This is a genomic window from Brucella sp. NBRC 12950 (assembly GCF_030268145.1).
Lineage (GTDB): Bacteria > Pseudomonadota > Alphaproteobacteria > Rhizobiales > Rhizobiaceae > Brucella.
Genome location: NZ_BSQC01000010.1, coordinates 1 through 57,671, shown reverse-complemented (window position 1 = coordinate 57,671; position 57,671 = coordinate 1). Strand labels below are relative to the sequence as shown.

Here is a 57,671-nt window from a genome sequence, read left to right as displayed (position 1 = left end):
TTCGTTAAACCATGGGCCAGACATTCGCGATCCAACGCCCGGTTGTCAATTATGACGAGTAACGGCAATAATTTGTCGTTAGCTTCCTCTTGCCTAAGGGTGCCCTCACTAGCACTAATACGAGCATTGTTCGCCAATTCACTGCTCTTTACGCTAAATTGCGGAGAAACGTTCATTTTCATGCCCTCATAATTTGCCCAAAGCGCCTTATTTCATTGCAGTTTGACTGCAATGATTATTTAGCGACGGCTGTCATAGTTGTGATTGTTTATTTTATACTTTAACCCCGTACCAAGTATTTTGTTTTTGTTTATTGATTTCAAGATTGCCTGAATTTCGACACAGTGTCATTAACTTAGATTAAGGCCTGATAGGAAATATGGTTTAGGAAATGCTCACGTATATACGCAATTAGTGGTAGAGATTACTACCTTGCCAAAATATATGACCTCGCTGACACTAATTGCAGGGCCAAAACCCTGAAGCAATGACACGAGATGTGGGCACAAGAATCAGACGAATCACGGTTCTTCAGTGGAGTTTGAAGTGGATGCGCATGGCGGTGAATACGGATGACGCGAAAACACTTCGTGAGTTTCTTGAGAGACCTCCAATTAGCGCGGTCTTCGAAGACAGCGACTTGGACATCCTTGAATCACTACCCGTATCCGTCAGATCATTCCCGCCGCACACAATCGTTAGCAGCCAGGGCGACTGGGCTAACTCACTGCATATTATTAAAAGTGGTTGGGGATGCACTTATCGAGATCTCGCGGACGGAGATCGACAAATCCTCGACTTCCCCATGAAAGGGGACTTTCTGGGATTTCGCACAGGTATCGGTTTTAATTATTATACATTGCTCTCAGTTACCGAGCTTTCCGTCTTTGAACTCTCACTTGACCATCTCACTGAACGCCTCACGAAATCGCCACGTCTGGCCATGACTTTCATCGAACTGATGGCGAGGCAGCGCGCAATCCTAGTTGAACATGTGATTAGCATCGGACGACGCAGCGCTATAGTACGTGTGGCGCACTTATTACTTGAACTCGGCCATCGCGCGCGGATGAATGGAACAGGAGACGAACTACGTTTCTTCTGTCCGCTAACCCAATCCGAATTGGGAGACGCTCTAGGCTTGACACCAATCCACATCAACCGAATGTTACGCGATTTGCGGAGTGACGACCTTCTCACCTTCCGCAACAATGTCGTTGAGTTTAGAAATCGTCCTGCTTTGGTTCACATCGCGAGTTTTGATGAAGATTACTTAGCGATGAAGATTTTCCATCGCTTAAGTCTCTGACCAAAATGCACCAGCCTGTAGGGCAAGTGTTGCGTTTGAATTATAACCCTCTGTTATGAAAGGGCTATATGCGGGATGTTTTTCCTCGCGATCTCATCAAACGATTCCTCATATCCTGCATCCGCATATCGCATCACACCAAGGGCCGTATCATTTGTAAGAGCGTGGTCTAAGCGCTCGGATGCCTCAGTCGTTCCATCAGCAATCACGGTTACGCCGGCGCTTGTCATGTAACCCGCATAGCCTCCACCGCCTGAATGCACAACCACAAGGTCGGCCATCGACGCACTCAACATCATCGCGTCAATCAAAGGCCAATCAGCGATTGCATCAGAGCCGTCTTTCATACCTTCAGTCATGATGTTTGGATGTGCCATACTACCTGCGTCAAGATGATCCCGTGAGAATGCTATCGGCCCCTTCAATCCGCCAGTTGCGACCATTTGATTGACGCGCAATGCAAGTGCGGTTCTTTCGCCGTGTCCGAGCCAAGCAATCCGTGCAGGAAGGCCTTCAAAAGGCACGTATTGGCGTGCAAGCGAAATCCAGTTGGTAACAATATGATTGTCAGGAAACATCTCTAAAACCACATCGTCGATTTTTGCTATGTCACTTTCTTCACCCGACGTTGCCATCCAACGAAAGGGTCCAATGGCTCGGGCAAAAAGCGGGCGCAGATAAGCTTCCGTGAAGATCGGAATATCAAATGCGTTTTCGACACCGCCCTCCCTCGCTTGCGTCCGGATCAAGTTGCCGTTGTCGAACACTTCTGATCCTTTTTTCTGAAAGCTCAGCATCGCGCTGACATGCTCCACGATCGATGCCCTGCTCGCCGCCATCAACTGCCCTTGCCCGTGGACGCGCAATTGCTTTACTTCGGTAAGGCTCATACCTTTTGGAACATACCCATAGACCAAATCATGCGCCGATGTTTGATCCGTAACGATATCTGGCACAATCCCTCGACGAGCGATTTCGGGATAGATTTCGGCTGCATTACCGACCAACCCAACCGAAAGCGGACGTCTTGCTTTGACGGCCTCACCGATCAATGTGAGTGCTGAATCCAGATTAGGAGCTATCTCCTGCAAATAACCGATTTCTTTACGCATCTTTGCACGCACAGGGTCGATGTCGACGCAAAGGATTGCTGCGCCGGCCATGCGTCCAGCAAGCGGCTGGGCGCCGCCCATGCCTCCAAGGCCCGCAGTCAGAATAAAACGGCCAGCGAGGTCACCATTAAAGCGCTTTTGCGCGATCCGCATGAATATTTCATAAGTGCCCTGGATGACGCCTTGGCTGCCTATATATTGCCAGGCGCCAGCCGTAAGCCCTCCCCAGCAAATCAAGCCCTTTCGCTGCAACTCATAAAAATACTCAGCTTTGGCCCACTGTCCGACGATGTTGCAATTCGCCATGATGACGAGTGGCGCTTTGGCATGGGTTTTAACGATGCCAATTGGCTTGCCTGATTGAATGAGCAAGGTTTGGTTTTCATCCATTTCCAACAAGGTTTTTACAATAGCGCGATGCGCGGGCCAGCTCCGTGCAGCCTTCCCAAGCGCTGCGTAAACAATCAAATTTTCTGGGTCTTCGCCGACAGCGAGCACATTCTCAAGCAGACGTAACAACGCTTCTTGTCGCCATCCCTTGGCCCGGAGCTCTTGACCGCCTGGAATAGGGAAGTTTGGATGACGCGCGTTTTCTGTGGGCATGATCACTTTACTCCCTGAATATACTTGGATATCTCGATCCCCATTGCCTTTTCAACGGGTGGATAGACAGTTCTGTCTAGAACACTGGCGGACAGTGGTATTGTATTCATAGGGACGTGAAGGATGAAAATCTTCATTCCTTCATGCAATTCGCCCACACTTAATGGATGGCCCTCCGGCGAAAGAGTAGTGATCACCGAAGGAAAGGTTGCCAGGCGATGCCCCTGGTTATCGTCTACCGCCATGTATTCGTTCATGACGTGCAATACAACTGCATCGCTCCCTGCACCAACGGTCACGGTACCAATATCAAAGGCTTCCTTGGTGTAGACCACCTTTTTTTGCTTGATTACACCCTCCGACAAAATGTGTCCTCCGGTGTTCTTGCAAATAGCATCGATAACCGCATGTCCACCCGCAGCTTCAGCTGCGATGATAGCTTCTCCCAGACTGAGAGCCATCGAAATGCCGCCCAAGGCTGCGTGGTCGCGCACGTATGAAGCCCGCAGAGGGTTTCTGCAGGATGCAATGAACCCGCCAGATTGGTCTGCCGCGGCGCGCAAGATCGGAGAGACCTTCGCTGTAGCACCTGTCACCGTTAATTCAATATAACGATTTTCTGAGCGATTTCCGCCGACTGCAGTCTGGATCATTGGTTCGGGTGAAGCCGCCATCCCGATAGAACCCATGTCGCCAGTCGGATGCGCGCGAAGATCGCCGACCGCATCGACGACCTTTGTACCGAGTATTGCAGATGGCAGCCAGCCGTTTAGGGTTGATGATTTTCCATTCTGGCCAATGATCAGGCCTTTCAACGGCGATCCAAGGGCCTTTTGCAACAGATCTACCGCTTTGACGTAATCTACTCCCTGCATTTCCCATGGTGTTGTCGAGGCTGGAGCCCCAATGGCTGCTGCGGTAGCCACCCAGTCTTCCGGGGCAAGTTCATCGATAGCAACGAGTTCAGGCTTACCAATATTCACTGCGGCATAACCTAACATCCGTCCGTGGTCAGCCCAGCCTCCGCCCCCAGCTGCATAAACGGAGCCGCCCTTGACTGCGGCCTCAACGTCTTTCTCAACGAGAATGCGTCCCATTTAACACTCCTATTGCTTGTTTGACAGTGTTTCATCCAACGAGAGTACTGCTTCGTAAAGCACGGCCGCACCCAACGTAATCTCACCAATTGAAGTCCACTCATCGGGCGTGTGACTTCGCCCATCTTTACTCGGTACGAAGATCATGGCGGTTGGTGTTACCTTGGAAAGCCATGCCGCGTCGTGACCCGCACCCGATGCGATGCGGCGATGGGTAGCGCCAACCGTTCCACACGCTCGCTCAAGGTGCTCGAGGACCATCAAGTCGCTCGGTGCTGGGTCATTGTCCGATACACGGTTAACTGCCGGAATAGATACGGCATAATCCCGGGAGAGTTGTGCACATAGGAGGTCCAGCCAAGCTGTGAATCTGTCCATATCCGCGCGCAATTCAGCCCGAGCATCAATTAACAGTCGCGCTGAGGACGGCACTACATTGGCGGCGTTTGGTTCAATACTGAATTCGCCAACGGTTGCAGTAAAATGACCGCCCTCTGTCGAAATTTCCGTAGCCCTTTGTCTTATTTCAAGCGTCAATTTTGCGGCTGCAACAAGAGCATCCGCGCGCTTTGTCATTGGCGTAGTTCCTGCGTGATCTGCACGCCCCTCAATGATGATTTCAAATCGGCTAATACCAACGATTGTTGTAACCAGACCGATATCCTTACGCTCATCCTCAAGCACCGGGCCCTGCTCGATATGAAGTTCCAAGAAAGCCTTTATGTCGGCGCGTCTTTGACCCAGAACGATATCTCCATTGCCTCCCACCCCACCTAATTCCTCGTGAAGTGTTCGACCAGCATTCACCCGGTCCAGCCATGATTTCGGCAATTGTCCCGTCATGCCACGGCTTCCGATGCAGGAAACCCCGAACGGGCTGACTTCTTCCGCCAAGAAGTCGACAATTTCCAAGTCATGTTGCAGCTCAATATTATTGTCGTGAAGGGAACGAGCAACTTCGAGCGCGGCCACAACGCCTGCCACACCATCAAACCGACCGCCATTTGGAACGGTGTCGGTGTGAGAGCCCAACATGATAACGCCTTTCTTTGCTAAACCTTTTCGAAAACCAATCAAATTTCCAGCCGCATCGATCCTCGTCTCAAGTCCAGCGGCCAGCATACGTTTTTCAACGTAGGATCGACCTTCGAGATAGAGCGGCGTGAATACGCGCCGCGTCCAAGGTCTATCCGTTTCAGTAATCGCGGCGAGATCATTGATATCACAGGCGACACGATCGGCCTGAACCGGGAGATTACTCACCATTTCGAGCACCCGAAATGATGTGGCGTTGCGGTGGGCGCACAAACTGTCCCGTTCCCGCAGGTACGATCACATTCTTTCCATCATAGACCTTGGTACCTCGCACATAGGTCGCCGCAACTTTGTAAGGAAGTCTCATCCCATCAAAAGGTGACCACCCCGCGACATTGTTGCCCGAAGAGGCCGCGTCATAGGTATAAGGCTCCGGCACCAGGACCGAAATGTCCGCATCTCGCCCCGGAGAAAGCGCCCCCTTTATATGATCAATCCGAAAGTGCTTTGCTGGGTTCAAAGCCATCAGCCTTGCTCCCCATGACAGCGGTACGCCGCGTTCGATAGCACCTTTCACAAATAACGGAATTAGCGTCTCTAAACCGGGCAAGCCCGATGCATTTGCGAGCATATCGGGGTTGGTCTTGCGGTCGAGTGACCAGCTCACATGATCAGTGGACAGTAACCAAATATTTCCGTTAGTCAGTTCGCGCCAAAGCTTTTCGACTTCTGCCCGGGGGCGCAATGGCGGGTTGCATTTTGAGCGACCGCCAAGCCGCCTCGCGTCACTCTCTTCATCCAGCATCAGATAGTGAATAAGACATTCAGCCGTTGCACGGTAACCTTGTAAGCGGTACGACGCAGCAATCTCGTATCCGCGAGCAAGCGAGCAATGAACGACGTGAGCCGGACAGTGGGTAGCAGCACCAATCTCGTAAATTTCGGTCATTGCAAGTAATTCAGTTAAAGGCGGACGCGACATGCCATGCGCGCGGTAGTCGGTAATGCCTGAAGCCTTTACCGCTGCCATGGCGTGCTGCACATACTCCTCATTCTCATTGTGCACGCCAGCAGCCAGACCAGTCTTCGCAACCTCCCGAAAGCAATCGGTCAAAAGCGGCGGATTAATGCGCGGAAAACGTTTTGGGTCGGTTCCAAACGTTGAGAATTTAAACGAACAAACTCCCGCTTCCGCTTGTTCAGAAATGCGTTTTGAGCCTTCGATTGGGTCAATAGTGCCATAAAGCGCGAAGTCGACAAAGGCCTGCTCTTTTGCACGAGCAGCTTTGCGTTTGACTGCTTCTGCAGAGCAAATCAGATCACCTTCATCATATGGCATATCGACGATGGTCGTGACCCCACCAGCCGCTGCAGTGCGGGTTGACCAAATGAAATCCTCTTGATTTTTTTGAGACAGCGAATGGACTTGGGCATCAATTGCCCCCGGCATGATAAGTGCATCGCCCAAAAGATGCCGCTCCCTGGCTTGAGGCGGTTCGCCGGATCCTATCTGGATGATTTTACCATCTCGCGCCGCCACGTATGCGCGCTCCACTGTGCGATCGGAGAGAACGACGGTTCCCTGTAGGACCAGATCGAAATCGGACATTACAATCCTCCTCAATCACCTCCGCAGAGGTTCATGCGTGTTTCAGTTCTCTTTGAAAGCCGGTGTCGCAACAACGACCTTTGCCCGTATCGCCTCGGGACTGCCTTCTGGTGCAGTCCCTAATGCAAAGAAGTCATCGATGCTGTTAATGGGCGCAATCTCGATGATTTGCGCTACGACTGCGTCTGAACAAATCAGTTCCTCAATACATTCCACTTCGGCAGAAAGCGGTCTGTCCTTGTCGTAGAATGAAGAACATTTGCGCACCTGTTCGTAAATGAGACGTGCAATACCTTGAGGTTTGTCATTAAGGATATCTATGGCCTGTGATGACAAAAGTGCTTCTAGTGCTGCCAACCGCTTGATGGCTTCAACCTGTCTCTCAAACCGCTCAATTACCAATGGCAAAAATGCTGCTTCGTCTTCCATGCCGCCAGCGACGACAAGTGACTGAGCTGAAACTGGATTGCTAAGGGATAGGACGCGTGAAAATATTTCCCCTGCGAGCTTGATAATGGGGCCAAACCCAGTTGCAATCTTACCCTCTGGAACGAGGTTAAGCGGTAGACCGCGGCGGTGACCGTTCCCCAGGAGAACACATCGATTGAATGCATTGCGTGCTGCGTGAGCAAGGCAGAGCGAAGCAGACTGCAACAGTATGGTCACGTCGAGCGGCAGCGACCCCCCGGAAGTGATAATTCTTCCCTCAACAACGACAGGATTATCGTCTGAACGGCCTGTTGATTGCAGAATCTTGTAGCCAGCACCCAGTAGACTTTCAATAATTGCGCCAAAGACTTGCGCCACCATTCGCAAACTTAGTGGGTCTTGCACCTGCGTGGATACAGGCCACCGCCAAGTCGCCGCTGCGTCATAAAACCATTTACCAACAAGGGCCTCCCGTGGCGTACCGACGTGGCAAGCGGCAAGCCACGGGTCCGTAGAGGCCCCAAGTGCACCCGAGGCTGTAAAACTGGTTGCAAGCATCACCCGAATAACTGACGCGGCATCTCGAAGTGCGCGGGCCGCCGCGGCAAAGCTTACCGCATTGGCTGAAAGCGACGCCAACGCATCACGGGGCGCCATTCGATGCGGTCGCATCCCAGCCCGCGCCAAAGCGTCAGCCGCGGGCATTCGCTCACCGCGGTAGGTAGCCTCACCTACACCGGTTAATACAGCACCAATTTGCCCCATTAGACCAATATCGGCACAGCCGATGGAACCTGTACGCCTGACAACAGGAATAACGTCCTCGCGCAACAGCTCCAGATATGCATCGACAAGCTCAGCTGTGCAGCCAACTTGGCCCGTCAAAATCGTATTTATCCGAATTGCGATCGCTTTTCGTACGGTGGAAGGTGGAAAAGCAGCGCCGGTACCGAAGTGATGCGCCCGAACAAGACCCATATTGAATTCATCAAGCTCATCGCTCGACCAATTGACGTCTTTCATTGCCCCTACGCCAGTCGTGCTGCCATAGACCGGAACGCCGTTATAAATAGCCTCCTCGAGGATAGCACGTGATGATCGAACACGCTCCATCCCTTCTGGCGATGCAACAACCAGGGCATCTCCGTTTCCGATTTTCATCATTTCGGCGAAGCCGAGAGGCTGCCCATTCAACACAATCTGCACTATCTCGATACCTTTAAATTAGGCCTTTGAAGCAAGTCTATCTGACTAAACCCGCTTAAGGCATATCCCATCTTGCGAACGCGTGATGTTCGAATATAGTTTATCGGTCAGGGCGAACCTTTGGGCTGACGCAAGCTGTTGAACCCCATGATCGGATTTAACCGGCAGTTTCCAACACGCATGTCATACGAAACCGCGGGTCCGATATGACAGTCAGCTGGAGGGTTTTCTTGTCGTGGAATTGGGGGAATTATGGATCTCGGCACTATACTCACGATAAACTCATTGCTGGCGACATGCTCTATTCGTGAAACAGGCCGTCTGGAAGGACGAGCACCATCGACGGTGAGTGCCTCTTTAGAGCGTATGGAAAGCGCGCTTGCATTTCCGCTGTTACGACGGGAGGGTAGCGTACTGACCTTGACATTGGAGGCAGAAAACCGTTTGCGGCTGTTTGAAGAAGCAAGCGCGCTCATTCGTAAATTGTTTTCGATCGGCAGCACAGGTGATCATCGACCAACAATCACCATCACTGCACTCGTGCGCTTTGTGACCGCAGCCAAAGCCGGCAGCATTCGGGCCGCCGCAAAAAATCTGAACATGGGTCAACCTCAACTAACGCGACAGCTTTCCGACCTCGAACGTAATCTTAATTGCAAACTCTTTGATCGGATGCGAACTGGTGTTAATTGTACAGTAGAAGGTGCGATGGCACTGGAAATAGTTGAAAGCCTCACAGCGAAATGGGAAGAGCTCTCACACGCATCCGCAGATCGTTTTCGCCACAATCTCGCAACCTGCAGGATCGGCTCTGTTATGCCACTTGGGCATGAGAGCAACATTGCTCAGATACTTGCAAACCTGACTGCGGGTTGGGAACGCCTATATCCTCGGCAACCACTCTCGATTTCGGCGAATACCGCAGACGAATTGACGTCAGGATTAAAAAGCCGACGATATGACGCCGTACTTATTGATCACGGAAACTTTTCAAAGGACTTTGACGGGCGAATTGTTTCAAATATCCCGTTGGCATTGATCGGCGATCAGCGTGTCATGGCCGGACTTTCTGACAATATCGTTTCATTTCTGCAAAGCCACCCAATAGCGCTGCCGAGTTTGAAAAGTGGAATTAGACAAAGTGCTGTGCGCTATCTCGAAAGCGTCTTGGGACCCGTGCGCCCATCAAAACTGCGCTTGATCGAAATGGATTCCATTCCGGTGATCATTAATTTGGTTACGCGACATGGCTATCTCTCGATCTTGCCAGAGCCAGTTGTCGCGCGGCTGCCGTTCCCAATTACTCAAATTCCGCTGGGGCCCGAGTACCGTCAGATACTTTCATTTGTATGGCGCCGGAACACTTTCACTTCAGCAATGTTAAATGAAGTCATTGGACTTCTTAAAGAGGATATCGAGTAGAATTTAATTTCTCGGAAGGGGTGTTTACGGAGCTTATAAATCATACACATAGCGCCGAAAACTCGTTGAGGCATCCGGTGTTCGCAATCTGGGATATATCCCTATTCTGTGTTTTTAAATAGCGTGCAATTCAAACAGCGTCTGACTGTGAGGGAGAACGAATGATGAAAGCGATGCTCATTTTGGCTGGTTTCGTAGCCGGCACTGTATATGGCGGCAGTTTTGCACTCGCGGCCGACGTGGTTGTCGGTTCAAAAATTGACACCGAAGGCGGCGTTTTGGGCAATATAATCTCCCAGGTGCTGAAGGCCAACGATATCGGCGTTGTCGATAAGATCCAGCTCGGCGCAACACCCATCGTTCGTGAAGCGATAATTCAGGGGCAGATTGACATCTATCCGGAATATACCGGTAATGCTGCATTCTTTTTCAATAAAGGCGATTTGCCAGTCTGGAACAAGGCAGACGCTGGCTATGAAGAAGCCAAAAAGCTCGACTTCGAGGCCAATAAGATTGTCTGGCTAACCCCTGCAAATGCCAATAATACCTGGGCAATAGCGGTAAGACGTGACCTTGCGGAAAAGGACAGCCTGAAGACACTTACGGATTTCGGTAAATTCGTGGCATCGGGCGGTGGCGTAAAGCTGGCGGCATCATCAGAATTTGTAAGCTCGGCGACAGCCCTGCCCGCGTTTCAAACTGCCTATGGTTTCGTTCTTAAGCCGGATCAACTTATCACGCTTTCAGGTGGAGATACTGCAGCAACTATTGCCGCTGCGGCGCAGCAGACTTCAGGTGCCAATGCGGCGATGGTGTATGGTACCGATGGCGGTATCGCTCCTGCGGACCTCGTCGTGCTGCAGGATGACAAAGGCGTTCAGCCAGTTTACCTGCCCACGCCAATTATTCGCGAAGCTACCTTGAAGGAATATCCCAAAATTGCGGAAATCCTCAAGCCAGTTTTCGAATCTTTCACGCTCGAAAACCTACAGGATTTGAACGGTCGCGTTCAAGTCGGAGGCGAACCCGCAGCGGATGTCGCTCGTGACTATCTCACGACCAAGGGCTTTCTGAAATGAAGCGACCCTGCCGATTAGTCGTTTCGGCAGAATCCAAGCCTGGGGACTTTCCCACAAATCTTCGCATGCCGCGCGAACCTTGAGGCGCGCGGTAATCGACTTTCTTTGCCGGTGAGTAGGACACATTATGCAAACTAGCGCAGGAAGAACTGCCGCTGCTCCCTCACTTTTGACCCTAGACCGTTTAGGAACGGTTATTGCTTTACTGTTGATACTGGCGCTGGTCATTCAGCCGTTCGCTCTCGTTAGGCCAAACCGCGTGGCTGCAACGGCGCCAGTCTATATCTTAAGTGCCCTGCCCCTTCTCCCTTCTTTCGCACTTTCCGGGCTAATCCTCGTCTCCAGTGTTGTAATGGCTAATCGGTCATCATTGAAACTGCGGCTAGCCGTTCTGCTCGTAACAATAATCATGGCCGGACTTGGTATAGGCCTGAGCGCGACGTTTCTTACACCTGCCGGTAACAATTATGCCCGGATATCCCCCGGCGCTGGCTTTTGGCTCATGCTTTTTGCTCTTGCCCTTGCGATCGGAGATACGTTGGTGCGCATGCAGCTGAAACCACTTCTCCGTTTGGCGGCGCTTGGCGTTTTCGTTCTCTTGTTGACGGCTTTTCTGTTCTCCGGCGTCTGGTCCGACATTTCCATCCTGAAAGAATTCGCATCTCGGCGTGATGCCTTTACAGGCGCGCTTAGTACACACGCCTTTCTTTCTGTCGGATCGCTCTTCGCAGCACTCGTCATAGCCACACCAATCGGAATATTAATTCACAATTTCGGACGTTTGCGCGATCCTGTTATTTCATTCTTCAATGTCATTCAGACAATTCCATCGATGGCATTGTTCGGTGTTCTGATAGCGCCATTGGCTTGGATAGGAACGCATCTTCCGGGGGCTGCGAAACTTGGCATTGCCGGCATCGGTCCAGCGCCGGCACTCATCGCGTTGATTGCCTACGCGTTGCTCCCTATCGTCTCTGCTACAGTTACCGGACTCGATAACGTTGCTCAGTCTGTGGTGGATGCTGCCCGCGGGGTTGGGATGACGCGGCGCCAACGGTTGTTATCTGTTGAATTACCGTTGGCTTTTCCGGTGATCCTCACAGGCATTCGCGTCGTGCTGGTACAGAATATAGGTTTAGCTGTCATTGCAGGCCTTGTCGGGGGTGGTGGTTTGGGAACGTTTGTGTTCCAAGGCATCGCCCAAACCGCCACAGATTTGGTACTACTCGGCGCCCTGCCTACGGTCGCCATGGCATTCATTGCAGCCATTTTACTAGATGCAATAATTGAAATCAGCCGTGGACAACGGAATTAGGAGCGGGCTCCATGATCGAAATTTCCAATATCACTCGTCTATACGGCGCACAGACCGCAGTCGATAGTGTTACTTTGACGATTGAGGCTGGCGCACTTGCCGTGATCGTAGGGACTTCGGGCTCCGGTAAAACTACGCTCATGCGAATGATTAATCGGTTGGTTGAACCAAGCGCTGGTACAATCAAGATTAATGGCAAGGACAACCGGGAGCTACCTGCTCATATTCTCCGCCGCGGTATTGGTTACGCCATTCAAGGGCATGGATTATTTCCTCACCGCACAGTTGCAGATAATGTTGGCACCGTTCCGAGGCTTCTTGGCTGGGACAAGGGAAAAATCAACGCACGCGTTGATGAACTGCTGTCATTGTTCCATCTCGATCCCGCAGCCTTCCGTAATCGGATGCCCCATGAGCTCTCCGGCGGCCAACAGCAGCGCATCGGTGTAGCGCGCGCGCTGGCCTCAAACCCTGCAATTCTCCTTATGGATGAGCCTTTTGGTGCGCTCGATCCCATTATTCGTGACAAGGCACAAGAAGACCTGCTCGCAATTCAGAAACACTACGGAACGACAATAGTACTCGTCACCCACGACATGGAAGAAGCAATCCGGCTGGGTTCGAGCATCGCGGTGATGGATAAGGGCCGACTTCTTCAATATGCCACGCCAGAAGAAATAATCGCGCGTCCAGCAACCGAATTTGTCCAAGCGCTTGTTGGCGGCGGCAATGATAAAGTCTTTCGTTTGTTATCGCTTAGAAAAGTGGAAAGCCTTGTTGAACCTGGCCAAGCAGGGGGGGAAGCAATATCAAGTCAAACTTCTCTACGTGAAGCGCTCGGCGCAAGCCTCTCGTCTGGGCGGCTTGAGCTGCCCGTCAGCCATAATGGTTCGCTTATTGGACGGATAACGCGCTCGTCAATCGAAGAGCATGCTCGGAGGCTAGCATGAAGATTGGTGCATTCTTGAAGGCAGCCCTGCTGATCTTTCTCTGTGTCTTCATCGTTAAACCAGAGTTTTTTGCGAGTTTTCTCGCCCCGTTCACCAGAAACAACGCACCGGCGATCTATACTCAGAACTCATTGTTAGCACTTACCATTCACCATCTTGCCCTCGTTGCTCTTGCCACAGTAACCGCGACGATCGTCGCAGTTTCTCTCGGAATCCTTACAACGCGCCCAAGCGGGCGGGAATTTCTCCCTCTATCGCGTGCCATAGCCAATATAGGCCAAACCTTCCCTCCCGTCGCAGTGCTTGCAATAGCAGTACCGATTTTTGGTTTCGGCTCGACTCCTGCATTCATCGCACTGTTGCTATACGGACTTCTCCCGATTTTCGAAAATACACTTACTGGATTGAGCGACCTTGATCCAGAAGTCGTGGACGCAGGTCGTGGGATGGGTATGACTGATCGAGAATTGCTGTTTAATGTTGAATTGCCACTCGCATTTCCCGTCATTTTGTCGGGAATTCGTCTCGCCGCAATCATTTCCCTCTCCACAGCCACAATTGGCTCCACCGTCGCTGCAAGCACACTGGGTGAAGTAATTGTTGCGGGTCTTCTATCGGGTAATACCGCATTCGTGCTGCAAGGCGGCTTTATTGTGGCAAGTCTTGCAATCCTTCTGAATGCCGCTTTTGTTTCTTTGGAAGAAAAGCTTACTAGAAGCACTGCGCATTAACCAGCAAACATATTACAGTTAATGTGGCCTGTTCCAGTTTCAGTTCAGATTGAATTGAGAGCAATATCTATTTGTTTTTGAGCGCATTTGCTTCGCAAAAACCGCTCCGCCGTTTTCTCGGTTCGCTGTTGTGCCCGATTTTGCGGCGCAGACAGTGAAACAGGCAAAGGCAACCACGGAATTTAAGTCAATTTTAGGAAAAGATGACAATGCCGACTGGTACGAATGATATATATAAGTTCAAAGAGCGAAGATTATATTTTCGCAGCCACCAAGAATAAGAAAGCCCGTTTCGCTGGGAGGAGGAGTGCGAAACGGGCTGATCTTAAAAGCGCGGCTATTGGGAGGAGGAGCGCCACGCTTTGGGTTCAGCCTCTGGGAGGAGGAGTAAGACTGAACAGAAATAAAATACGCCCAACTGTGAGGGCTTTCAAGAAACGAGTTTGCATAGCAGCTATGCAATCTGAAAATGCAAACCACTGGAGCGGTTGCCGCAACAAGGCGCTTCTTTTCTCTTCACCGGCCAGGCCGGTGAAACTATGAATAAAGTAATTTCACTATCGATGAACAAAATGCAATTCGGACTCTACTGCCACGCTCGTTCCTAAGCTCGCAGAATCCGCATCTTTCTGCTGACCGTAGAGATCCCGTATCGCGGTTGGCGGGGGCTTGGTCCGCGATACGGGCGCATTCCTGCAAACAGGCTGCTGCTCAAAAATATGCAGGACCGCATTCTAACAAAATAGCAGATTGTTGCAGTTGCAAATCGTTAGCTCGCAACCAATCACTGAGCTGCCAAATTCTCGGCTATTCGACATGCATTTCATCCAACGGGCATGTTGATTGGGCATTAAACATTTTTACGAAATTTTTCCCTGTTCTAAAATGGAACAGATTTCACGGTTTCGGGGTTCCGCAATTTGGCGAACAATTCAGGAGGACCCGATGTTGGAAAAAATTATTGCGCTGGTGCAGGATGGAAAAATCGTCCAGCAACCATTTTGTGCCGACACCTTGTCCCCTCATATGGAAGATCAGACACGCAATGCCATTGCCATCTTCTTAAGATCGAATGCGAGCGACGACCCTCGTGACCGGGCGAAACCATTTATTCGGGTTTTTCGCGGTTGGTTTCGGCTTAATACAGATCATAGATGATGCCGCTCAAAGTCTACCAAGAGGTGCCAGATAAAGTGGCTAAAGACCGCAGTAATTGGGGCAATGCGGATTGGTGGGCGATGTCTGATATGAAAGCCCGCCTTGAAATCTTGAAACTTGAGCAAAATTCCCCACCCTGGTATGTGAAATGCAGGAAACAAACTATACAGTCCTGCCGCCCTAGGGACGGCAGGATTATTTCTACACGTCAGCGGCTGCCGGCAAGTGCATCAACCAAATCGGCCTCCAAATCAGCGGGGTCTTCAAGGCCGATGGAAATACGGATCATTTGCTCGGTGATGCCAAGATCGGATTTTTGATCTTCCGGCACAACGGCGTGCGTTAGGGAAAACGGATGCTGGATGAGGCTCTCAACGCTTCCAAGGCTTACTGCAAAGTGGAAATATCGCGTAGAAGTCAGAATACGTTCGACGCGGGAGAGGTCACCCTCGACCTCAATCGTCACCACGCAGCCAAAGTTGAGCATCTGTTTAGCTGCCATGTCATGTTGTGGATGACTGGCAAGACCTGGATACATGACCTTGCGTAGCCCAAGCTCTCCCCTTCGACGCTCCAGAACCTGAGCTAGATGCAACGCAGTCTGCGACTGACGGAGGCTACGAATTTCCAGTGTCTTCACCGATCGGTGTAATAATGCGCAATCGGTTGGAGACATCACGGACCCAAGGGCATTCTGCAAGTACTTGATGCGGGATCCGATTTCTCTTGGTGCATGAGCAGATACTGCGAGAACGCCGCCTAACAAGTCAGAATGCCCATTTAGCATCTTCGTGGCGGAATGAACTACGACATCTATCCCTTGTTCAATGGGGCGTTGTCCTGCCGGGGAAGAAAACGTGCTGTCGCAGACAGTGATCGCTCCGGCCTGCGCACCAAGCCTAGAAACGAGCGAGAGATCGACAATACGTAGAGTAGGATTGGATGGCGTTTCGAACCACATCATGTCGGGCTTTGTGCTCGCCACTGCTTCTGCAAGTGCGGCCGCGTCCGAGAAGTCGACAAAATCGACCGTGTGACCCGCAGTCACTGGTCGAACGTCCGCAATCAAGCGATAGACGCCACCATAAAGATCCTTATGTGCGAGGATCGAGGATCTGGTTGGCAAAGTCTCTATAAGCGTCGCAGCTGCTGCTAAACCGCTCGGAAAGGCAAACGCCACTTGCGCCCCTTCAAGATCTGCAAGCGCTAATTCAAGAGAATTTCGCGTCGGATTTCCGCTTCGACTGTAATCGAAGCCTTTGCTCGATCCGATCCCATCCTGAACATAGGTTGTCGCATGATAAACAGGCGGAATTACAGCACCAGTCAGCGGATCTGGTTCTTGTCCAATGTGGATTGCCCGAGTTGCAAATCCAGCTCGGTTTCGAGGAAGCTTGTTGTTCACGGAGACCTATCTTTCAGTGATTTGATGTAAGCCGGTGGAGCGGCCAGCATTCACGGCGGCACTAACGCTAGTAGTCTATAAGCTCGCTAGAATCCTTGAGATAAAGCGGATGTCCTGGCGACCCATTAGACGTGATTTTCAGCGCGTAGAGTTTCACTCCGGCCGCGCGTAGCGCTTCAGTTACTGCATGTCCATGATGGGCGAGCTTTTTGTGAAGCGAACCATAAGCCAAGACCACAATTTCCGCGCCCGTTGCCTGATCTACAATGGTTTGTAGATTCTCTTGAGTACTGGGTATAATGCCATCCCCAAGCAACATCTTCGGGTTTGTTGCGCGGTAGTCCATCACGTTGCATTTTACAAAGCGCCCATATCCCCAGCGACGGGTAAATTTTTGCTCCTTAAACACCGTCGGATCGTCAACAGTAACATCTGCTGTGCTCGGATTCATTCCAATCCAGAGAATATATCCATCTTTCTCGGCGCCATCCCATTCTCGCTTAAGAAGGCGACGGTAACGTCCACAGGGGGAGAAAATCGCCTCGCTTCTAATCTCGGAGTTTACCTTAAGACGTACTTTACCGCCCGGGTCGTGGAGGTTGTGGCTCATGATTGTTTTCCATTGCTCCGATTTTGTAGGTGATTGCTTTTAAACCCATCAGAGGCATTTGACGACACAAAATATGGTCCTCGATTCGAAAGTGAACAGAGCACAATAACTAATTGCAAAAAAATATTTTTCTACAAATTCGGAGGTATAGATAATGTGGCTGGAACCCCGAACGGTAACTAGACTTGAGTGAGTCTGTTTGGAAGCAGGCGGCCTCCAAGAGGGCAATAGCATCATACGCTCTGTTCGAGCACGAGCGTCGGTTTCTTATTGCTGCAAGTCCGGATCTATCTGACTTGCCGTCCCGGTTGATCGACGATCAGTATATCTTCTCAACTCGAATGCGTCTGCGTGCAATTACCCACGGGAAATCCGTTCTCCCGCCCGATTGTTAACATCTATCTGACCGAGGCTGAGTTTGCCGTCATGGCGAAGCTACCAGGCAAAGGAACTCGAAAAAGGCGATATCCCCTGGATTTTGCAACGATGACATTTGCCCTCGATGTCTTCCAAGATCACCTTACTGGACTGATCTTGTGCGAAGTCGAAGCTGCAACCGAGGAAGACCTTCAATCGATTCCAACATCCAGCTAGTTAGGGCAAGAATTTACCGATGATCCATTTTTAATGGAGCCAATCTCGCGGATATCGGAACATTGGACTTGAAGGCCAAGCTGCCATCCATGAAGACGTTCGTTTGGGAGAGGAAAACCTTATGTACGTTTTAGTGCTCCGTTGCGACTAGAGCTGGACTTGAATGCAGCGTGCTTATTGATTTGCAGTATCTAATACTGCGCTTCCTGCGTTTCAACATTCAATTGCGCTCACGGTTGGGCGAACGCCTCCGAGCTAGCAGGACCAATGGCTGGTTTTTCCGCAATACGTCATTCTCTATGCCCGGACGCCAAAACTTAGCAACTCTCTCGTATCGGTGGATGGCGCAACATATCCAGACAACCCATGATCCGATGATCGCGATCGATAAATTCATTAGGACGAAGAAGACCCTTGGAACTGTCCTATCAGTAGTGTCATCTGTGATAGAACACGATGGAGCCGCGGAGGCTGCTTTACTGTGAAGACAAATCCTGGAGTGATCCACTTATAGGAGCTCCTTATGCCACACTCGGGTTCAAGCCGAGTATTTTTTAAGCCACCTCGATGAGCAAGTTCCACCAAATTGCGTTAAGGCGTTCAACTTCTACTTGAATTCACTCGACAGTCTGATCGCTTTACAAGAACTGGATATTTTTCATATTCACGCTACATATTGTTAGAGCAAGTATACTTCAGTTTCGCGATCTTCATACTGATTTAGGCAATTCCCTTTATAATTTCAGTTTACGATGGAGAAATGTGATGAACCTCATTCGATTATTTTCATTCTTCTTGATCCCGCTTTTTTGGGCTACAGCGCCGTTTGCGGAGCCACTGTCCGCACCAACTGGAAAGCCAATCCTTGTTATTTCAGGCAACATTGCCAACACGAACGTCGGTGACACGGCACAGTTCGACCGCGAAATGTTAGAGGCCATTGGGCTGCAGAGCGTTGAAACAACCAACCCTTGGTACGATGGTCGTGTTAAGTTTGACGGCGTTTCGATGGACAGGCTGATGACACTGGTCGGAGCCAAAGGTACGAAGGTCACAGCGGTGGCCTTGAACGACTACGTCAGCACCCTTCCGATGGAAGACTTCAAGACATTCAATGTTATTCTTGCTTTGAAGAGAGATGGCAATTACATGCCGGTTCGTGACAAAGGTCCCTTGTTCATAATTTATCCATACGAAAGCGACCCGAAGCTTCAAAGTCAGACATATTACACGCGTTCGGCATGGCAGGTCGCAAAACTTATAGTTGAATAGAGGCGAAACGTGCGACGAATTCTCGGCGTCATAATCCTGTGCTTTGTCTTGGCGACGGCATATATCGCTTACGTCATTGCTGAGCGACAGACCGCGCTTCAAAAATTCTCTCGCTATAACGATTCCTGGTCAATCGGACAGACCGTGTCCGAGTACATGCGCCTTGAGCATGTCCTTGCAGCCTATGCCCTCGATATGACCGAGGAAAAGCGCGAGGAAGTTCGTCTCCGACTAGACATTATGCTTGGAAGATTAGAACTGTTACAACAGGGAAATCTACGTTCCTTTATTCAGGATGACCCGCAACGTAAAGGCATCTTTCTCAAACTACGTGAAGTCCTCAATACATTGGACGCATCTCTGAGCGACTTGAATGGAGGCAACATCGCGCAAGTGATGACGTCAATGGCTGAACTGGACGGACCGATGACAGCCCTTGCTTCCTCGGCAGTGGAATACGACGTGGGTCTCATCGATGTAGCCCAATCAGAGGTGCGTAAACTTCATTTCATCTATACCGCACTTGCAGGGGGCCTGATTGTTTGTGGCGTCATTCTCGTTGTCCTTCTCCTTCGGCACAACAAGCTCCTTGATCGGGCACACACCAACATGCAGCGCCTCACGGCTGACCTTCAAGAGGCAACCGGCGAACTCCAAACACAGAATTTTCGCTTGGAACACGACGCACATCACGACGCCCTGACAGGTCTTCCAAATCGCGTGTTGTTTCGTCAAGACCTAGAAAGACGGCTTCGAGCCGCAAAGGACGGAACGCAGTCAGCGATTATACTCCTGCTTGATCTCGACGGATTTAAAGACGTTAATGATACGCTTGGTCATGATATCGGAGACGCATTACTGCAGGCTGTTGCAAGTCGACTGATGCAAATGTCGGCGCCTGACGACATTGTTTGTCGATTGGGGGGCGATGAATTTGCCTTGCTCACAACAGGCATTGCCGAGAAAGAAACAGTTAATCTCGCCGAAAAATTAATGGCTGCAATTAGTCGACCATATCAAGTCGGAGAGTTGGAGATAAAAATCGGAACTTGCATTGGAGTTTCAATTTCGCACGGGGAACCCAACACCGACGAGTTATTCAAGCATGCCGATCTGGCTTTGTACGAAGCAAAAGCCCTCGGTCCTGGCCACGCAAGTATTTTTAAAGCACAGATGCAAACGAGGCTGCGCGAGAAGAAATCATTCGAATCTGATCTACAGGCCGCATTATCAAACGGTGAGTTGGAAGTATATTACCAACCTCAAGCTCAAACCGATACGCGGGATATTTGCGGCTATGAAGCCCTCGTTCGATGGACGCATCCCGTGCGAGGCGCTGTTGCCCCAATGGATTTTATCCCCGTTGCAGAAAGAATTGGCTACATTCATGTGCTTGGTGAATGGGTCCTCAGGTCGGCGTGTCTGGAAGCTGCGAACTGGACAAGACCACTGAAAATTGCGGTCAATCTGTCTCCAGTGCAGTTCCGCAGTCTTAGTCTTATTCAAAACGTGGTCCAGGCGCTCGAACATAGCGGCCTTGAAGCGCACCGCTTAGAACTCGAGATCACTGAATCTGTCCTTCTCGATAAAAATGAACAGACGCTTTCCACTCTTCGCCAGCTGAAATCTCTCGGCATTCAAATAGCGATGGACGACTTCGGGACGGGTTACTCATCGCTTGGGAGCTTGAGCGGGTTCCCATTCGACAAAATCAAAATCGATCGTTCATTTGTGCGCGACGTCACAACACGGCCCGATGCACTTGCAATCGTGGAACTTGTAACCGGCGTTGGGCGGAGCTTGAAAATGATTACAATAGCAGAAGGCATTGAAACGGAAGAGCAGTTCGAGTGTCTAAAACGGTTAGGCTGTAACCAAGTGCAAGGATACCTGATCGGAAAGCCAATCCCGGCGAAAGATCTCGAACACCTGCGAAATGGAAGCGATTATCGCACAAAAGCAGTCATTTAGAGCCAAATCCTGTGCTGGTCTCTTAACAAATGATGGCGCCATCATAGCAAATCAGATACTGAAGCCAGAGACGCAGTGTAACATCCAATAAAGATTGGTGAAAACGTGTTAAATGTTCATGGCATAACCGTACCAATCCATTCGGATGAAGTCTCGCCGGTCATCTGGGAAGCCTTAGAAAATGAGACTTACGAGGCGAAAGAAGCGCGCGCGGTCACCAAAGCTGTAAAGCCGGGGGACCGCGTACTGGAACTCGGTTCTGGTTTAGGCATTATCACATCACTTATTGCTAGCATCGCAGATGTGCACGTTTGGGCATTTGAAGCAAATCCAGCCACTGCTACTCTTGCTAAGCGTGTTATCGAAGCTAACAATCTCAATAATGTGGTTTTGGCTCAAGGTATCCTGACGGCAGGTTCGCCGCGGCCGTTCACCTTTTACGTTCGACGTGATCTGTGGATGTCCTCAATGGACAAAGATCAAGGGCCGTTCGAATACAACATAGAACTTTCGTCCTCAAACATCGACGAGTTCATCCAAGTCCACGCGATCAACGTTCTCGTCATGGATATAGAAGGCGCGGAACATGATCTCCTCCAGAATGCCGATTTAACCGGGATAGACCGGATCTTTCTCGAGTTGCATGACCATCTTTATGGCATCTCCGGCATTCGCGACATCACTTATTCCCTGGCAGCAAAAGGGTTTGGATACGACCCCAGAGGATCTCATGGTCCGTGCGTCTTGTTTGCGAAGGAAGACGGACAGCGTGAGTATGTCGTCGAACAATCCACGTAGCCCTGTCTGTTGATATCCGTCGCAGGAAGACGTGCGAGAAGGTTATGAGTCAGGACGATGAAACGTCTTTGGCTAATTTCTCTATAACCATACTGATTGTTGCAACGAAATATGAGTTAGCAGGTCTTGTTTACCCCCCTGCAACCGTTTTATAGGGAAGCGAAATAGGTACAGGCCCGGCATACCGGCTTCAAACTCAGGACACCACCCGTGCACGCAATAAAGTCTATTCTCATCGGAACAGCTCTCACCGGGCTTCTGGCTCTCCAGACAACAACTGCGAGCGCTTCTCCTACGCAGTATCCACTCACCCTTGAGAACTGCGGCGCGACAATAACTTTTGATAAGGCGCCGCAACGTGCTGTGGGCCTTGGCCAAAACAGCGCAGAGATCCTTTTGCTCCTTGGACTTGAAGACAGGATGGCAGCGACGGCGTTCTGGCCCAGTAAAGTTTTGCCGGAGCTTGAAGCCGCAAATTCAAAAGTTAAGCTCTTAACTGTCGAATTTCCAACTTTTGAATCCATTCTCGCAGTAAATCCAGACTTCGTAGCAGCTTCCTTGCCGAGCCTGATCGGTGCGAGCAGCAAGGTTGCGAAGCGTGCAGACTTCGACAAGGTCGACGTCCCAACCTATCTGTCGCCGAGCACGTGTCTGTCAACCCAACAAGTAAAGGACGAGTACGGCAGCCGCGACACACTATGGAATCCGGATCTTCTTTATAAAGAGATTGACGAATTATCGCAGATTTTTGACGTGTCTGATCGCGGCCAGGCTTTGATCGCTGACCTCAAAGCCCGCGAGACAGCGCTGCGATCAAGCGTTGCTGTGGGTGGAAAGAAACTCACCTATGTCTTCTGGTTCTCGAGCCAATCGCCTTCAGCGGACGCCTATGTTGGCGGCGGTAAAGGCGCCTCAAGTTATATTGCCGATCTGCTCGGTGGTGAGAATGCGATCAAGGCGGCAGCAGAATGGCCCACGCTTGGATGGGAAAGCATCATTGCAGCCAATCCAGACGTAATCGTGGTTGCTGATCTTGACCGGAACCGATGGGAGCTCGACAAGCCGGAGGCTAAGATCCTTTTCTTGAACAGCGACCCTGCGGTTAAGGAAATGCCTGCTGTTAAGAACAAAGCCATTGCTATCATGGATGGACAGGCCATGAACCCGACAATTCGGACAATTTATGGTGCTGAACAGATCGCCGAGCAACTAAGAGCGCTTGGTATCCTAAAGTGAAAGCTTCACGCTACCCATACGCGCAGTGGCTTGGCTTTGGCGGATTCTTGTTGATTTCGGCCATCGTGATCGTCCTTGTAGTAGCAGTTAGTGTGGGGATCGGTGACTTGCCAATTCCCCTGTCGACGACGTTTGCTGCATTGACCAACCGTTTGGGTTGGAGCGCAATCGAACTTAATCGGATCCATGAAACTGTCATCTGGGACTACCGGCTCAGCCGGGCCCTTGTTGCAGCATTCTGTGGTGCGGGCCTCGCTCTTTCTGGCGCAATAATGCAATCTCTTCTGCGTAATCCGCTAGCCGAGCCTTACGTCCTAGGGATTTCAGCAGGTGCATCGACTGGAGCTGTCACCGTCGTCATTCTTGGTATCGGTTCAGGTGCAATTTCGCTTTCTGCTGGCGCGTTCGCTGGAGCCTTTTCTGCATTTTTGTTTGTTGCTATGCTTTCCAATGGAACGCGTGGTGGAGCTGATCGCACAATTCTGGCAGGCGTCGCGGCATCTCAACTGTTCAACGCTGCTACGTCCTACATTGTCACCACATCTGGCAACGCCCAGCAGGCTCGGGATGTAATGTTTTGGCTACTTGGCAGCTTCGGCGCTGTTAGGTGGCCAGAATTCATTCTGGTATCGGTCGTTATCGGATTGGGGCTCATCATCTGCTTGTTTTACGCCCGTGTGTTAGACGCTTTCGCATTTGGTGACGAAGCGGCATCCTCGCTGGGAGTCAACGTTGGACAGGCACGAATTATCCTCTTCGCTCTCACGGCTGTAATGACTGCAACCATCGTCAGTATGGTCGGCTCAATCGGTTTCGTTGGCCTTGTTGTCCCGCACGCGGCACGCTTTTTAGTCGGTCCTGTGCATGTGAAACTGTTGCCCACATGTGCGGTGGGTGGTGCAATTTTCATGGTCCTTGCCGATATCGCCTCCAGGGCGCTCGTCCCGCAGCAAGTGCTTCCAATCGGGGTAGTAACCGCACTTGTCGGCGTACCGTTTTTCTCCGTCATTCTCTATCGTTTTCAACGTGCATCATGACTATCAAGGCTGAAAACATCGTTTGGACTATTGCCAACAAGACGGTGCTCGACAATGTCTCATTTGAGGCCAAACCAGGCAAAATGGTTGGTCTTCTAGGACCAAATGGCTCTGGAAAGACCTCTCTACTCCGACTGATCGCCGGGCTTAAGCTCCCAAAAAGTGGACGCATTACATTTGATGACGTCGATGTAGCTACGGTTTCTCGCCGAGTCATGGCTCAAAGAGTGGCGTTTGTTGAACAACACGCGTCTACGAATGCTAATTTGAAAGTAATTGACGTCGTAAAGCTGGGACGTTTTCCCCACAGAGCGATGTTCGCAGCCTGGTCTGAAGAGGACCAGAAGGCTGTAGAAGATGCTCTCGAACGCACTGGCATCACCACTAAGCGCGATAGCTATTGGCAAAATCTGTCGGGGGGAGAAAAGCAGCGCGTACATATTGCACGGGCTCTCGCACAAATGCCACGTGAACTCATATTGGACGAACCGACAAATCATCTGGACATCCAACATCAGATGGCGCTGCTTCAACTTATTTCGAACCTGTCCATCACCAGCATAATAGCCTTACATGACCTCAATCATGCCGCCATGTTCTGTGATGAAATCATCGTGCTGCAGTCCGGCCAAATCGTGACTTCCGGCACGCCGGACGAAGTCATCACTGAGCAGTTGTTGAAGGAGGTATTTTGCGTCGATGCACGAGTGGAGGCCTCACCATATTCCTCAAGGCCGCATATTCATTATCTCCGATCCTGACCAAACCCATAGGCCTATCTGCCCGCAATAAACAATGCAAAAAAGACGTGAACAGACAAAAGCTGGAAAACCTGTTAATTTGTTCCCGTGATGTTTTGCTGCACTGAACCGAGGAGAAGGATATGAAAGTCACATTTTTGACCCTAACTGCTCTCGCTTTGTCAGTTAGTTTCGCGATGGCCGACTGCCCGAGCCATAGTGCCCAATCGACAAAAACTGAAAAGCCCCTAACGACCGCCAGCATTCAGAGCCCCGCTTCAACTCAGAAATGAGCATCTGCGCCAAGTGGATATAATGTAAGCAAGAAGACCCTTCTGTGGGTCTTCTTGCTTAAACGCAGCCGTTTCAAAATTGGATTTGCCTGCTAAATTGTAGCGGTTTCTAATATCAACACCGGTTCATGATGTCTAACAGTCAAACATCAGCGATTTCCGGTCAAGTTGCACCCAATCGCGATAGTTCCGTTGTTGTGTTAATTTCGGTGTCATGAAACCTCTTAGTTCAGATCGATGACTGGGTAGAAACTTAGCTTTACTGCCAGTGAGACGAACTATCCGGCCTTAGACCTTAGTTATCACCTCAAAATTCATCACTTACTGCTTGTAGGGCAGAGGTAAATAGCACTCCGCCCCGAACCAACCAACATCTGCCACCGATGCGTTACGAAGTGTTTATTTTGCTACTCTTGCGGTGATCGGATGCTCCGCTGTCTCTTGTTCAAACGCTCTGTCAGCCGCTGGATAATGAAGTAAATCCCAGGTGTAAGCAGCAGTCCAATCGTTGTTGCTGCAACCATCCCCCCAAAAATCGTAACGCCAACTGCTTGCCGAGCCCCGGCCCCCGCCCCAGACGAAAGGATGAGAGGAAGAATACCGAGAATAAACGAAACTGCAGTCATCATCACGGCGCGAAAACGCTGCTCGGCGCCGACACGAGCAGCATCACTCGCGCTAAGGCCACCCTCTCTTTTTTCTTTAGCGAACTCGACAATCAGAATTGCATTCTTTGCGGCGAGGCCAATCAGCAAGACGAGGGCAATCTGGACATAGAGGCTATTTTGCAACCCAAAAAAGAGCAACGCAGCCACAGCTCCCAACAGCGCAGCACCAAGTGAGAGAATTACCACGAGCGGCAGAGCCCAACTTTCATATTGTGCTACCAAAAATAGGTATGCAAAGAGAAATGCCAATCCGAGTATCATAGCCTCTTGGCCGCTGCTACGATTTTCTTGGAATGACAAACCTGACCATTCGTATCCGAAACCATCGGGTAGTTTTTCTGCAACAACTCGTTCCATTGCGTTCATCGCCTCGCCACTGCTTGCATTCGAGGCGGGCACAGCATTCACCTGTGCCGAGACAGAGAGATTATACCGTGTAATAACGAAAGGCGCCAAGACAGTTGTCAGACTTACAACGCTCCGCAATGGAACCAAGGCTCCAGCACGACTTCTGACGTGCAGCTTCAGTATATCTTCAGAATGTGCCCGAAAATCCGCGTCTGCTTGCAAATTGACTTGAAAAACGCGACCGTTCAACGTGAAGTCGTTAACGTAGCGCGACCCAAAATTTGCACCAATGGTTGCATAGACATCCGATACGCTGAGGCCGAGTGCTTCGGCGCGCGCGCGGTCTACATCCACATAGATTTGTGGTACATTCGCATTGAAGGTTGTAGCTGCCCCACCGATCTCATTCTGACGGTTGAAATAACTCAACATGGATGTTGTCACTTGCGCTATTTCTTCGGGCCCCTGTCCTTGCAAAGCCTGTAGTCGAAAGTCGAGACCGCCGACAGACCCGATCCCAGAGATTGCTGGTGGAGCGAACACTGAGATGACAGCTCCCGGCACCCCGATGAATTGCGCACGGAGCGACGCAATAATGTTGTTGAGACGTAACTTTTCACTCTCACGTTCTTCCCACGGCGCCAACGCAGCCACCGCCATTGCACCGTTCGGAGTACTTGTTGATTGCAGAATGCTGAACCCTGCGACGGTGATGACATCCTCTACACCATCAGTTTTGCTGAGTAGAGTTCGCACATTTTCGACGATTTGACTTGTGCGCTCGAGCGATGCACCGCTGGGGAGCTGGATATCAACGAACAACGCGCCTTGGTCCTCGTCAGGGAGGAAAGTCGCCGGGAGATTGACGAAGACAAAATAGGCACCCACAAAGCAGGCTGCGATGCCCATAAGAGGAACGATCCAGTATTTTACCATCAACCCAACAACACGGCCGTAACCCGCGCGGGTGCGTTCCATGAAGCGTGTGAACCAAGCGAAGGGCCCACGTTTAAAACCCTTCTGATCACGTCTGAGCAAAATGGCCGCGAGCGCAGGGCTAAGGGTTAAACCAACAAATGATGAGATGATTAGCGCCGACGAAATTGTCACGGCAAATTGTCGATAGAGTTGCCCTCCTATACCTTCAAGGAAAGCAGTTGGGGTCACGACCGCCAGCAAGACAAGCGTCGTGGATATGATGGGGCCAGTTATCTGGCCCATCGCAGTGCGCGTCGCATCGGCGACACTTACGTCTGGCATATCGTCAAGTACATGTTTTACGTTCTCGACGACCAGAATTGCGTCATCGACCACGAGCCCGATCGCCAACACGAGCGCCAATAGAGATATCATGTTGAGCGAATAGCCAAGTGCAAGAAGTACGGCAACGGCACCAAGCATTGAAACCGGGATCGCAAGCGCAGAAATCAACGTCGCGCGCCAGTCTTGAAGGAATATGAATGTCACCGCAAGCACGATTAGGAACGCTTCGAGCAAGGTCCTTGTCGTGAGTTTCAAACTTGCCTGTACAAATCGCGTCGCGTCATAAACAACGTGATATTGCAAACCTTGCGGAAACCGTGACGATAACCGTTCGAGCTCTGCTTGTACCGCTTGCGCGGTCTCGATTGCGTTAGCTCCGGGCGACTGATTAATCTGAAGCATCGCCGATTCATGGCCTGCAAAACTTGCTCGTGACGCGTAGTTGCGGGCGCCGAGTTCAATGCGTGCAATGTCCCGTAGATAAACTTTCGCTCCATCCGCACCTGTGCGCAGCACAATAGCTCCGAATTCTTCGACATCACGCAACCGACCTTGTGCCACAAGCGTAAATTGTAATTCGTTTGCCTCCCGCATCGGAGGTGCGCCCGCCTGGCCAAGTGCAGCCTGAATATTTTGGCGTTGAATTGCTGCCGATACCTCGTCGACCGATATACCCAGCGCATCCATTCTTTGAGGGTTAAGCCACACCCGCATTGAATATTCCGACGCACCCACCACGCTCGCCTCACCCACTCCGGGAACGCGCGACACCGCGTCGACGATTGCCGTTGTGGTAAAGTTAGTAATTTCGAGTGCACTCAGAGTGTCGTCCGGCGAGTAGAAGGCAATCCCAAGTACAAAATCTGGCGATCGAGATCGGACCGACACGCCTTGTTGCGCCACGGCGGCGGGAAGCCTTGAAATTGCGAGTTGTGCTCGGTTTTGGACGTTAATCTGAGCCTGCTCTGGATCAGTACCGACTTCGAATGTGACAGAAAGGTTATATTGCCCGGCGTTGGAACTAGTTGATGACATATACATCATATCATCTACGCCGTTGATGGCGGTTTCAAGTGGTCCACCGACAACATCCGCGATGACTTCAGCGCTCGCTCCCGGATAAAAAGCGGCGACGGTGACGGTGGGCGGTGAAATCTGAGGATATTGTTGAACTGGAAGCGAAAAGATCGCGATTGCGCCAGCAATGGATATAATAACTGAGATAACGATCGCCAGTCTGGTCCGTCGAATGAAAGTTTCCGAAATCATTGCCCCGCCCCCTCCTCGTCATCTGAAGCTTCTTGAGGTGCAACGACTTGTTGATCAGAAATTCTCTGCAAACCCTGAGTGACAATTTGTTCACCAGCGCTTAATCCATCGCTGACCGACCAGACATTGCCTATTCGATCACCGGTGACAATCGCGCGTCTAGAGACCTTATCCCCTTCACCCAGAACAAACACATATTTACCCTGCCTATCTTGCAAGACGGCAGACATCGGAACGACGGGCAGATCTCCTACCGTCTCATCGACGATCTGCACTGCTAACGCCTGTCCCGGCACCAGGACGCGATGAGGATTAGCAAATAGAGCTCGAACCGCGACCGTCCCGGTCTGCGCATTCACCTCATTATCTATAAACTGGATGGTTCCACGCTCCTGGTACGGAGTTCCATTTGCAAGTTGCAATGTGATCTTAAAGCGATCCGGATTGACTGTTTGGCCGTTGGCTTCCTGCTGGCGTATGCCGATCAAGGCTCGATCGGTTATTGAAAACACTACCCGAACGGGATCAAGCTGCACGATCCGGGCAAGGGTACCGCCTCCCGGACCAACCAAATTTCCCTCCGTAAACAATGAGCGTCCGACAGTCCCGTCAATTGGTGCTCGCACATCAGTATAGGACAGATTCAACCTGGCTGTATTTAAGTTCGCTTCAGCACTTTGAACATCGGCAGTGGCGATGTCGAATGCGGCTTGCGCGTCGTCGAGCGAAGCTTGAGATGCAGTATTGCGATTGGCGAGAGTTCTCGTCCTAGCCAGCGACTGGCGGCTTGCATTCTGATTTGCTGTCGCGCGTGCGAGCTGAGCTTGCGCCGATGCAACTGCGGCTAACATGGCATCAGGTTCGATCTCAAAAAGCAGATCGCCAGCTTTAACATCGGTCCCTTGGTCAAAAGCTTTGCGTTTCAGGTAACCCGTAATGCGGGCCTGAATGTCAACCGATTCAATTGCCTCAATCTGCCCATTGAACTGCATTGGCGCCGAGGCTGGTGCAGTGCCAACTTTCTGCACAACCACGGCCGGCACTGGAGCAACGGACGGTGTTTGAGCGTTCCCCCCACCTCCAACACCAAGGATCAGAAAAGCCCCGAATGTTACTGCCTTCACTTTGCGTCGAACCGGAACACTCGTCATCCCTGTCTCCCTCATCCTACATGGTGGCCGTCCATTCACGCATTTCTCGTCGTAAACGATATTCCCAGATAGGCAACACCTGCTATCAATAATGCAATTCCTGCGATCGAACCCGAGGGCAGGTCGCGGATGAATGGCCACTTTATGATCAATGCGACACTTGCTATCCACGCAATAAGCCCAGAGATCGTAAACCACCACCATCCAGCCGCCGGCCGAATTTTCAGCGACATAGCAATTTGCAGAAAACCATGCACAAACACGACAATCGCAATAAGCAAAGAAATTGCCAGAGCGCCTTTGAGGGGATTAAGATAGATCATAATCCCACCGACCAACTCAACGGCGCCAGACAATTCCTGCCAAATAAACCCTGCCCAACTTTTCACCCACAAGGACTGTATTATCTTCACGAAGCCTATACCGACAAGTACTAGGCCGAAGATCGTGCTGGCGGCGAATTCCGAGAAAACTGGCAAAAGCAAGCACAGAGACCCACCAGCTAACAGCACCACGGCCAAGAAAAAAAAGCCTTTCCACTTCCTCTGCTCTACCGTCTTGCGTTCTGTTTTAAGCAGCTTTTCAACGCTCATGCCTCAAGCCTCGCAGGATCGAAAACGGACTGTCTGACTGCTTATTCCAAGGATATTTTGCCTGATATGATATGAGCACGTTTAGACTCGATAGTACAGATAAAATATTATTCCTTTTATTGCTGTTCCGTCCATTCGCTTTCCTCCATTTTTATCCAACTTGTCGATATAATGCTTGCCCGCAAACTCAAATGTGCCACCAATGCTTCTACGGCTTCATCATCTTCTCTCGCTGTAAATAAAGTTGCATCAATCTTGATCTCATCGCTCCCCTCAAGTCGTTGACTGGTGATGGCGTGGAAGCGAAGCTTCTTGAGATCAAGTGCTTGAATTAGCAACGCCCTCACGGCTATCTCGCTTTCCAACGGACAGATAAAACGAACTCGATAGAATTGTTCGGTATCCGGCGCGACAAAAGAGTAGCGATCAACAAGAATGGCTATTTTCGGCAGTGAGACGTTCAGTATGACAATGAAGAATGCAGTTTCAATAGCTAGAAACCAAAACCCATAGCCCGTCAGAACGCCCACCGCGCCGGTACTCCAAACTGTTGCAGCGGTGCTAAGACCTTTCACGCTCGCACCATCCTTTATAATGAGACCAGCACCGAGAAATCCGATGCCGGTAACAACCTGCGCACCCATTCGCGGGTCTGCTGTTATGCCCAATGCATGTGGCAGAGACGCATATGCAGCAGCCCCAAGTGCCACTAGTCCGTGAGTAACGAGACCTGAATGGCGCTGCCTCAGCTGACGCTCCAAGCCAATCGCCGACCCTAACACCAAGGCCAAGCAAAGATTGAGCATGATTGATTGCATTTCAACAAGTTCAGAAGCCAAAGTTCTTCTCCAGTTTGAAGGGCCATTTTCAGCTATGTTCAACGTTGAACTTGCGGGAATTTGTACACTCCGCAACAGACGCACAGGTAGTGGCGTCTGAGACCAAAAACGCAACTAATTCAGGATTCCCGACCAATAATCACGGTTTTATCTGCATTGTTTTTGCGGGACGTCGATCCTAACGACGAAACCGAATACTGTGCTGAACAAATACGCTGTTTAGTAAGATAGTTATATTATGATACTTGTATTGTGCGAATTAAAGTTGTTTTATGAATGAAATTTCGTTGGCATTCTTTCCGATATCGACTGAGGGGTCAGATAATATGGGATTGCTCGGAATATTAATCGGCCTCGCTCTGCTCATGTGGTTTGCGTATCGAGGATGGAGCGTTCTTTTGCTCTCTCCTGTTGCCGCACTGCTTGCCGCTCTGATCTCGGGTGAACCACTTCTTGCAAACTGGACATCGACATTTATGGGCGGAACTGCAAGTTTTGTCGCCCGTTGGTTCCCTTTATTTCTTCTTGGAGGTATATTTGGCAAACTGATGGATGACAGCGGCTCCATCACGTCAATTGCCCACTACCTTACCCAACGGCTCGGTGTAAAACGTACAATGCTGTCGGTAGTTTTGGCTTCGGCAGTCGTAACGTACGGCGGAGTAAGCGTCTTTGTCGCATTTTTCGTGTTGGTTCCGATGGCACGAGAGATGTTTAGGGCAGCCAACATCCCCGCGCGCCTTATGCCAGCTGCCATCGGGCTTGGGGCTTTCACATTTACAATGTCTGCAATGCCGGGGACGCCTTCGACAAACAATGCTATTCCGATGCCCTATTTCGGTACGACAACCTTTGCAGCTCCAGGTTTGGGTATAATTGCTTCGATTATTACGTTGGCGTTCGGGATGTGGTGGCTCCAGCGCACAGAAAGACGAGCACGCGCGGCCGGAGAAATATATGTTGACGAGCGCGGCAAAGTGGAAATTGGCGAAAAACTCCGAGAACAATCGACACTCACTGGAGATTTCGATCCTGCAGAACTGGAAAATGGTGCTCGGGCAACGAAGTCACCCCCATTTTTTGCTGCTCTAGCTCCCCTGCTCGTCGTCATATTCGTCAACTTCTTAATGGCTTTGATAATACTCCCTAGGATCGATTTTTCCTTCTTGCAGCAATCTCCATGGAATATTGATGTTTCTTCCGCGATCGGACTTTGGGCAGTTCTTATCGCGCTTTCGTCGGCGATCCTGACATTAATAATTTTGAACTTCGGGCGTTTACGGGCAATCCGCGAAAGCCTCGACGCTGGAGCGAACTCTTCGGTACTGCCAATTCTCACGATCGCCAGTCTCGTGGGATTCGGAGCAGTCGTGGCAGCGTTGCCGGCATTCGCAGTCGTTCGCGATGCTGTCCTCGAAGTACCGGGCGGTCCACTTGTCTCCCTTGTGGTCGCAATGAATGCGTTGGCAGCGCTTACTGGCACAGCTTCAGGCGGCATGGCGATCGCGCTTAACGCGCTGGGCGAGCAATATATGCAGCTAGCAAATCAGTATGGAATCGATCCCGCACTGATGCATCGTCTAACAGTAATAAGCGCGGGTACACTGGACGCTCTCCCACACAACGGAACTGTACTCCTACTACTCCAGATCAGTGGACAAACACATGCTTCGAGCTATTTCGACATGGTAATGACAGTCATCGTTGGCGTGATCATTTCACTCGTAGCTGTATTCGTTCTCGGGTCAATGTTCGGTTCATTCTAGTTCAGCTCCACTTTCGAAAGGACGTAATTATGAGGAAGTCTTCAGTTCTTACCGCACTAGTCCTGATGAGAATGAGCAGTCCTGCATTTGCCCACCTTAGTCCTTCTGAACACGGTTCGTTTGCTGCAGGGTTTTCTCATCCCTTAACGGGTGCAGATCACATACTGGCAATGATTGCCGTAGGACTATGGGCTTCGATCCTGGGAGGGCGCGCCCTTATCGCAATACCAGCTAGCTTCGTTGGGGTAATGCTAGTCGGATTCTCTGCCGCTCTTGGAGGGATTTCGCTGCCCTTTGTCGAACCAGTTATTCTCGCATCGGTAATTTTCATCGGCCTCCTAGTTGCTTTAGCTCTACACGCGTCGACGACAACTGCTGCCCTGATTGTGGGATTTTTTGCGTTTTTCCATGGTTTTGCCCATGGTAGTGAAATCGGTAACGCCACCTTTTTTTCTTATGCATCAGGGTTCGCCCTCGCTACTGCTTTGCTTCACGCATTGGGTATAGGTGCTGGTGTCGTCACAGGACAAATGGCCAAAGGTAAAACTGGTCAATATATGATGCGCTTCGCTGGATCGCTTACTGCTGTCGCCGGCATCTACCAGGCCATCGGATGAAACGAGGTGCTTTCCAGTTGGACTATGTACATTCACCATCAGTCAATGAACACTACTCCGACGTGGTGGCGAGTCTGAGCGCTGCGGCACCAGTCCTTCACCTGTTGAGGCTCGTTAGTCCAAACCAGCCGGTAGGGGGCTTTTCCTATTCCCGTGGGCTCGAATGGGCAGTCCAATCAGGGTCAATTACCGATGAGAGGACTTGCTCTTCCTGGGTCCTGGGGCTTCTAGAACACTGCTATGCGGCACTCGACGGCGCTATATTTTGGCGAATGATGCTTGCTCTTCGGGCTGCTGACATGTCGGAGTTTGCCAGATTAAACGAGTGGCTTGGTGCTAGCAGAGAAAGCAAAGAACTCGAGCTGGAAGACAGACGAATGGCAGAATCCCTGCTTTCACTCTTAGATGATCTTGGCGTACAGGGAATAAATGAAGATCTTCGAAAGGGACGACCGACATATCCAGCAGCCTTCGCAAAAGCTGCCGCCCATTGGGAGATCCCACCTTACAGCGCGTTGTATGGTCTTATGTGGAGCGTCGTTGAGAGCCAAATTACAGCGGCTATTCGCCTGGTACCACTCGGACACACGGCCGGTCAGAGGATTCTGATAGGAGCTGTGGACCGCATCGAGCAGGCTGCGCGAAAATCCACGTTGTTGAAAGAGACGCAAATCGGTAACACAGCGCCCGCAATGGCTATGGCCAGTGCTTGGCATGAGACGCAGTACAGCCGGTTATTTCGGTCTTAAAGACCCTTGCTTGACTCGATGCTGCTTCAGGTTTTGTTCAGCGGTTATCGCCTCTGCCGGCTCAACCGGTACCAAAACTTTAAACGAATGCCTTGCCAGCAACATGATCCATGTAACGATGACAAACGTCGATGTCAGTACAGGCATTCCAATTGGTTTGAGAAAGATAGCTATAGAGGCCCAAAGCCATGTGGCTATGATGGCGCCAAAAATTGCATAAAGGAAACTGCTCCAGTTCAAAACGAGGAAGAAACCACCAAGCGCCATGGCTGTGAGGGCGGCGTTATAGCCAAATAGACCGTCACGAATTGCGCCTTCTGGGCCACCAAAAGCAGCAGCCACAACAGCACCCACGCTGGCACCTGTCAGCGCCATAAAAGCTGAGACGCGTGAGTTGACGGCAATTCCGATCAGAATAATATAACCCGTTATCCAGTTGTCCTGAAAGAAGATCTGTCCAATCGCGGTTCCGATCCCCATGTACCAAGTTGGTAGCAGGTAGGGAATCGTATAAGAAAATTGATCGGGTGAAACCGGTTTTGCCATTGGACCCGCGTCGATCGCGTCGAACTTCAATATAGCAAACAACAACAACCAGCCTACGAGAACAAACGGCATCGTGAGAGGCGCGACCTTGTAGGGTGCCATAACAGCAGCAGTTGCAGCAAAAGCTAATGTTGAGAAAGCCGCGCCACTTATTAGGTAGACAACCATAGCGACTGACGGCACGGCACCCGTGCGGAAATCAGCACTGGTAAACGCGATCAATGCCAACGCGACGAGACTTCCGTTGAAGCCATATAAACCATCTCTGACCAACCCTCTTTCGGCTTTCAGCAAAACAGCCGTGAATGTGGCTGCTGCAGCCCCCACTAGACAGATCAGCGCGTAAACCCACGAATTAAACAGGATCGCAAGTAGAATTATCAACCCACTAAGTGGGTTGTTCTGAAAAACCACTTGCCCGATACCCCGCAACGTCCAGTCGAAAAACCCAAAGTAATGGTGCTCCCGGAAGGTGGCGAAATACATGTCTCATTCTCCTTCCGGTTCCCATCGTCTCATCGCTAGAATAGGAAATAGCGCTGAGCCATAGGCAGCACATCTGCTGGTTCACAACTAATTAATTCGCCATCCACTCGGACATGATAGTTCTGGGGATCAACTTCTAATTTGGGTGTAAGCCCATTGTGAATCATATCCTTTTTTCGGATCTTTCGTATACCTTTGACAGCAACTAAATGTTTCTTTAATCCAAGCTTTTCACCGATACCGTCACGAAGTGCTGCTTGCGAAACAAACGTTACCCCGGTCGATCCGATAGCACCTCCCATGACGCCATACATAGGCCTATAATGAACAGGCTGTGGCGTGGAGATTGATGCATTAGGATCTCCCATTGGAGCCATCGCAATCATGCCGCCGAGCATCACCAGACTTGGCTTTACTCCAAAGAATTCCGGCTTCCATAGGACGAGGTCAGCCCTTTTTCCGACTTCAACAGAGCCAATCTCGTGAGCGATACCATGAGTGATTGCCGGGTTTATTGTATATTTAGCAATATAACGCTTAGCCCGAAAATTGTCATTTCGGCTGCTGTCAGGATTCAATGGGCCACGCTGCACTTTCATTTTATGCGCCGTCTGCCAACACCGAAGCGTTGTTTCGCCGATCCGGCCCATTGCTTGGCTGTCTGACGACATCATCGAAAACACCCCAAGATCATGTAGAATATCTTCTGCAGCTATCGTCTCACGCCGGATACGCGATTCTGCGAAAGCTACGTCTTCAGGTATTTTAGGGCTGAGATGATGACAGACCATCAGCATGTCGAGATGTTCATCAACAGTATTGATGGTGTATGGCCGAGTAGGATTGGTCGACGACGGTAGAATATTTTCCTCACCCGCAGCGGTGATGATATCTGGAGCGTGACCACCGCCAGCACCTTCGGTATGAAAGCTATGTATGGTTCTCCCCTTCATCGCGGCAAAAGTGTCCTTAACAAAACCACTCTCATTAAGGGTATCACTATGTAGGGCTACTTGAACATCTTCCTCGTCAGCAACAGTCAGGCAATTATCGATTGCCGCAGGAGTAGTTCCCCAATCTTCATGAAGTTTGAGCCCGACCGCTCCGGCCATAATCTGTTCGCGCAACGGTTCAGGCATACTAGCGTTGCCTTTACCGAGCAGGCCCACATTTATTGGTAACGCCTCGATCGCCTCGAGCATGCGATGAATGGCCCAAGGACCTGCAGTGACAGTTGTGGCAAGCGTCCCGACAGTCGGGCCAATGCCGCCGCCAACTAAAGTGGTCGTCCCACTCGCGAGTGCTTCGTCCGCTTGTTGTGGGGCGATAAAATGAATGTGAGTATCGATACCACCGGCGGTAAGAATCTTTCCCTCACCTGCTATGACGTCTGTCCCGGGACCGACGACAATGTTGACGCCCGGCTGAATATCCGGATTGCCCGCTTTACCGATCGCAGTAATACGGCCATTCTTTATACCAACATCCGCTTTGACTATCCCCCAATAGTCCAAGATGATAACATTGGTAATGATGAGATCGGCTGTCTCTGCAGCCGGCCTTTGACCTTGCCCCATACCGTCGCGTATAACCTTGCCACCCCCAAAAGTCACTTCTTCTCCGTAGATACACCGATCTTCCTCGACCTCGATGATAAGTTCGGTGTCCGCGAGCCTGACCCGATCTCCGGTGGTAGGGCCGTAAAGCTCGGCATATGCCTGACGAGAAATTGTGACCATCTGCCCCTCCTAAAGTTTTCCGTTGATGCGCGCGTTAAATCCATAAACTTCCCGGGCGCCATCAAGCGCTACAAGTTCTATTTCGCGATCCTGTCCAGGCTCGAAACGCACTGCAGTCCCCGCAGGAATATTGAGCCTGAATCCCTTAGTTCTATCGCGATCAAACACAAGAGCTTCGTTTGTCTCGTAGAAATGATAATGCGACCCAACCTGTATCGGCCGATCACCTGAATTTTCGACGAGGAGACGGCGAGTTTCACGTCCGTCGTTGAGCTCGATGAAACCGTTTTCTATAAAATATTCTCCTGGTATCATAGCATCCTCTCAAGGAATGGGATTATGAACCGTTACGAGTTTGGTACCGTCAGGAAAAGTCGCCTCAACCTGAATGTCATGGATCATTTCCGGAACGCCCTCCATAACCTCATCGCGGGTAAGGAGCGTTGCACCATAGGACATCAGTTCGGCGACCGTCTTGCCGTCCCTCGCTCCCTCAAGAATCTCAGCTGATATATAAGCAATTACCTCCGGATAGTTGAGTTTCAAGCCCCGAGCCCGCCGTCGTTCGGCAACGAGCGCTGCTGTGAAGATGAGAAGCTTATCTTTCTCCCGCGGCAAAAGTTCCATCAGCATACCCTCTCTTAAGACGATTACGTGGCCCAAATTCGAGGCGCAGAGGCAGTTTTCCCTAATGCGGCCTCCCGCAAAATCTCCCACGCCTGTCTTAAAAGCATTTTGGCTTCCGACATGCGCAAACCTAAGTAACGACACACTATAACCCGGTCTAATCGACTGACCGAGAATACGGCGGCGGAAACTTTGGAGAGCGCAGCGCGAATACGTTCCACCGCATTTTCCTCCGATGGGCCAGCATAGATCATGGTTGCCGTTATCGGGTGGGAACGGAAGGCGTAAAGCGCATTCATGGCGTCATCTCCCCCCGTTAGGCAAAACTGTTCGAACCAAATGGGCCTTCCGTCGCGATATATTTCGACCCGCTGCGTAAATTCCCCACGTTCAAAGTACTCGCGACAAGCTGGGCGTCCCAAGCTAACGATATCCCAACCTAGATAAATTGCATCGTTGCTAAGAAAAACCAGGGTTTCGACAGATGCCTTGGCGCCATTGAAGAGGATTGTTTCTTGCGGGAGATATTCACAGATTCCGGCATTTCCGATTTCAATCAGCGTTTTCTGTGTGCTTTTTGCGTGATCGGATGAGTAAAACTTGGTGGCACCTGGTGTGGTCAGAACAGCTTTTGCATGCGTGCCCAAGTAGCACCCTATAGAGAGAGCATCTCCTTCAGCGACCCCCCCTGGAGGATGCAATAAATAAACATGCGCGCTTCCATCTCTTTCGGGATAAAATGGCCGCTGAACTGCTAAAGGTCCAACGTGACGTCGCCGCACCAGCCTCGTTACCCGATTATTTTGCTCGAACCATAATTCAAGCTCAGCATTCCAACCCTTGCTCATCACCGACAGCTGCTCCTCATGGATCGGAGATACTTTGATGCGATCGAGATATTCGACAAGAAAACGATATAGAAAAACAATGTTGAAAGACTTTAACTCGACACCTGGCCTTCTACAAGCATATTTATAAGTATGTCCTATCATACATCCGGATTCGGAGCATCTTCGAAGACTTCATCCTGCTCCCGTCGCACTCGGAAGGAGGAGGCAACGATATGCGCAGAGTATTCACCGTCCGTCACAAATCGCATAGCAATGCAAAAACTTCTGTCGGCACTACAATAATCGCAACTCGTGCCCACGAAGAAATGAATTTATGCCGTAAACCGTGGTTCTGTCCGATGGTAGGAAAGTCATTCTTTGATCTCCCTAAACCAACTGTTCTCATAGCCAGTAACTAGCTTGTTCTCGACGACGGTTACACGGTGTTAATCCAGACCTCAGGAGAACTATTGCCTTCTATTATCGTATAGGACCTCGTTTCCATCTTTGACGGGCAGGCACAAAGGACACCGTCATTTGCCAGCGGAAATTTCAACGGATCGATTCTTGATTCAGCGCGATCAAGTCATAAAAACCATGCTTGATGGGTTGGGTGCAACTGTCGTTGCGGTGTTAAGCCTATTCAACGCATGGTGAAAATAATGTTCGCAGCCATGGTCTTGGTAGTGAATATGAGCATCAAGCCGTAAAGCCTTGAATCATTGGCAATTCCCCCAGGAAGGAGCGCAACATCGCTTCACAGAACGTACCGTTAAGGATTGGCATCGGCGGGCCTGTGGTTCAGGAAGAACCACACTCACCGAGAAACTTTGCAAAGCCCTCCGCGACAAGTATTCCATCGCAGTGATTACGGATGATATTTACACCAAAGAAGATGCCATGATTTTGATGCACCGGCAGGCATTTCCCAAAAAGCGTATACTCGGCGTTGAGACTGGCGGCTGCCCCACACCGCAATCAGAAAGGATGCTTCTATCAAGTTTCAGTCAATTGCGGAGATGACCGAAGATTCCAGACCTTGATATTGTATTCATCGGGTCTGGTGGCGATAATTTGGCTGCTACCTTTTCACCTGATCTAGCAGATCTTACACTCTATGCGATCTCAGTTTGTCCGGTTGAATAGATTCCGCGAAGAGGAGGTCCTGGAACAGCGCGCTCTGATTTTCTCGTCATCAACAAGAGTGACCTTGCGCCCCATTTAAACGTAGATTTAGCCGTTATGCGGTCTGACACGGAGCAAATGCGTGCCGGGCGGCCCTACGCATTCACTGACTTGACGCGGAACTTAAAAATGGATTCGGTAATTCGTTTCATTGTCGAAAATGGCGGCCTTGTAAACTAGCGTTCCTGCAAACGATCTAGAATGCGCGTGGGAAGATGCAAAGCCAATGAAGCTTGTTCAAAGGTGGTCTGACCCGCTGCGAGAAACGTCTCATCGGCTCCTGCATACTCATCCGTAATGAGCCTCCTGAGCAGATAGCCTGAGCCCAACAACTTGATCAGAGTAACCGAATTCGCGAACAGACTATGACCACCCCTATCAAGGTCAGAGATATCAAGAACTTGAACGTTTTTCTTCTGCAGGAAAGCGATATCAAATCCACTGCCTATACGTGGCTCACCTCCGGCTAGGCGACGCGAGATATCAAGCGCACGATCACGGCGTGAAACTACAATCGTTGATGGTTGCGGCAGTTGACCAATGTCGTCGACCTGTGATCGAAATAGATCAGGATCGATATCGGCTGCAGCCAGTAACACTCCATTGATCCGCTGGAGAACATCTTTTCGGTGGGAAACTGCAAGCGTGCGCAGCGCCTCCATAACCACCACAGCCCCCATTGAATGACCAACGATGACGATTCCGTTCGCCTTTGTGTCCGCAGCCAGCGCTAGGGTTTCCACCAGCCCTTGCCGAGCGATAATTGCGCTATCACGATCATACAAATATCTTGTGAAAGACGCAGCCGATGCCCAAGAGAAGTGGATAGGGACAGAGCGAACATCATAGTCATGGACGATCTGCGCATTACGGAACAGGCCCTCAGCGAAGTTGTTGTTGTACCCGTGCACGAATACAAAAAGTTCGCGTTGCTCAGTTGGGCGGCTTTCGAGCTGATTGTTCAAACTGGCAATCATTGACCGGCGATCAGCGAGAATATGATAGTTTGAAGCATGGAAATGCGTATTTGGATCAGGTTTTACGGAGGAAGCTTCGACGTTTCCTGCGCGGTGGTTCGGTGGGATACTAACTCTAATTGTTGCTAGATTGAGCACATTAGATCGGCCGCGGGTATACGCAATATCGCGATCAGGACTTCGCTGCCTAACAGTTGCGACATTCAACGAAACCATTGAACTTTGGGACCGAACCGACGGGAGTGTTCCTCCCAATCCCGTAACCGCCCTATTACTGGCACACCCCATCGCAAGAAAACACCATATTGTAATGATGATAAATTGCTTCAAACCGAATCCTCATACAAGCGAAGTATCCCGACCGGAAAATATGTAACCCGTGTTCGTAGCTGCTACTCTGGGATTTTCTTCATTTACTTCATAAAAAGTGTCGAAAGGACACGAAGGCGAGGAGATGGAGGCTGCGCAACGATACTGTCCGGTCAACGCCGCGATCGGATTATACGTACATTGACAATTCGCCCGTCGCGAGAGCGTACCGTAATATCATAGCTTCGACCTAGCCGTGTAGCCCGGTATAAGAAATGGGTGCCACGACAGTCAAGCATCCGAATATTGTTAAATCCTCGCATTCTTAATAATCGGGCACCCTGTCTGCAACTCACACGGTGGCCGTTATTGATCCGGGTGCCTACATGAACCGATGGGCTCTGGCTGTGAGCAGGAAACGTGACTGAAGCAACGCCGAGTGTTGACAACACCGTGAACAAGACTGCAAACACAAATGAACGCCACATCATTCTCTCCCCTTCACGTTAACACTAAGTAAAGGAACACCTGAATCAAACCAGGTACGGTCGCCCAATCCCTGGTCTTACGCAGGCTTAACAAACCCAGTGGCGTCGCCTAACGACACCTGGCTTCGAAAACGCGCCCATTGTGATCGCGATAGCGGCAATATTGAACACCGTTACGGGTTTGGGCGACGCCTACGAGCGTTCCAGCAGCCGCGCCGATCGCCGCACCTGTAAGCGCTCCACGAGCATTGCCTCCTATGGCGCCGCCAGCGAGGGCTCCCACGGCCGCCCCACCGACACCGTATCCTGCAGTTCTACGTTCATCAGTTGTACAAGCTGTCAATGTTAACGCGATCATCGAAGTAATAAGCACACCATGTAAGGTCGTCTTCATTTAAGCCTCCTCCGAAATTCGGTGAACAATTCCCAATCGTAACACAAGTCGATGCACGTGACATCAACGATTTTTGAACATTAACCTCGACAGTATAGAGAACTACAAACCAGAGCGGTAATCCGCAAATAAATCGAACCTTGCAGGCAAAGATCAAAAGTAGCTGAACCATCTTCGCGCAGAAGCGAGAATTGACGATCTCTCAGCCGCTATAATTTGCAAGTTTCTTTCTTGCGATGCCAGACCATAAGATTGCGGGGCTCAATTTGCAAAAGCGATTGGAACACAGTGGACAGTCCAGGATTAATTCACTTCAAAGAAGAACGAGGACCGCCGGAGGCTTTCTGGACTTCATGCGCGAGGTGTATGGAACAGTGCATGCTGTTACTTCATTGACCAAGGATCAGCTTAATGATTTGCCTGAACACACCGATTATACCGTGTGCCTGGCCTGGAGAATAGAAATGGTCACAGGCAAACACGAATGTTATCGGCATAGGTAGAAAAAAGATGTTTCCTCAAATCATTCCTGGAAACAGGATCATTCTTCTTTCAGATGCCCCAATAATGGGGTTGCCGCTATTCGATTAAATGCGTTTTGCCAATAGCTTAGGCCAATTGCTTTTAGTTCTATCCTTCCGGAACCTACACGGCTTCGCGGACGTAGTGAGATGCACCAACCTGGGTCATCGGCAAGTGGATAGGCACGAAGTTGGGAGGTCGAACAGCACTTGGGATTTCGTCAGACATCAATTCTCTTCCCAACGGGCGTTGAGCTGGATCCGCGACCGGGACGGTGGAGAGAAGCTTACGTGTGTAGGGGTGTTGCGGATTATTGAAGACAGATCGTCGATCTCCAATCTCGACAATTTCGCCCAAGTACATGACTGCCACTCGATGGGCAATACGTTCGACTACCGCCATATCGTGACTTATGAACAGGATCGCAATTCCCATCTCTCGTTGAAGGTCCATGAGCAGATTGATGACTTGAGCCTGCACAGTAACATCAAGCGAAGCGACTGCCTCGTCAGCTATGATTAGCCTTGGATTGAGTGCCAGAGCCCGAGCGATGCAGATGCGTTGGCGTTGTCCACCAGAAAACGCGTGTGGATAGCGTTCGAGATACTCAGGCGGGAGATGGACTTTTTGCAATAAATCGGCTGCTCGTTTTCGCAGTTCTGCAGTATGTCCCGCGCGATGAACTCGCATAGGATCCATTAAGGCCTGACCAATGGTCATCCGTGGATTAAGCGAGGAAAAAGGGTCTTGAAACACCATCTGCGCCTCGCGGCGAAAACGCGATAAAACATTCCTCGGCGCTCCAACTAGCTCGTTACCGGCGTAGCGGATCGATCCAGACTTTGGCTTATCCAGTTGCATGATGCTGCGCGCAACAGTTGACTTCCCACAACCGGATTCTCCGACCAAGGCAAGGGTTTCCCCCGCGAAAATATCAAACGAGGCATTCTCTACCGCGTGAACCCGGCCTGTGACACGTCCGAGCATTCCGCCCCTTAGGTCAAAGCGCGTAACAAGATCACGAACTTCAATAAGCGGGGTTCTTTCGGGATTGGAATGCGCCATAGTGCTCATAAATGTCCTCCGGCTGTGATCGAGTCATCCTCGTAAACAAGAAGTGGGAATTTTTCTGGCCCGTCTTTATCCGCCATACTCCCAAGTCGGGGGACAGCGGAGATCAGTGCCTTGGTGTAGAAATGCTGCGGGCTGTTGAAAATATCGCTGACAGGCCCGGTCTCAACGATTTCTCCCCGAAGCATCACACAAACGCGATCCGCAATCTCCGCAACGACCCCCATATCATGGGTAATGAACAACACGGCCATGCCAATCTCACCCTGGAGCGCACGTACCAAATCGAGGATTTGAGCCTGAATCGTTACATCAAGTGCCGTCGTAGGTTCATCAAGGATCATCAGTGATGGCTTGCAGGCCAGTGCCATCGCAATCATGACACGCTGGCGCATACCTCCTGAAAGCTGGTGCGGATACTGTTCAAGCCGTCGCTCCGCGTCAGGGACGCGTACCAGTTTCAAGACATTGAGCGCTATTTCCCTTGCTTGCCGAGCAGTTTTGTTTTGGTGCTTAATGACTGCTTCTGAAATCTGGTCTGCTACAGTAAAAACCGGATTGAGACTGGACATAGGATCTTGAAAAACTATAGAAAATTCAGAACCGCGTAGCTCTTCGATTTTTTTATTTGAAAGCTTCGCTAGATCGACAACCGACTGATCCTTTAACCGCATTAATAGGCGGCCGCCTGTTATCTTGGCTCCATCGAATTCAGTCAGCCGCATGATCGTCATCGCCGTCACCGATTTTCCTGAACCGGATTCACCGACGAGCGCAACTGTCTCGCCCAGCCCGATCTGCAATGATACACCCTTGACCGCTCGGACGGGATTTGCGGCATTCGGCGCAAAACACACTTCCAAGTTTTCAACCGACAAAATGACATTATCTGGAAGGGTCAGGTTACTTTTTGATGCTTGTGTCAAAACGGTTTCCCCTGGCGATTTGCTCGCACTTGTCGATATCTAACGCGCACCGTGCATCTTCTGTCAACATGGCGATACCCGCACCATCGTCAATATCAGCAGTTGAAACGATGACTTCTTGACGATTAAGCGCCACTATTCCTTCCCCAGAGGCGGTTAGGTTGATCCTTATGCAAAGTTTGCATTACCCCTTCTGTTTACGCATGACCTTTTATCAGCGTAACCCGATAGAAGGGCTGACCGGTCCACGCAAACCCTTACTAATTTCTGACAAATGATTCCAAAAGGCCTCCGCGTCCCCATTTCGCGTGCCTGCACGGCGAAAGATTCTGATTTCCATCTCCAGCGACATGTGTTGACCGCCTATTTGAACGAGTTCCTTTCTGCTGATCGCTTTTTGTGCGCTGATCTGCGGCAGCCAAGCTATCCCGTGACCCGCGATTGCCATTTGTTTGAGACTAACAGCCAGCGATGACTGATATACCGTATTCAAATTAAGCGGTTGTCGCCGGCGTGACTGTATGAGCGATATAAGTTTGCCCAGGTAGCCATCGTTCCACGAATAGGAAAGATAAGGAATACGTGCACCTTCCGGCACATCGACATCATACAATGGCCTGCCGTCAGCGTCGGTGCCGGAAACCAAAATCAGGCGGTCCTTCCCGATCTGCAATGATTCAAACGGACCGGCCTCAAGCACTGGAGGGCCATCGGGATGGTCATAAATAATAGCAAAATTGCATTTTCCCGACGATAAATGCTCAATGCATTCCAGAAAATCAGCAGTATGCATACTGCTGCGTATGGGTTGATCAACTGGTTGAGCTCGCACAATCCAATCAGGAAAGAAATAGATCGCCAACGTATGAAAGGCCGCAAATGTGAGCAGCTGCGAACTTGCGCCAGCTACGTTCCGACAGTCGGTTCGTAACCTATACATGTCGCGGACCAGTTCCTGACACCGCGGTACAAACATGTTGCCAACAGTTGTTAGATGGACTGGATATGTGCTTCGATCGAGCAATTCTGCACCGACCCAAGCTTCAAGCGACCTGATACGACGACTAAACGCCGGTTGCGAGATGTTGCGCGAGGCAGCCGCAGTGGAAAAGTTTCGCGTTGCCACAATTTCCAGGAAGTCTTCGAGCCAAGCCAGCTCCATCTGAACCTCATGCGTTATTTGCATAGTTCATTCTAACTACGCATTGGACAGCGGTGCAAGAGTGCACCTAGCCTGAAGAAAAAATAAAAGAAGATCATTAGGTCCAACAAGGGGAATACATCGATGAAGCTTGCCTTGGCTCTGGCCGTTTCCTGCGGCCTTGGTCTGGCAACAGCGCCTGCTGTTGCTCAGACCAAAAATCCCGGAACTTTTGTCTTTCTGTGGACTGACGATGTTCAATCGTTTGATCCCGCCTACATAGCAAACACACCCAGTTCCTATGGTGTCTTGAATGTCTATAGCAGGCTCCTCAACTACAATGGTTCCCAGATTTCCGAGTTCGTTCCTTCTATTTCAAGTGAAGTCCCGACGCTCGAAAACGGCTTGATCAAGACAAATGACGATGGGTCAATCAGCTACACTTTCCCGATCCGCAAAGATATTCACGCGCACAAAGTTGGTATAAAGGGCGACGACGGTAAAATCGTCTGGCAGAGCTTCGATGGCCTGACCAACGAACAAAAGACAAAGATCGAGCCTGGATATGGCGAAATAACACCTGAAGACATACGATATTCCCTGCTTCGAGCAATCCTAATGGGCCAGTCATGGATGTCAAACGCCATCACAGAGGTTGTGACTGCAGGAAAATATCCCGACGTCACTAAGTGGGTGGAGACGGAGGGTAATGTTAAGAACATTAGTGAGGCAAGCCCGGAAGCACTGCGTAAAGTCTACGACCAACTCGCTTCTCAAATAACAGTTGAAGGCGACAACGTAATCCTGAAGCTTCCAAAGCCTTTTCCAGCTACGCTGGGCGTCCTAGCGCTGCCATTCGGAGCATCAATTGTCGATAAAGAATGGGTCGCATCCGTCGGTGGATGGGATGGCGATGGCGATACCTGGAAGAAATATTATCGGCCGGAACTAGGAGATGATCCACTCTTTGCTCAGGAAAATGGCACTGGACCATTCATGCTGGAGGAGTGGGATCGCACTGACCGCAGGATCACGCTGAAGCGCTTTGACAATTACTTCATGGGCCCAGCTAAGCTCGAACGGGTGGTGATGCGCACTGTACCTGAATGGACAACGCGGCGCCTTCAACTACTTTCTGGCGATGCAGACTTCGTAACCGCCCCCGTCGAGTTTTTGGATGAACTTGGTAAAACAGAGGGTGTAAAAGTCGTTGACGGACTGCCAAAAGTCTTTGGCCGCGGTCTTTATTTCGCTTGGCCGCTCGAAACCACAGATAATCCTGCAATCGGTAGTGGCAAACTCGATGGAAACGGTATTCCAGAAGATTTTTTTGCTGACATAGATGTGCGCAAGGGCTTTAACTATGCCCAGAACTACGATGCACTTCTAAAACAGGTCCTTCTCAATAAAACGGTGCAGTCGCGCGGGCCGTCGGTACGTGGGATCATGGGCTACCGGGACGATTCACCAATTTATAACTACGATCCTAAGAAAGCTGCAGAACACTTCAAAAAGGCTTTCGATGGTAAGCTTTGGGAAAATGGTTTTACTTTCACCGCCTATGTGCAGGAAGGTACTCCACAAGGGACCGCGGCCCTGTCTGCGCTGCAGCAAGGTCTTCAGCGTATCAATCCGAAGTTCAAGATGAAGATTCAATCTCTTCCTTGGGCGTCAATTTCCGACAAACTCAACAATCGCGAGAAACCCGCTTCACCGCTCACTTATATGGGATGGGGACCAGACTACTCGGATCCGGGCGGTCCGCTGGGTGCCGCGACCTACTACCTCTCGCCAACCGGTCTTGTAGGAGGAATGCTTGGAGATGGCTATCGTCAACTGATGACAGAGAAGTTCAAGCCATTGCTCGACGAAGCATGGGCTTCAAGCGATCCTGCCGTCCGCGAACCGATTTATGCCAAATTGCAAGCCATGTCACATGACTACGCAACAACCCAGTTTCTCTGGGAAGACTTCGGCTACATCGTAACTCGTAGCAACATCGACGGTTACGTCCACAACATGATCCTCTATGGCGCTTGGGATTTCTACCCGGTGACCAAGGCTGACTAAGCCTCGCTGACACATGCCGGGCGCAACATCGCCCGGCCCCCTCTCAGTTTCAAGCGCAAGAGGTTCCGGTGTGCTGAATTACGCATTACGGCGGCTGCTAACCCTCCCTATCGTTCTCTTCGCCTTATCGCTTATGCTATTCGCATTGCAGATGTCTTTGTCGCCAACACAACGCTTGGCCGCCTACGCTCCTTCCCCCGATTTTCTGAAAGGTGGACAAGAGAGCATTCGGCGGATGATAGAACAATATGGCCTCAGTGATCCGTTCCATGTCCAATATGGTAGATGGATAGGTAATATTCTGACCGGTAACCTGGGATGGTCCGAAACCGCTCGACAGCCTGTTGCGCACGCCCTAGCTTCATTGCTTCCTGCAACACTGGAGCTCGTTGTTCTCGCATTTATTCCCAGCTTCCTTCTCGCTATCTTTCTTGGATCACGAGCAGGCATCTATTTAAACAAGTGGCCTGATCATGTCATACGGGTCTTCACGATCCTGGGTTGGTCATTTCCTGTGTATGTTTTTGGTCTACTCATGCTGTTAATTTTTTATTCGGCGCTCGACTGGTTTCCGCCTGGCCGATTAAGCCAGTGGGCGCAGGCAGCAGTTATGTCGCCTGAATTCACAAGATACACGGGCGCCAATTCGGTAGATGCTATTCTCAATGGAAATTTTCAAATTCTTTGGGACTCTCTTCGGCATCTCGCCGCGCCTGTCATTACGCTGACATATGTCAACCTCGCAAGCATGACACGCGTCATGCGCACATCCATGCTTGAAACGCTGCGCCAGGATTATGTACGCACTGCGCGTGCAAAAGGCATGTCCCGGCGCGTTGTCGAACTTAAACACGCGCGTCGCAATGCTCTTCTTCCGGTAACGACCATCGCCGGAATGGAATTCGCAACGATGATGGGCGGCGTCGTCATAACTGAAACTATCTTCGATTATGCTGGGCTTGGGCAGTTCGCCGCAAAATCGGCTGCCAATCTGGACTTCCCAGCAATCCTAGGGTTCAGCCTCTATTTTGCGATCGTGCTCGTCCTCATGAACTTGATCGTCGACTTGATCTACCCGCTGCTCGATCCAAGGGTTAAAACGCGATGAAAGTGCTTCGATATCTGCTCCGCAATCCTGTCTCACTGATAGGGGTACTTATCTTGGTGGGCTTTGCACTCATTGCACTGTTTGCACCTGTACTGGCACCTCCTCAAGAATTTCAGATGTCCGTCTACGATACACCCAGAGCCGGTTTCTTGGCCACGCCGCAACCTCCCTCAGAGGAAGCGCTCTTCGGCACCACGGAAGGTCAATACGATATTTATTATGCAGTGGTATGGGGAACACGAACCGCGTTCAAAATTGGCCTTGGCGTTGTCGCAATATCGGTCATCATTGGCACGATAATCGGCTCCACCGCGGCCTATTATGGCGGAGCAGTTGACGAAGTATTGATGCGAATAGTCGACGTTTTCATGGCGGTTCCGTTTCTCATAGCAGCAATGGTTCTCACTGCCCTGCTTGGAAAAGGTATAGGGCCTATCACCATCGCGCTCACGACTTTCGGATGGATGGGTTATGCGCGGGTTATACGTAGCGAAATTCTGCGTATTAGAGAGATGGATTATATCCACGCTGCACGAAGCTATGGCGCTGGCGACTTCCGCCTCATAGCGCGCCATATCCTGCCCAATGCGTTTTTCCCTGTGCTTGTGCTTGCGACAATGGCGACAGGTTCTATGGTCCTCTCAGCATCGGCGTTGAGCTTTCTGGGAGTTGGCACTGAAGAAGGCTATGCCGATTGGGGCCAATTTATTGCTTATTCGCGCAACTGGATTGTCGGACAACCGGGAAATCCATTTCAGTACTGGTACACGCTGGTCTTTCCGGGAGCAGCCATTTTTCTATTCGTTTTATCTTGGAACCTCGTAGGCGATGCACTGCGCGATGTTCTAGACCCCCGTCACACAAACTGAATCTGTGGAGGATTGCTGTGTTTACGCTTTCAAGTTCGTCGATCAACCTGTTTGAGAGCCTCATCCGTCACGAGGTGATAGACAAAGCGATACCGTCGATTTCCTACGCCTTAGTCGATCGTGCGGGATTGTTGGCACAGGGTCACGTTCAACACCCCGATAGTCGTTTCGACATGAATAATCGTACTTGCTTTCGTATCGGTTCGATAACCAAAACATTCACAGCGGTTGCAATCATGCAACTCGCGGAGAAGGGGCTGGTGGACCTCGACGTTGACGTTTCAGAATATATTCCGGGCTTTCAACCTGTTAATCCGTTCGTTGGACGCGAAAGCGGCCCATATGGTTCGCATGTCAGCCTGCGCAAGCTGATGAGCCACACAGCTGGCATCGTCCGTGAACCAAAAAGTGGACATTACCTAGATTCCCAGAAGCCACCGCTGGCCGACACTGTGGCTGAGTTAGCAACGTCAACTCTCAAACAGGATCCAAGCGCGGGTACCATGCATTATTCGAATGCAGGCATTGCCGTCGTTGGCCTGGTGATTGAAAAGGTGTCACGTAAAAGCTACGCAGACTATATCACAGAAAACATCCTCGCTCCTCTCAATATGAAGGAAACCTCCTCTGGAATGGCAGAAGGAATTCGAGAGCGGTTGGCACCAGCGGCAATGTGGACCCTTGAAGGCGACAGCCCTGCGCCGGTCTTTAGTCTGGGTGGCTCCCCGGCGGGCAATATTTTCTCGACAAATCACGACATGGCCCATTATGCACAGTGTCTACTGAGAGGTGGCTTTGCAGAAGACGGACGCTCTATCATAAGCCCTGCATCCTTACGAGAAATGTGGACACCGATTGGAAAACGTCCCAGCAACCACGACAAAACATTGAATGGATATGGACTTTGTTTCGGCGTCGGCGACATGGATGGCTGGACCTCAGTTGGACATGGAGGCGCGGTTTACGGTTACGCATCTCAAATGACGTTACTTCCAGGATCGGGTGTTGGCGCACTTATTTTTGCAACGCTTGATTTCGCCAACCAAATCTCCTCACGTTTGGCGAATGATGGGCTTCGACTGGCGCTTTCTGAGATGAAAATGGGAAAGCGGCCCGGCGGGCCGAGAATCCCTCCCGTCATCTCAGATCAGCAGCTCAATAGCCTTCCTGGACACTTTCAACATGTCGAAAGTGGAGAAGTGGTTGAGGTCAAGCAAAAAGCGGGAAAACTCTATTTGATGGGAGAAGGTGTTCCGCTGCAAATTCGCCCGACATCTGGTAAGGGCTTCGTCGTTGATGGTCGAATTTACGGACGCGGAGCCGATTACCCGCATATGGAACTTTCTTTCGATACATCAGACAATTTGAGCTGGAAGGGACAAAGTTGGAACAGAGTGGAGGACCTGCCTACCGAACAAATCCCTAACGAAATAGCGGCTCACCTCGGAGAATATGGGCCAGATTTCAACATCACATATTTAACTTATAGCCACGGCCAGCTCAAATGTCTGATCGAGTACTTCTGTACACATACATGCGAGCCGGTCGATAGCGGTCGGTTTCGTATGCGCGGCCTCTTATATGAAGAAGAAATTCTTGAACTCGGCGCAACCGACGAGAATGGGCGGCAGGGAATACGCGTAGGTCCGATGTTCCTTGAGCGCCGGGACACAAATCGGCAAGCAGCCTGAAGATCGGCAACCGCAGATGCCAATACCTTTGACAATGGAATCGCCTTTGGGGGCGAGGATGCAAATTGGTGGTCGTTCGGTAGACTATTTCTGCGGGACTAGCTATTTTTGCCTCCATGGCCACCAGGATGTGATTAACGCCGCCTGCGAGGCTACTCGACAATATGGCCTTGGGGCTGGAACCCTTGCGCGAATGCCGGTCTATGAGGACTTGCATCAACGATTGCGTAAATGGTTTGCAACAGACGATGTCGTCACCCTCATCTCCGGGTATTCCGCACCCGCGGCGCTCCTGCAAGGGTTGCGTGACGACTTCGATGTGGTTTTCGTAGATGAAGGAACACACTACAGCACCCGTGATGCCTTGGCAGCACTCGTAAAACCAATATTCCGATTTCGCCACCTGGATCCAGAAAGCCTGGAATTGACCCTCTCGCGAAATCTGAAGAAAGGCCAGAGAGCACTTATCGCCACCGATGGTGTGTTTCCTTCATCAGGTGCACTCGCGCCACTGTCTGAGTATAGGCATGTGATGAGCGCTTATGGTGATTGTCTTCTCTTCGTAGATGACTCGCACGGCGTCGGTGTACTCGGCCCGACAGGGCAAGGATCACTCGAAATTGCGGAACTTGGACAACGCGGGAACTATGTTGCCGGGACACTTAGCAAAGCTTTTGGATCACTTGGCGGTTTTCTACCTGTAGATAATTCTGTTGCCCAGAAAGTTCGAGAGAAGGCCATGATCTTGCGCGGTGCATCGCTTCCTCCGCCCAGTGCCGCCGCGGCAGCAATCGCCGCCATGCAGATTTTGGAAACGCAGCCGATTATGCGGGCAAACCTGGCTCGTAATGTGCGGCACATACGACACGGCCTGCGTCAGCTTGGTTTTGCAATAGACGAAAGTCCTGTTCCGATAATTTCAGTCCGTGGGGACATCGATATGGAGCATCTAAGGAGTGAGCTCGCGCGGAGGGACATCATTGTCAAAATTACGCCGCCTCGCGGCTATTCCGACGCACCAGACGCACCTACCCTCCGATTAGCTGTTTTCTCCCAACACACAACACATCAGATCGACAATCTGCTTTCCCAGATGCGTTCGGTTTTATGAAGCAAGGATACAAATCATGAAAATATTCATCAGTGCTGATATCGAAGGCACAGCCGGCATCACAAATTGGGACGAGGCGCGAAAAGGGCATGCAGACTATGAGGAATTCCGGGAATATATGACGGATGAACTGGTAGCTGCTTGTGAGGGCGCTCGCGCCGCCGGCGCTACTGAGATCGTCGTTAAAGACGCCCATTCGACGGCACGCAACTTGATCCTCAGTAAGCTTCCCGCCTATGTCCGGGTCGTCCGCGGATGGAGTGGGCATCCCGATGCAATGATGTTCGGGATCAACGAAACTTTTAATGCAGCTCTCTACACCGGCTATCACAACAAGGCAGGTACCGACACGAACCCTTTGGCACACACACTGACCGGTACAGTGTCAAGAATGCTGATCAACGGAGAAGTCGCATCTGAATTCACCTTGAATTCCCTATGTGCTGCAAACTATGGGGTGGCGTCGGCATTTCTATCCGGTGACAGTGGCATGTGTGAGGAAGCTGAGCATTTTGTACCCGGCGTTATGACTGTCGCAACAAGCCAAGGATATGGACCTGCTACGTCCTCTTTGTCACCGCAAGCATCAGTTATTGCTATCAGGGAACGCGTGGAAGATGCGCTATCTCGCGATTTTTCGAAATCTTTTCCTGCCCTTGCGGAGCAGTATGAATTGATTGTGGAGTACACCAATCCGATCGATGCCTTCAAGGGAAGTTGGTATCCTGGCGTTTCATGTCCGGCTCCTCGAACGTTACGTTATGAAGCTCGAAGTTTCTTCGAGATTCAACGCGCTATTCGTTTTATTGTATGATTACAACACTCATCAAGAAGCGGCAAATCTATTCAATTCTCAAAGGCACCAAGACATAACACTTGGAGATGCGGCGAACGCACCGCAAAGGGCCTGCAATCGCTCGGTTCTTGGAAATAAACAGAAGTGACCGCCCGCAGGGCGATCACTTTATTTCAGTTCTGTCTTGGATTCTTGGCAAGAACCACGCGAACAGTCCGAAAACCGGCAGGTAAGAACACAACATATATACGGTTTCGACACCATATTTATCTGCTAGCATTCCGAGGAGTGCAGCTGCTATCCCACCAAGACCGAAATTCAAACCATAAAACAAACCGCCGATCAGTCCAATGCGGTTCGGCATCAGTTCCATCGCATAAATGAGGATCGATGCGAATGCGCTCGCCATGATAAGATTTATAAAAACTGTTAGGATTCCGGTCCAGTAAAGATCGACATAGGGAAGCAGCAGTGTAAGGGGCAACGGCCCCAGTACTGAAATCCATATAATTCTGTAACGACCAATGCGATCTCCCACAATTCCACCAATTAAGGCGCCTGCCGCTGAAGAGATCAAAAAAATAAACAACATCATCTGAGACGCGGGAATGGAAAGCCCAAACTTTTCCATCAGATAGAACGTATAGAAAGAGCGGAAGCTTTCTCCATAAGCGTTCTTCGTAAACATAAGAAAAGTCAGAACGATCAGCCCTGTCGCTATTGTCGCAACCGGGTAGTGTGGTGACGAACCACCGGCTTTTCCGTTTGTCCCTATCGCGGTGAATGCGGCGCGAATTTCGCTCTGCTTGCTGCCGATCCAGCAAAGCAGCGTCATTGCAAGCAATGCAACGACCGAAAACGCGGCAAGGCTCGGCTGTCCCCACGGAACAATGATTAAGGCCGCAAGAACAGGTCCAAGCGCGCCACCTGCTTGTCCACCAACCTGAAAAATGCCTTGCGCTAAACCCTGACGTCCGCCAGCAGCGTAACGAGCCATCCGTGTAGCTTCTGGGTGAAAAATTGACGATCCGATGCCAATTAATGCAACCGAAACAAGAATAACTGCATACCCATGCGCAAACGCTAAGCTTACAAGCCCAGTCAGGGTAAAAATCATGCCTATAACAGGCGAATACGGAGCGGGCCTTTTGTCGGTGATCATTCCAATCACGGGCTGAAGTAAAGACCCCGCTATCTGGAACGTCAGCGTAATCATGCCAATCTGAACAAAATCAAGGGAATAAGCATCTTTGATTATTGGATAAGAGGCAGCAATCAATGACTGCATCAAATCGTTCAACAGATGTGTGAGGCCCAAGACCAATAGCACTGCAATATATACCTTCGGTCGAACACCGACGGTATTTGGTGATGAAATGTTCATGGTCCCCTCGAACAAAAAGGCAGTCGACTCTATTTAGATCAACATCCCCCATGTGTCGACCGAGATCTATGGCCGTATAATCTTCTTGTCTAACCCCGCGCACAGTAAAGCATTGGGTTCTTCCGAGGAATGGAACATCAGTCGACACCTTTGGGTACTCTACACAGAAGTTGGTCTCAGTTTCAGCCGCAACATATGCAGGGATTTCCAAGCGCGCTCTACATAAATCGCTGACACAAGAGAACGGGCGTAACGCTAACCTCCCCCAGGAGTTGCAATCGCCGAGATCGTTGAAGAAATAGCATCACATCAAGATCACCTCACCGAGCCGTGCAGCGAAGCAAAACGCCGCGCTGAAACTATGCTGTTGCCTCGAAGGCCATGAATTGATTGGCGACTAGTGCAGGAATTTAACCATGTCGCTGGTCAAGATGGCTGAAATACTTAGAGGGCGTTGTACCCAATGCCTTCTTGAACATCGTTATGAAGGCAGAAACCGACTCATAGCCAAGGTCCCCCGACACTTGTTGCACGGATGCACCTGACGCTAAGATCCTCAATGCCACAATTAGTTGCAATTGTTGACGCCAGCGTCCAAATGTAAGGCCAGTCTCATGCTGAACCAACCGGGCGAGCGAATTTTCACTCATTGCCATACGCGCTGCCCATTGCTGTATTGTACTGCGATCCGAAGGGTCGGCAGCCAAGGCCGTGGCGATGCGACCGAGTTTTGGTTCATCGGTCAATGGCAGATGAAGCTCCTCTATTGGCATTCTCGAAAGTGCCGATAGAAGTAATGTGGTAAGCACTTCTTCATTCTCCCGCGCAATTTCTAGTCACTGCACAAGTCTAAGTGCCAAGAATACCGATTCCGCGTCATCAATCTTAGTAGAGATTGGCCTGAACGCGTTTGCAATCAACTAGAAGTCAGCAACTTTTCCCCAAACGCTGCGGCTCAGACGAGCTGGATGGTAAGGGCTTGGTTCAACAATGGGTTGGCGCCCGATAATGATATCAGCAATCATATGACCGGCGCCGGGGCCTATACCAAAACCATGACCGCTGAACCCGGCTGCGAGAATGAACCCGGGAATGCTGTCGATCTCACCAATTGCGGGGACACCATCCGGCGTGCTGTCGATATATCCCGCCCAACGATTAGCAATCAGTATTTTCGACAGCTCCGGTAAGAGCTCACAAGCCCTGCGGTACGTAAGCTCGATCTGATTGTCATCTGGTTTAGGATTGAGAATGCGGTTTCTCTCCATCGGAGTGATTTCGTCCAACCGCCATTTCTTTAATGTCTCGTGTCCTGCACGCCATCCCTGGAAGCCGCCAGGCGCAAGACTGCGCCAGCGTCGCGCAAACATCGGGATAAATTCACGACTGAAACGAAGTTGCTGCGGTGTTGTGTCTACGCGCGCGCGTCCGCTAATCGCAAGGGTGTAGCCACCGTCAAAACGGCGTGTCAGTGAGACTTGCGAAGTGTGCAAGGCTTTTGGCAAGCCAACCGCACCCGGTGAAACGGATAAAATCGAAGCACGAACAGCAGCTTGCGGGAAACGAACACCGAGTTGATGGCAAAACGAAGATGCCCAGGCACCACCGGCCATTACCACTGTTTTTGTACGAATAGTTCCAGCTTCGGTAACGACAGCACTGACCCGACCGCCGCTAAGTTCCAGACCGCGTGCCGCACAATGCTGATGCACGGATCCACCAGCCGCTATTATCGCCTTCGCGACAATCGGAACGGCACGGGAAGGATCGGCAACACCATCGGTAGGAGAGAAAACGCCACCTCGCCACGTCTGCCCGGTCGCCTTACCCCGTTCAGATGCTTCTGAGCCACTGAGCATATGCGTGGTCACACCAACTGACGCGGCAAAATCCCTCCATCGTGCCCAACCAGAAATTTCCGCCTCGTCCTGGGAAAGGTAAAGAAGCCCGCAGCGTCGAAACCCTGCATCTTCGCCTGTTTCTTCCGCAAGCTTGTCCCACAACTCCAGGCTTTTAGTCGCCATTGGCAGTTCCCGCGCATCTCGATTTTGTTGCCGACACCAACCCCAATTTCGGCTCGATTGCTCAGCAGCGACCCGTCCTTTTTCGAGCAAAGCTACCTTCACCCCAGCACGGGCAAGGTAGTAAGCCGTGAAGACGCCTACAACGCCGCCGCCTATAACGACAACGTCGGCCTCTTTCGGCAAGGTCGGGCTGGATTCAATATGCATTAGCGGTGCGGACATCGGCAGGCTCCAGTGTTTGGACTATCTTAAAGCGCCCGCGCGCCACACGCAGGTTGGAGTTTGCATTTACACAGAATTTCCTATGGTTTGCTGGCGGTTCAGCAGGCGATTATTGCGCCAAATATCTCTAAGCACTGTCTCATCACTGAATGATGCATTCCGCAAAGGCTCGGATTGCAGCTTTCGGAGAAAAAGATAATATTCCCAGATCAATATACCGAATAAGTGGTTCTGCTATGAAACTTGATAAGATCGACATTAAAATTCTATCCGAAATGCAAAAGAATGGGCGGATTACCAATGTCGAACTTGCTGAACTCGTCAATCTATCGCCAAGCCCATGTTTGATGCGTGTAAAGAAGCTTCAGTCTGAGGGCTATATCACAGGATATTCAGCACAAATCAACGTCTCAAAATTGGGCCAGACGTTGACCGTATTTACCGAAATAACGCTCAAGAACCACCGCCAGATTGATTTCGCGCGTTTCCTTTCAACGGTAGAAAAGATCGATTCCGTGATAGAGTGCCACCTGGTTTCCGGTGGATATGATTATCTTATGAAGTTCGTAACCGCGGGCATTGTCGAATACCAGACGATCATGGAGCGATTGATCGATATGGACGTCGGTATCGATAAATATTTCAGCTTCGTCGTGCTAAAATCACCAATCGTGAAAGCTCATCTCCCGCTCGATATAATGTTCACCGAATAGAAATTGCGACTACTGGATCAATCCCCGTTAAACTCTTTGAACAGCACCGGCTCCTGTTTGAGGTTATCGAGCCAGTTGGTATCGAGTTTTGGGACGGACGAGAACAGCAGCCTTGAATAAGGATGGCTCGCCTCGCCTCCCATCATGTCGGGACGCAGCTGCTCGACT

Annotated in this window: 47 protein-coding genes and 4 pseudogenes (1 of these 51 running past the window's edge); 26 read left to right on the top strand and 25 right to left on the bottom strand. The window is 50.7% G+C overall.

The window, feature by feature from the left end; genetic code table 11:
* Nucleotides 1-176, bottom strand: the 5' portion of a protein-coding gene (locus QSJ70_RS17080; protein ID WP_285538117.1) for a response regulator transcription factor. 601 nt of this gene lie to the left of the window's left edge; only the first 176 of its 777 coding nucleotides appear in the window; its start codon is at nucleotides 174-176; its stop codon lies beyond the left edge, outside the window.
* Nucleotides 177-556: 380 nt separating this feature from the next.
* On the opposite strand from QSJ70_RS17080, the gene QSJ70_RS17075 reads away from it, so the two are divergent.
* Nucleotides 557-1,309: a Crp/Fnr family transcriptional regulator gene (locus tag QSJ70_RS17075; protein WP_285538115.1), complete on the top strand. Its 753-nt coding sequence runs from the start codon at nucleotides 557-559 to the stop codon at nucleotides 1,307-1,309.
* A gap of 53 nt (nucleotides 1,310-1,362) precedes the next feature.
* On the opposite strand, the gene ertB is transcribed toward QSJ70_RS17075, so the two are convergent.
* From ertB to QSJ70_RS17050, 5 genes are read right to left on the bottom strand one after another with little or no spacing between them, the layout of a single operon-like run.
* Nucleotides 1,363-3,024, bottom strand: coding sequence for a thiourocanate hydratase (gene ertB / locus QSJ70_RS17070; protein WP_285538113.1), 1,662 nt, complete (start codon nucleotides 3,022-3,024; stop codon nucleotides 1,363-1,365).
* A 2-nt stretch (nucleotides 3,025-3,026) separates the two neighbouring features.
* Nucleotides 3,027-4,121 carry a thiohydantoin desulfurase gene (gene ertC, locus QSJ70_RS17065; protein ID WP_285538111.1) on the bottom strand — a complete coding sequence of 365 codons (1,095 nt, stop codon included), beginning with the start codon at nucleotides 4,119-4,121 and terminating at the stop codon, nucleotides 3,027-3,029.
* A gap of 9 nt (nucleotides 4,122-4,130) precedes the next feature.
* On the bottom strand, nucleotides 4,131-5,387 hold the full coding sequence (locus tag QSJ70_RS17060; RefSeq protein ID WP_215781595.1) for a Zn-dependent hydrolase: 1,257 nt from the start codon (nucleotides 5,385-5,387) through the stop codon (nucleotides 4,131-4,133).
* Nucleotides 5,377-6,765 (bottom strand): hydantoin-5-propionate amidohydrolase, encoded by a 1,389-nt coding sequence (gene ertD, locus QSJ70_RS17055; protein WP_285538108.1) that lies wholly within the window; start codon nucleotides 6,763-6,765, stop codon nucleotides 5,377-5,379. The genes QSJ70_RS17060 and ertD overlap by 11 nt, the downstream gene beginning before the upstream one ends.
* A gap of 42 nt (nucleotides 6,766-6,807) precedes the next feature.
* Nucleotides 6,808-8,358, bottom strand: a complete 1,551-nt coding sequence (locus QSJ70_RS17050) for an aromatic amino acid ammonia-lyase (RefSeq protein WP_215781591.1) — start codon at nucleotides 8,356-8,358, stop codon at nucleotides 6,808-6,810.
* A gap of 294 nt (nucleotides 8,359-8,652) precedes the next feature.
* Between QSJ70_RS17050 and QSJ70_RS17045 the strand changes: the two genes are divergently transcribed.
* The 6 genes from QSJ70_RS17045 (at nucleotide 8,653) to QSJ70_RS17020 (ending at nucleotide 15,055) form a co-directional block, all read left to right on the top strand.
* Nucleotides 8,653-9,822: a LysR family transcriptional regulator gene (locus tag QSJ70_RS17045; protein ID WP_215781589.1), complete on the top strand. Its 1,170-nt coding sequence runs from the start codon at nucleotides 8,653-8,655 to the stop codon at nucleotides 9,820-9,822.
* A 173-nt stretch (nucleotides 9,823-9,995) separates the two neighbouring features.
* Nucleotides 9,996-10,901 (top strand): glycine betaine ABC transporter substrate-binding protein OsmF, encoded by a 906-nt coding sequence (gene osmF, locus QSJ70_RS17040; RefSeq protein WP_252349303.1) that lies wholly within the window; start codon nucleotides 9,996-9,998, stop codon nucleotides 10,899-10,901.
* A gap of 127 nt (nucleotides 10,902-11,028) precedes the next feature.
* Nucleotides 11,029-12,216, top strand: a complete 1,188-nt coding sequence (locus QSJ70_RS17035; protein WP_285538103.1) for an ABC transporter permease — start codon at nucleotides 11,029-11,031, stop codon at nucleotides 12,214-12,216.
* Nucleotides 12,217-12,227: 11 nt separating this feature from the next.
* A complete protein-coding gene (locus QSJ70_RS17030; protein WP_215781587.1) occupies nucleotides 12,228-13,166 on the top strand; it encodes an ABC transporter ATP-binding protein in 939 nt (312 codons plus the stop codon).
* Nucleotides 13,163-13,897, top strand: coding sequence for an ABC transporter permease (locus tag QSJ70_RS17025; protein WP_215781585.1), 735 nt, complete (start codon nucleotides 13,163-13,165; stop codon nucleotides 13,895-13,897). The genes QSJ70_RS17030 and QSJ70_RS17025 overlap by 4 nt, the downstream gene beginning before the upstream one ends.
* A 945-nt stretch (nucleotides 13,898-14,842) precedes the next feature.
* Nucleotides 14,843-15,055 (top strand): hypothetical protein, encoded by a 213-nt coding sequence (locus QSJ70_RS17020; protein ID WP_285538101.1) that lies wholly within the window; start codon nucleotides 14,843-14,845, stop codon nucleotides 15,053-15,055.
* Nucleotides 15,056-15,263: 208 nt separating this feature from the next.
* Here the strand turns inward: QSJ70_RS17020 and QSJ70_RS17015 are convergent, their stop codons facing one another.
* Entirely contained in the window at nucleotides 15,264-16,460 is a 1,197-nt protein-coding gene (locus QSJ70_RS17015; RefSeq protein ID WP_285538100.1) for a trans-sulfuration enzyme family protein, read from the bottom strand.
* A 67-nt stretch (nucleotides 16,461-16,527) separates the two neighbouring features.
* A complete protein-coding gene (locus tag QSJ70_RS17010; protein WP_215781580.1) occupies nucleotides 16,528-17,070 on the bottom strand; it encodes a DUF1643 domain-containing protein in 543 nt (180 codons plus the stop codon).
* 1,359 nt (nucleotides 17,071-18,429) lie between these two features.
* On the opposite strand from QSJ70_RS17010, the gene QSJ70_RS17005 reads away from it, so the two are divergent.
* The 6 genes from QSJ70_RS17005 (at nucleotide 18,430) to QSJ70_RS16980 (ending at nucleotide 24,739) form a co-directional block, all read left to right on the top strand.
* A complete protein-coding gene (locus tag QSJ70_RS17005) occupies nucleotides 18,430-18,936 on the top strand; it encodes a putative pterin-binding protein (protein ID WP_215781576.1) in 507 nt (168 codons plus the stop codon).
* Between the two features lie 9 nt (nucleotides 18,937-18,945).
* Nucleotides 18,946-20,907 (top strand): putative bifunctional diguanylate cyclase/phosphodiesterase, encoded by a 1,962-nt coding sequence (locus tag QSJ70_RS17000; RefSeq protein ID WP_285538097.1) that lies wholly within the window; start codon nucleotides 18,946-18,948, stop codon nucleotides 20,905-20,907.
* 105 nt (nucleotides 20,908-21,012) lie between these two features.
* Entirely contained in the window at nucleotides 21,013-21,705 is a 693-nt protein-coding gene (locus QSJ70_RS16995) for an FkbM family methyltransferase (RefSeq protein WP_285538094.1), read from the top strand.
* Nucleotides 21,706-21,939: 234 nt separating this feature from the next.
* Entirely contained in the window at nucleotides 21,940-22,941 is a 1,002-nt protein-coding gene (locus tag QSJ70_RS16990) for an ABC transporter substrate-binding protein (RefSeq protein ID WP_502871694.1), read from the top strand.
* A gap of 47 nt (nucleotides 22,942-22,988) precedes the next feature.
* On the top strand, nucleotides 22,989-23,978 hold the full coding sequence (locus QSJ70_RS16985; RefSeq protein ID WP_285538417.1) for a FecCD family ABC transporter permease: 990 nt from the start codon (nucleotides 22,989-22,991) through the stop codon (nucleotides 23,976-23,978).
* On the top strand, nucleotides 23,975-24,739 hold the full coding sequence (locus QSJ70_RS16980) for an ABC transporter ATP-binding protein (protein ID WP_215781567.1): 765 nt from the start codon (nucleotides 23,975-23,977) through the stop codon (nucleotides 24,737-24,739). Before QSJ70_RS16985 ends, QSJ70_RS16980 begins: the two co-directional genes overlap by 4 nt.
* A 679-nt stretch (nucleotides 24,740-25,418) precedes the next feature.
* On the opposite strand, the gene QSJ70_RS16975 is transcribed toward QSJ70_RS16980, so the two are convergent.
* The 4 genes from QSJ70_RS16975 to QSJ70_RS16960 all read right to left on the bottom strand — a co-directional run bounded on the left by QSJ70_RS16975 (nucleotide 25,419) and on the right by QSJ70_RS16960 (nucleotide 31,142).
* Nucleotides 25,419-28,559, bottom strand: a complete 3,141-nt coding sequence (locus tag QSJ70_RS16975; RefSeq protein ID WP_285538089.1) for an efflux RND transporter permease subunit — start codon at nucleotides 28,557-28,559, stop codon at nucleotides 25,419-25,421.
* Nucleotides 28,556-29,587 (bottom strand): efflux RND transporter periplasmic adaptor subunit, encoded by a 1,032-nt coding sequence (locus QSJ70_RS16970; RefSeq protein ID WP_285538087.1) that lies wholly within the window; start codon nucleotides 29,585-29,587, stop codon nucleotides 28,556-28,558. Before QSJ70_RS16970 ends, QSJ70_RS16975 begins: the two co-directional genes overlap by 4 nt.
* A 158-nt stretch (nucleotides 29,588-29,745) precedes the next feature.
* Nucleotides 29,746-30,303, bottom strand: coding sequence for an HdeD family acid-resistance protein (locus QSJ70_RS16965; protein ID WP_285538085.1), 558 nt, complete (start codon nucleotides 30,301-30,303; stop codon nucleotides 29,746-29,748).
* A 116-nt stretch (nucleotides 30,304-30,419) separates the two neighbouring features.
* On the bottom strand, nucleotides 30,420-31,142 hold the full coding sequence (locus QSJ70_RS16960) for an MgtC/SapB family protein (RefSeq protein ID WP_285538083.1): 723 nt from the start codon (nucleotides 31,140-31,142) through the stop codon (nucleotides 30,420-30,422).
* A gap of 326 nt (nucleotides 31,143-31,468) precedes the next feature.
* Here QSJ70_RS16960 and QSJ70_RS16955 point away from each other — a divergent pair, with 326 nt between their 5' ends.
* From QSJ70_RS16955 to QSJ70_RS16945, 3 genes are read left to right on the top strand one after another with little or no spacing between them, the layout of a single operon-like run.
* Nucleotides 31,469-32,908, top strand: coding sequence for a GntP family permease (locus tag QSJ70_RS16955; RefSeq protein WP_285538081.1), 1,440 nt, complete (start codon nucleotides 31,469-31,471; stop codon nucleotides 32,906-32,908).
* A gap of 29 nt (nucleotides 32,909-32,937) precedes the next feature.
* Nucleotides 32,938-33,525, top strand: a complete 588-nt coding sequence (locus QSJ70_RS16950) for a HupE/UreJ family protein (protein ID WP_285538079.1) — start codon at nucleotides 32,938-32,940, stop codon at nucleotides 33,523-33,525.
* A complete protein-coding gene (locus QSJ70_RS16945) occupies nucleotides 33,522-34,274 on the top strand; it encodes an urease accessory protein UreF (protein ID WP_352231013.1) in 753 nt (250 codons plus the stop codon). The genes QSJ70_RS16950 and QSJ70_RS16945 overlap by 4 nt, the downstream gene beginning before the upstream one ends.
* Here QSJ70_RS16945 and QSJ70_RS16940 read toward each other — a convergent pair.
* Genes QSJ70_RS16940 through QSJ70_RS16920 form a run of 5 tightly spaced genes read right to left on the bottom strand, consistent with a single transcriptional unit; the run spans nucleotide 34,260 to nucleotide 38,520 of the window.
* Nucleotides 34,260-35,306, bottom strand: coding sequence for an urea transporter (locus tag QSJ70_RS16940; protein WP_285538078.1), 1,047 nt, complete (start codon nucleotides 35,304-35,306; stop codon nucleotides 34,260-34,262). The genes QSJ70_RS16945 and QSJ70_RS16940 overlap by 15 nt on opposite strands.
* A 35-nt stretch (nucleotides 35,307-35,341) precedes the next feature.
* Nucleotides 35,342-37,045 (bottom strand): urease subunit alpha, encoded by a 1,704-nt coding sequence (gene ureC, locus QSJ70_RS16935; protein WP_285538076.1) that lies wholly within the window; start codon nucleotides 37,043-37,045, stop codon nucleotides 35,342-35,344.
* Nucleotides 37,046-37,054: 9 nt separating this feature from the next.
* Complete coding sequence (locus tag QSJ70_RS16930; protein ID WP_285538074.1) at nucleotides 37,055-37,360, bottom strand: urease subunit beta; 306 nt, start codon at nucleotides 37,358-37,360, stop codon at nucleotides 37,055-37,057.
* A 9-nt stretch (nucleotides 37,361-37,369) separates the two neighbouring features.
* Nucleotides 37,370-37,672: an urease subunit gamma gene (gene ureA, locus QSJ70_RS16925; protein WP_285538073.1), complete on the bottom strand. Its 303-nt coding sequence runs from the start codon at nucleotides 37,670-37,672 to the stop codon at nucleotides 37,370-37,372.
* 23 nt (nucleotides 37,673-37,695) lie between these two features.
* Entirely contained in the window at nucleotides 37,696-38,520 is an 825-nt protein-coding gene (locus QSJ70_RS16920) for an urease accessory protein UreD (RefSeq protein ID WP_285538414.1), read from the bottom strand.
* 489 nt (nucleotides 38,521-39,009) lie between these two features.
* On the opposite strand from QSJ70_RS16920, the gene QSJ70_RS27705 reads away from it, so the two are divergent.
* Together QSJ70_RS27705 and ureG are read left to right on the top strand one after the other, a co-directional pair.
* A complete protein-coding gene (locus tag QSJ70_RS27705; protein ID WP_352231011.1) occupies nucleotides 39,010-39,159 on the top strand; it encodes an urease accessory protein UreE C-terminal domain-containing protein in 150 nt (49 codons plus the stop codon).
* 94 nt (nucleotides 39,160-39,253) lie between these two features.
* Nucleotides 39,254-39,867 (top strand): annotated as a pseudogene (gene ureG, locus QSJ70_RS16915) (urease accessory protein UreG).
* Here the strand turns inward: ureG and QSJ70_RS16910 are convergent.
* Together QSJ70_RS16910 and QSJ70_RS16905 are read right to left on the bottom strand one after the other, a co-directional pair.
* Nucleotides 39,864-40,664 carry an alpha/beta hydrolase gene (locus QSJ70_RS16910; RefSeq protein WP_285538071.1) on the bottom strand — a complete coding sequence of 267 codons (801 nt, stop codon included), beginning with the start codon at nucleotides 40,662-40,664 and terminating at the stop codon, nucleotides 39,864-39,866. The pseudogene ureG and the gene QSJ70_RS16910 sit on opposite strands and share 4 nt — an antisense overlap.
* 906 nt (nucleotides 40,665-41,570) lie before the next feature.
* The gene (locus QSJ70_RS16905; protein WP_285538067.1) at nucleotides 41,571-41,855 is read right to left on the bottom strand and encodes a YMGG-like glycine zipper-containing protein; all 285 of its coding nucleotides are present in this window, start codon (nucleotides 41,853-41,855) and stop codon (nucleotides 41,571-41,573) included.
* A gap of 344 nt (nucleotides 41,856-42,199) precedes the next feature.
* Between QSJ70_RS16905 and QSJ70_RS16900 the strand changes: the two are divergent.
* Nucleotides 42,200-42,283 (top strand): annotated as a pseudogene (locus QSJ70_RS16900) (PRC-barrel domain containing protein); the annotation flags it as partial.
* Nucleotides 42,284-42,500: 217 nt separating this feature from the next.
* On the opposite strand, the pseudogene QSJ70_RS27765 reads toward QSJ70_RS16900, so the two are convergent.
* The 3 genes and pseudogenes from QSJ70_RS27765 to QSJ70_RS16880 form a co-directional block, all read right to left on the bottom strand.
* Nucleotides 42,501-44,350: pseudogene (locus QSJ70_RS27765) on the bottom strand (ABC transporter ATP-binding protein).
* A gap of 1 nt (nucleotide 44,351) precedes the next feature.
* Nucleotides 44,352-44,510 (bottom strand): hypothetical protein, encoded by a 159-nt coding sequence (locus QSJ70_RS16885; protein WP_285538062.1) that lies wholly within the window; start codon nucleotides 44,508-44,510, stop codon nucleotides 44,352-44,354.
* A 78-nt stretch (nucleotides 44,511-44,588) separates the two neighbouring features.
* Nucleotides 44,589-45,536 (bottom strand): LysR substrate-binding domain-containing protein, encoded by a 948-nt coding sequence (locus QSJ70_RS16880; RefSeq protein WP_252349296.1) that lies wholly within the window; start codon nucleotides 45,534-45,536, stop codon nucleotides 44,589-44,591.
* Between the two features lie 123 nt (nucleotides 45,537-45,659).
* Between QSJ70_RS16880 and QSJ70_RS16875 the strand changes: the two genes are divergently transcribed.
* From QSJ70_RS16875 to QSJ70_RS16850, 6 genes are all read left to right on the top strand, one after another.
* The gene (locus QSJ70_RS16875; RefSeq protein ID WP_285538060.1) at nucleotides 45,660-47,585 is read left to right on the top strand and encodes an ABC transporter substrate-binding protein; all 1,926 of its coding nucleotides are present in this window, start codon (nucleotides 45,660-45,662) and stop codon (nucleotides 47,583-47,585) included.
* 235 nt (nucleotides 47,586-47,820) lie between these two features.
* On the top strand, nucleotides 47,821-48,693 hold the full coding sequence (locus QSJ70_RS16870) for an ABC transporter permease (protein ID WP_285538059.1): 873 nt from the start codon (nucleotides 47,821-47,823) through the stop codon (nucleotides 48,691-48,693).
* Complete coding sequence (locus QSJ70_RS16865) at nucleotides 48,690-49,562, top strand: ABC transporter permease (RefSeq protein ID WP_285538058.1); 873 nt, start codon at nucleotides 48,690-48,692, stop codon at nucleotides 49,560-49,562. Before QSJ70_RS16870 ends, QSJ70_RS16865 begins: the two co-directional genes overlap by 4 nt.
* A gap of 17 nt (nucleotides 49,563-49,579) precedes the next feature.
* Complete coding sequence (locus QSJ70_RS16860) at nucleotides 49,580-51,253, top strand: serine hydrolase domain-containing protein (RefSeq protein WP_285538057.1); 1,674 nt, start codon at nucleotides 49,580-49,582, stop codon at nucleotides 51,251-51,253.
* 58 nt (nucleotides 51,254-51,311) lie between these two features.
* The gene (locus QSJ70_RS16855; protein WP_285538056.1) at nucleotides 51,312-52,364 is read left to right on the top strand and encodes an aminotransferase class I/II-fold pyridoxal phosphate-dependent enzyme; all 1,053 of its coding nucleotides are present in this window, start codon (nucleotides 51,312-51,314) and stop codon (nucleotides 52,362-52,364) included.
* A gap of 16 nt (nucleotides 52,365-52,380) precedes the next feature.
* On the top strand, nucleotides 52,381-53,178 hold the full coding sequence (locus tag QSJ70_RS16850) for a M55 family metallopeptidase (protein WP_285538054.1): 798 nt from the start codon (nucleotides 52,381-52,383) through the stop codon (nucleotides 53,176-53,178).
* Between the two features lie 145 nt (nucleotides 53,179-53,323).
* Here the strand turns inward: QSJ70_RS16850 and QSJ70_RS16845 are convergent, their stop codons facing one another.
* The 3 genes and pseudogenes from QSJ70_RS16845 to QSJ70_RS16835 all read right to left on the bottom strand — a co-directional run bounded on the left by QSJ70_RS16845 (nucleotide 53,324) and on the right by QSJ70_RS16835 (nucleotide 56,790).
* A complete protein-coding gene (locus tag QSJ70_RS16845; RefSeq protein WP_215781548.1) occupies nucleotides 53,324-54,544 on the bottom strand; it encodes an MFS transporter in 1,221 nt (406 codons plus the stop codon).
* A gap of 410 nt (nucleotides 54,545-54,954) precedes the next feature.
* Nucleotides 54,955-55,356, bottom strand: a pseudogene (locus QSJ70_RS16840) (helix-turn-helix domain-containing protein); the annotation flags it as partial.
* A gap of 108 nt (nucleotides 55,357-55,464) precedes the next feature.
* The gene (locus tag QSJ70_RS16835) at nucleotides 55,465-56,790 is read right to left on the bottom strand and encodes an NAD(P)/FAD-dependent oxidoreductase (protein ID WP_285538052.1); all 1,326 of its coding nucleotides are present in this window, start codon (nucleotides 56,788-56,790) and stop codon (nucleotides 55,465-55,467) included.
* Between the two features lie 236 nt (nucleotides 56,791-57,026).
* Between QSJ70_RS16835 and QSJ70_RS16830 the strand changes: the two genes are divergently transcribed.
* The gene (locus QSJ70_RS16830) at nucleotides 57,027-57,503 is read left to right on the top strand and encodes an Lrp/AsnC family transcriptional regulator (protein WP_215781545.1); all 477 of its coding nucleotides are present in this window, start codon (nucleotides 57,027-57,029) and stop codon (nucleotides 57,501-57,503) included.
* The last annotated feature ends 168 nt before the right edge of the window (nucleotides 57,504-57,671 follow it).

Coding starts and splice junctions, on each gene's coding strand:
- QSJ70_RS17075 (WP_285538115.1), top strand. CDS start 557: ATGGCGGTGAATACGGATGACGCGAAAACACTTCGTGAGTTTCTTGAG.
- ertB (WP_285538113.1), bottom strand. CDS start 3,024: ATGCCCACAGAAAACGCGCGTCATCCAAACTTCCCTATTCCAGGCGGT.
- ertC (WP_285538111.1), bottom strand. CDS start 4,121: ATGGGACGCATTCTCGTTGAGAAAGACGTTGAGGCCGCAGTCAAGGGC.
- QSJ70_RS17060 (WP_215781595.1), bottom strand. CDS start 5,387: ATGGTGAGTAATCTCCCGGTTCAGGCCGATCGTGTCGCCTGTGATATC.
- ertD (WP_285538108.1), bottom strand. CDS start 6,765: ATGTCCGATTTCGATCTGGTCCTACAGGGAACCGTCGTTCTCTCCGAT.
- QSJ70_RS17050 (WP_215781591.1), bottom strand. CDS start 8,358: ATGATGAAAATCGGAAACGGAGATGCCCTGGTTGTTGCATCGCCAGAA.
- QSJ70_RS17045 (WP_215781589.1), top strand. CDS start 8,653: ATGGATCTCGGCACTATACTCACGATAAACTCATTGCTGGCGACATGC.
- osmF (WP_252349303.1), top strand. CDS start 9,996: ATGCTCATTTTGGCTGGTTTCGTAGCCGGCACTGTATATGGCGGCAGT.
- QSJ70_RS17035 (WP_285538103.1), top strand. CDS start 11,029: ATGCAAACTAGCGCAGGAAGAACTGCCGCTGCTCCCTCACTTTTGACC.
- QSJ70_RS17030 (WP_215781587.1), top strand. CDS start 12,228: ATGATCGAAATTTCCAATATCACTCGTCTATACGGCGCACAGACCGCA.
- QSJ70_RS17025 (WP_215781585.1), top strand. CDS start 13,163: ATGAAGATTGGTGCATTCTTGAAGGCAGCCCTGCTGATCTTTCTCTGT.
- QSJ70_RS17020 (WP_285538101.1), top strand. CDS start 14,843: ATGTTGGAAAAAATTATTGCGCTGGTGCAGGATGGAAAAATCGTCCAG.
- QSJ70_RS17010 (WP_215781580.1), bottom strand. CDS start 17,070: ATGAGCCACAACCTCCACGACCCGGGCGGTAAAGTACGTCTTAAGGTA.
- QSJ70_RS17005 (WP_215781576.1), top strand. CDS start 18,430: ATGAACCTCATTCGATTATTTTCATTCTTCTTGATCCCGCTTTTTTGG.
- QSJ70_RS16980 (WP_215781567.1), top strand. CDS start 23,975: ATGACTATCAAGGCTGAAAACATCGTTTGGACTATTGCCAACAAGACG.
- QSJ70_RS16975 (WP_285538089.1), bottom strand. CDS start 28,559: ATGATTTCGGAAACTTTCATTCGACGGACCAGACTGGCGATCGTTATC.
- QSJ70_RS16965 (WP_285538085.1), bottom strand. CDS start 30,303: ATGAGCGTTGAAAAGCTGCTTAAAACAGAACGCAAGACGGTAGAGCAG.
- QSJ70_RS16955 (WP_285538081.1), top strand. CDS start 31,469: ATGGGATTGCTCGGAATATTAATCGGCCTCGCTCTGCTCATGTGGTTT.
- QSJ70_RS16950 (WP_285538079.1), top strand. CDS start 32,938: ATGAGGAAGTCTTCAGTTCTTACCGCACTAGTCCTGATGAGAATGAGC.
- QSJ70_RS16945 (WP_352231013.1), top strand. CDS start 33,522: ATGAAACGAGGTGCTTTCCAGTTGGACTATGTACATTCACCATCAGTC.
- QSJ70_RS16940 (WP_285538078.1), bottom strand. CDS start 35,306: ATGTATTTCGCCACCTTCCGGGAGCACCATTACTTTGGGTTTTTCGAC.
- ureC (WP_285538076.1), bottom strand. CDS start 37,045: ATGGTCACAATTTCTCGTCAGGCATATGCCGAGCTTTACGGCCCTACC.
- QSJ70_RS16930 (WP_285538074.1), bottom strand. CDS start 37,360: ATGATACCAGGAGAATATTTTATAGAAAACGGTTTCATCGAGCTCAAC.
- ureA (WP_285538073.1), bottom strand. CDS start 37,672: ATGGAACTTTTGCCGCGGGAGAAAGATAAGCTTCTCATCTTCACAGCA.
- QSJ70_RS16920 (WP_285538414.1), bottom strand. CDS start 38,520: ATGAGCAAGGGTTGGAATGCTGAGCTTGAATTATGGTTCGAGCAAAAT.
- QSJ70_RS16910 (WP_285538071.1), bottom strand. CDS start 40,664: ATGATTGCCAGTTTGAACAATCAGCTCGAAAGCCGCCCAACTGAGCAA.
- QSJ70_RS16905 (WP_285538067.1), bottom strand. CDS start 41,855: ATGAAGACGACCTTACATGGTGTGCTTATTACTTCGATGATCGCGTTA.
- QSJ70_RS16880 (WP_252349296.1), bottom strand. CDS start 45,536: ATGGAGCTGGCTTGGCTCGAAGACTTCCTGGAAATTGTGGCAACGCGA.
- QSJ70_RS16875 (WP_285538060.1), top strand. CDS start 45,660: ATGAAGCTTGCCTTGGCTCTGGCCGTTTCCTGCGGCCTTGGTCTGGCA.
- QSJ70_RS16870 (WP_285538059.1), top strand. CDS start 47,821: ATGATAGAACAATATGGCCTCAGTGATCCGTTCCATGTCCAATATGGT.
- QSJ70_RS16865 (WP_285538058.1), top strand. CDS start 48,690: ATGAAAGTGCTTCGATATCTGCTCCGCAATCCTGTCTCACTGATAGGG.
- QSJ70_RS16855 (WP_285538056.1), top strand. CDS start 51,312: ATGCAAATTGGTGGTCGTTCGGTAGACTATTTCTGCGGGACTAGCTAT.
- QSJ70_RS16850 (WP_285538054.1), top strand. CDS start 52,381: ATGAAAATATTCATCAGTGCTGATATCGAAGGCACAGCCGGCATCACA.
- QSJ70_RS16845 (WP_215781548.1), bottom strand. CDS start 54,544: ATGAACATTTCATCACCAAATACCGTCGGTGTTCGACCGAAGGTATAT.
- QSJ70_RS16835 (WP_285538052.1), bottom strand. CDS start 56,790: ATGTCCGCACCGCTAATGCATATTGAATCCAGCCCGACCTTGCCGAAA.
- QSJ70_RS16830 (WP_215781545.1), top strand. CDS start 57,027: ATGAAACTTGATAAGATCGACATTAAAATTCTATCCGAAATGCAAAAG.